The organism is Paenibacillus sp. YAF4_2 (assembly GCF_052113225.1).
GTDB lineage: Bacteria > Bacillota > Bacilli > Paenibacillales > Paenibacillaceae > Pristimantibacillus.
The window spans coordinates 1-57,671 of record NZ_JBFRCT010000009.1; the positions used below are offsets into that span (position 1 = coordinate 1).

Consider the following 57,671-nt stretch of genomic DNA (forward strand, 5'->3'; position numbering starts at 1 on the left):
AGCAGCGCGTGCGCGCGGCACTCGCGGCGCTCGTCAGCGCGCCCGCGGAAGCTGCCGCGGCACTGCTGGCGGAGCCGCCGCAGCCGAGCGCCCGCGAGYAGCTGCGCGCCGCAGCCGAGGCGCGCGCGTCCGCGCTGCAGCGCAGCGAGCAGCTCGGTGCTGGCCGCCACGAGCTGGCGCGCCGGCATGCGCGGCTTCGAGCTGCCGCCGGCGAGCGCCGCGAGGCAGCAGCCGCCGCGGCAGAAGAGCGTACAGCTGCTGCCCGGCAATGGCGCGGCTGGCTGGATGCACTGGCGCTGCCGGACATGTCGCCGGATGCTGCGCTCGAAGTATTCGAGCTCGCCGAGCAAGCTTTGCACCGGCTCCAGCAGCTGGACCGCCGCGCGGCGAAGAAAACCGCCGCGGACACCCAGCTCGCCGCCTTCGAGGCGAGAGCGGCGGAGCTTTGCGCCGGCTTCCCTGACGCGGCGCAAAGACTGCCAGCTGAGCCCGTGCTTGGGCTGCGGCTCCTGCAGGCAGAGCTGCGCCGGCAAGCAGCGGCGCAGGATGAAGCCGCTCGCCTGGATGAGCGGCTTCAGGCCATACATATCGCGATCGCTGCAACACAAGACAAACAGGAGCAGCTCACTATCTCCATCCAGAAGCTCTACGAAGCGGCAGCATTTACGAATGAAACAGAGTTTACCGCAGTCCTCGCACATCGGACGCGATTAGAAGCTATCGATGCAGAGCAGGATAAGCTGCAAATCGAAATGACCGCTGGTTTGTCGAGGCAGCGAATTGAGGAGCTTGAGCAGCTTCTCGCTGCCCATGACGGAGAAGAGCTTGGAAAGCTTCATTCGGAGCTTCAGCTTAAGGTGCGGCAGATGGAGACGAACAAAGCGGAATGGCTTGATCGACGGGGGAGAGTGCGGCAGCAGCTGGAGGATTTACTCCAAGAGGACAAGCACCGTGAGCTGCTTGCAGTGAAGGAAATGACCATCGCTCAGCTTTCGCAGGATGCGGAGCGTTATGCCGTGCTGGCTATCAGTGCTTCGCTTATCCGGGCTACAAAAAGGATCTACGAGGAAGAACGGCAGCCTGCGCTGCTGAAGCTGTCGAGCAGCTTTGTCCGTCAATTGACCGAAGGAAGATATATCCGGGTTGTAACAACACCTGATTTGCCGTCTATACGTCTTGAAACCTCAGACAATAAGTTGGTGGATTCGGTTATGCTCAGCCGAGGTACAGCGGAGTTAGTCTATTTAGCTATGCGTCTTGCGCTGGCTGTAGAAACAGCAACAGCAGCGAACATGCCGCTGCTGTTAGATGATTTATTTGTTAACTTAGACCGTCAGCGCCTGCATGCAGTTGCCGGTCTGCTAAGCGAGCTATCGGAGAGACGTCAGCTCATCCTGTTCACCTGTCATGAACATATCCGGGATGCGCTGCAGGGTCATATGCCTCACGCTATGCTTGTTCAATTGCCTGGCGCTCGCCGGCAGTTAGTGAGCCATCTTGCGCCTGATCACCAGGAATAACCAGCCTAAGCTGATCAGGCCAAAGATCGGATAAAGCGTTGAGAGCAATGGACCAAAGCCGATTTGGCTGGCCACGAAACAGAAGGCGAGCACAATCATCGTCAGCATCGAACGAGACCATTTTAGACGTTCCTGCAATTGAAGGGTTAAGCCGTAAATATCGGCTATGAGTGTTGTGAAAATTTCAGCAAAGATCAAAAAGATATAAATATACTGCACAACAGAGCCAAGCTGTTTGGCGATCCCGCCCATTGGAATGGCATACTGCTGAATGCCGGGCATATGGACAGATAATGCGATATGTCCGGCAAGCAGCATAAAGCCGATGCCGATCCCGCCAACCCATGCGCCAAGTACAATCGTTTTGCGGTCTTTAATTTCTGCTCCCAGCGGGACAAGCACCGCTTGTGACATCGAAAGGTTAAAAGCGGTATACAGAAAAGGCGCAGCCCATGCTGCCCATATCGAATGATCTGTGACAATCGTTGTAAACCTGTCGGATTCCGGAGTTTGGAACGTGTCGATCATAATAATAGTCGTAAACAGCAGCATGATGGGTACAACGATTGCATTGACCGTTAAGATTGCCTTCATGCCTTTGCGTAACAGGAAGTAGCAGGCCGCAATCGTGATAAGTAACCCGGACTGATACGAGATATTCCAATTCTCATAAAAGATCGTGCCTGCACCTGCGAGCATGACGGCCGTTACACCAAGCAGGACGACCAGCATGAAATGACTAATCCATTTGCCGTATCTGTCGCCAAACAGTGCAATGTTCAGGTCCTCATAGGATTTCGCCCCGATTTCGCTCGCAATAATCATCATTTTACCGCCAAGCCATATAAAGAGCGCCGTTGCGACGGCGATTGTCAGTGTACCCCAATAGCCGAATCGGGTAAAAAACTGCAAGATCTCTTGTCCAGTCGCAAAACCGGCGCCCACAATTGTGCCCATATAAGTAGAAGCAATTTGCAGTACCTTACCTGTACGCTTTAACATGGCATGTCCTCCCGAAATAACCTTCTATAGTAAAGGTATGTCCGAATGAGGACGAGCATGACAGCTTGTTAACAACTTACGTCACAGCCAATAGTTTGATGGAGACGATCTTGTCATGATCCGGATCCAAATCAAACTTCAAGAGCGAGTCTTTTCCTTCATAAGTAATAATGAAGCTATTTTGCGATGACGGCTTTCCAAGCGCTTTAAGAACAGCATCCGAACGGTCTTCTACATGAACGCCACTTAATCCGGTTACGATCGATTTATCATAAACCTCTATATATTGGATGGTATGCTTATCGTTAATGCCGACAGCGAAACCTTTATATTCATGTACTTCGATGGATTCTGATTCATCCTCCAAGCTGTAAATATCAACTGCCTTGCCAAATCGTTCAGCTACCAGCTTATTAGAATCTCCGATGGACAGGCCAAGCATGATGGGATGTGAGGCGTTCCAAGCCGAAGCTTGCTTTGTGCTGCTGCCCCCGGTTGAAGCTGCGCTTGTATCTCCGCCTTCATCAAGCGATTTAGGTTCTGATCCTGTTTGTCCTTCTTCTTGCCCCTGAAGATACGTTTTCTGTGGAGAATCACCTGATAAATAAGTGCTTGATTGATCATGTGAAGGTTGTTCATAGGACTTAGAATTTGGAACTAATTCATTGGAGCAGCCTGTTGCTGCAATTAGTGCGAAGGCAAGGGCGACTGCCCATTTTGCTGCAGCATATTTCCGTGTTCTCTTGTTCATGCTCTGCGCTCCTTTTGGGTCGCTATTCCATTTGTCTTATCATTATAAACGTCCATAACTGGGAAAAGTTTCTTCCTTTATACGTCTCTTCTATTATAAAAGATTCCTCTTCTTCTGAGCGCAAAAAATTGAAAAAGCCGGGTTGCGTTGTTTGCCCATCCTATGGTAAGTTATCGAAAAGAGATTTTGGTGGAGGGAAATAAAGATGGATATTTTAAAAGAGCGAATTTTAGAGCAAGCATCGGTGCTGTCAAACGATGTACTGCGGCTGGATTCTATACTTAACCACCAGGTCGATCCTGCACTTACGATGGAAATGGGACATGAATTCGCAAAACGATTTGCTGACGAGAACATTACGAAAGTGGTTACGATTGAATCTTCGGGTATCCCGGTTGCATATGCAACTGCTTATGTACTAGGTGTACCACTTGTATTCGCACGTCGCAAGAAAACTTTAATCGCGGACCCGGATGCTTATTCGGAGCGTGTTCCATCCTTCACAAAAGGTATTGTCACTGATATTATGGTGTCTAAGCAGTTCTTAGCGAAGGAAGATAAAGTATTGTTTATCGACGATATTATCGCTAATGGCGATGCTGCTCGTGGACTTATTAAAATTATTGAAAGATCCGGTGCAAGCCTGGTTGGTATGGGCATCGTCCTGGAGAAATCGTTCCAGGCGGGTTCCAAAACACTGCGTGAGCAAGGTGTTCGTGTAGAATCACTTGTAAATGTTTCTTCTTTGAAAAACGGGCAAATTCAATTCGACTAAGTTATAATGAGAGAGTGAAGGAACCGAGGGGAGGCAGCAGCAATGTTATCTACTGAATTTTTGTCTGCGAAACTGGAGGACGCGAAAGTTCACTTCGAACGCGCGCTGGACTGCAAGCATACGGAATTTGATGATTTGTATCCTTATATGATTGAGCATCCGCAATTTTTCTGGTACAAGCGTTATGTTGCATGGTCAGAACTTCTTACGATTGTTAAGCTTTGTGATGAGCTCGAACAGGAATGGAAAAGTCATTTCACGGAACGTCAGGCTGAATATATTGCAACACGCGTCATGTCCTCAAGAGTGCTAGATGAATGGTATGAAACAGAAACAAACGATTCGAAAGAGCATGTCGGTTAGTTTGTTCGGAGGTTATAGCGGTGATTAGTGAAGAGCAGTTAGACCAATTCCGCGTGAATGGTGAATTAGTCCGCGTTATACGTGATGAAATGGAAGTAAACGATGTGGTTGGGATCCTCGTAGCATGGGATGATACGTCGGTTGTGATCCGTCGGGCTAACAGACGGGTCGTTAAGCTCAGCCGCGGTTATCGTTTTGAGCTTGCCTCAAGTGAACGTGGTTCCACCATTTAATATGAAAGAACTTTTGAAAGCAGAAGCCCTTTTAGTAAAGGGTTTCTGCTTTTTTATTTTAATTAGTAACCTTTTATCTAAAAAGCTCGTCTTTTAGGTAATGGGAGGAAACAATGAAACCAATCGTTATACTTACCGTCTTTACTTTATTAATTGCAGGCTGCTCTAATCAAAACGGTCATTCAAGTGGTGGAAGTAAACCTTATTCCTATGAAGAAGCCATTAGTAAAGGTGATGTTGTCTTTTTTAACGACGTACATAATGTCGAGAAATTTAATCAATTCTTAACGGACCTCGGCAATAAGAAAGTGAGCAGTATCCGAGTGACAGGTTATACCGATGAGGGAGATCCGATCTTTAAGGATTTGAAGTTTGATGGGGAAGTTATTCATTACACGTACGATGATTCTAATGATAAATTTGGTGGAACTCAAAAGGGAGTACGAACAGATACTTGCTCGGAAGTGACAAGTGAGAACGTGGAAGAGGAAGTGCAGTATACACTTAGTGGGTGCACCACCAATGATTCTGAAATGAGTTATTTTCTCCTTCGTACGAAGAAGGAATAATGGCTACTCAATAATCCAGTCAACAACAAAAAAGGGCTTTGGTTCGTCTATTGCTAGACTTTCCAAAACCCTTGCGTTATTAAAGTTGGTGCGGTCGAGAGGACTCGAACCTCCACGGCTGTTACACCACTAGAACCTGAATCTAGCGCGTCTGCCAATTCCGCCACGACCGCAAATGTTACTGACGAAGGTAATAATAGCATTTTCTCTTAGTTATAGTCAAGCAGTTTATTATTCTATTCAGAATTGCCGAACAATAGAGCGCCAGGAAGCTAATACATGCTCGCGGTCATTCTCTGACGAGATATAGCCTTGCAGCTTGCGCAGTGTGTTTGAACGGTTCCATTCCGTTCGTTTATTGAAATATTTGCTTGCCAGTCCGTAGAACAGATGAGGAAACAAGAGATCAGCATAAATGATCTGACATTCTTCCTCAGATAAAGGATGGACTTCGCGGTAGGTGCGGAGCATGCTGGCAGCTTTGGAGCTGTTCCAGCCATATTTTTTCATCACTTTATTAAAGATTTTGCGGATATCCCTAGCCGGCAGATCAAATGTGATGGAATCCATGTCGATAATGACAAGCCCCGAACTCGTCTTAATCAGATTAGCAGCAGCGAAGTCCTGATGGCAGAGGTTTTTCTGAACGGCCGCTTTATTGACCCAATTGGCGTAATAAGGGCCTTGCACCCAGGATAAGGCTTCTTTGCCTTGGCTGATATAATGATCAGCATGCTGGACATATAGTTTCTCAAACTCAGTGGTGCTGCTGCTTTTCACTAGGCTCTTGAAGCGGACGAGCTCTTCGAGATGACGTTCATAGCTTTGCGCCCAGCGGCCAAGATGAGCACGCTCATTGGTTGTGCTGTTAGACTGAAAGCCCCGTGAGGCGAGATGGAAGCGTCCAAGCTCCTTCATAATTGCAAGCAGATCCCCATTCGAATAAGACGGCTGAGAGCCTGAGATCGCATCGGATAAAATATAGCAGCTGCCCTCACTATCCTCGGCGTAATCTTTACCGGCAGATGTTGTAACCATAGCAGGAATAGGTGCACCATTGTTCTGCAGATGCTTAATCGCTTGGATAAGGAAGAGCAGCCGCTGTTTGGCTGCAGGAGACTTTTTTAATATCTTTGTCCCAGCACTAGTGGATACTGTCCAAGCTGCTTTTTTATCTTTATCGCTTATTAGAGAGACATTTTTTACTCGAAGCGGATATTGGGCAAGGACGGCTTGAACGTTATCCGGCATAAATATATTGAATTCCGCCGCGGTTGTCCTTGTCTGGTAAACTGTCATCGGTAATAGAATAAATGGTTACCTCATGTTTTTTGCCAAGAAAGGGAGAGATCCCATCCATCATAATTTGAATCGCTCCGCCTCGAATGGCAGGGGAGGGCAGTTTTTCCGTACAGATTAAGGCCAGTCTCATAGTGAGACATCCTCCGGTCAGAATCGAAGTATTTGTCACTTTATGGGGTATTTTAAGGTCGCCCTATACCGGTATATTCAAAGCCAAGACTTTCAAGCTTTGCCCGATTCAGACGATTACGTCCATCCAGAATGACAGGACGCCGCATAGCCTGTTTGACGGTCAGCCAATCAGCCTCCACGAATTCCGGCCAGCAGGTCGCAACAATAAGTGCATCTGCTTGCTCCACGGCTTCATAAGCACTTTCGCACCAGATAACCGATGGAAGTGACGGATGGGCAAGGGGATCATAGGCATATACGTGATACCCGAGCTTTGTCAGCTTTTTCATTAAGGCAATGGCTTGTGATGCACGAATATCATCCGTATTCTCTTTGAATGTGGCTCCCCATACCGCAATTCGCTGGTTATGGTTACATTCGCCTAGCTTTGATTTAAGTTTATTCACGTATAGAGACAGTTGTGAGCGATTGATTTTCTTCGCTGCGGTTAGCATCCTTAACTTCATTTGCTTACTTTCAGCCGCATGAATAAGTGTGTCTACATCCCTTGGCAGGCAAGAGCCCCCATAGCCAAGGCCGGCCTGCAGAAACTGAGGCCCAATTCGTTTGTCGAGACCAATTCCCTCCGCTACTCGGGTAATATCTGCATCAAAGGCTTCACAAACCTTTGAGATCTCATTAATAAACGATATTTTGACAGCGAGAAAGGCATTGGACGCATATTTAATTAATTCTGCTTCCCGATTAGTAGTTAGCAGGAAGGTGGTATTAATGGTCTTATAGAGCTCTTTCACTTGTAGAGCAGCAGATTGTTCGACAGCTCCGATTACAATACGATCGGGATGCTGCGTATCGTAGATAGCAGTTCCTTCCCGTAGAAACTCAGGATTGGAGACGATATGGAATAAGTCTGGGCTCACAAGCTGTGTGAGGAACCATTGCTTGATTTGATCTGCTGTTCCCGGCGGAACCGTACTTTTTATAACAATTGTTTTAGGTGAACGAATCATGTCTGCAATATTCCTTACAACACTGTGAATAGCGCTTAGATCGGCACTTCCATCTTTGCTCGGAGGAGCTCCGACTGCAATCATAAGGATAGGACATTGAGAAATATAGGCAGAGACACTGGTATCAAAAATGAGCTTTCCCGATTCCATATTACGAAGGAGCATGGCTGATAACCCTGGCTCATAGACCGGAATGACGCCTTGTTTCAGCTTATCAATCTTCGCTTCATCACGGTCTGTGCAGAAGACTGTATGACCGATGTCTGCCAGAACCGCTGCTGTTGTAAGTCCTACATAACCGGCCCCAATGATACAAATATCCATTCATACACCATCCTCTCGTTAATGTTGCAGTATATGATTTGACTGCAAGGAAAGGTAACGGCGCATGCTCATGAATCTAGTAACGACAGCGAAATAGAAAAGACTCTCCTCATAAGAAAAGGAGAGCCTTGAAAAGGGAATGATTCTTACTTGACGTCTTCGTCGTCTTGCCAGCGGGAGTCGCCGCAGTGATCTTTATGATGATCATCTTTGCAGCAAAATTTACGGCGCCATTCTTCATATGCCTCACGATCCCACCATACATCGTTGTTGGAGAGATTGTCCGAAAAACATTTTGTTCGCACATCTTTTTTCATTCGTATGCCTCCTCACGTATGTGAAAGTTCAGCATATGAATAAAAGTTTGATAGAGTTATAGATTTAAGAGGCAGACAAATAAAAAAGGCTCCAGCTCATGCGCTGAAACCTCTTATGTATGGTGCGGTCGAGAGGACTCGAACCTCCACGGCTGTTACACCACTAGAACCTGAATCTAGCGCGTCTGCCAATTCCGCCACGACCGCATACGTTATTACTTCTGTTATGGTAGCATGGCCCCAATTCATTCGTCAACCTATTCGATAAAGTTGCAAAATTCAGCATATTTTTCCTTGATTGGACAAACAATGAAGAAGATAACCGACAGGAGATACTAAGGGGTGTATGTCATGAACAGAAAGACTTTGATCATATGGATGCTAGGGCTGTTGTTCATGCTGCCAATTGGCAGCGAACAAGCGATGGCTGCTGAAGAACCAGGTAAGACGGTGAGACAATTCGCAATCGTGATTGATGATTTCGGTAACGGAATGAACGGGACCGCTGAGATGTTGAAGCTGCCCGTTAAGTTTACGGTAGCGGTTATGCCCTTTATGCCAACAACGAAGCAAGACGCGGAAGAAGCACATCGGCTTGGTCATGATGTCATCGTCCATATGCCCATGGAACCGAATAAAGGCCTTAAGAGCTGGCTTGGCCCAGGAGCGATTACGGCTGATCTCAGCGATGCCGAGATTCGGAAACGGGTAGAGGAAGCTATTGATAATGTGCCCTATGCTGTTGGAATGAATAATCATATGGGCTCCAAAATTACGGCGGATGAACGGATTATGCGGATCGTCCTGGCTGTCTGTAAGGAGAGAGGTCTGTTCTTCCTCGACAGCCGTACGACCTTTAAGACCGTTGTTCCCAAGGTGACGCAGGAGCTTGGTGTACCGGCTTTGGCCAATAATGTATTTCTCGATGATGTATATACGGAGCAGCATGTCGCGAAACAAATGACAATTGCCAGAAAACATCTAGAGTCCCATGAAACTTGTATCGTAATTGGTCATGTCGGTCCACCGGGCTTAAAAACGGCAGCCGTCCTAAAGGCATCGATTCCAACAATGCAATCGGACGGCCAGGTGCAATTTGTTAAGTTGACGAGTCTGCTGCCTTCATTATCGGGTGATCCATTTATACTGCCGAATCCCTGAAGCAATAGCTGAAGCAATCTTCAGCTGTTGACGTGGATCAGTGAGCATCGTTCGATCCCCCGAGTTGCTGATAAAACCCATCTCAACAATAACGGCAGGCTGATCGACACGACGAAGCAGATAGAACGGCTTGCCTTCCCTTGGATAAAAAGCGGTCTGCTGGTGTCGATTCAGCGTATCTTGGATGCAAAAAGCGAGTAAAGCACTTTCGCCGGAGGATTGATGAAGAACAATCGGACCATGCTTGGAATTATCCTTCGTCCAGTTCACATGCAAACTGACGAGCATAGTCGTCTTAATCTCCTCCGTTAATTGGCGCCTCTGGGATAAATCACGTTTATGACGGGATCTGCTTAAATGCCATCTGTTGTCTTCGCTTAAGGCATAATCTCCCGTGCGATTCAGGACGGCAGGGATACCTTGGCTGTTAAGCAGCAGGTACAGCTTTCGGGCAATGGCGAGATTAATGTCCTTTTCCAAGGTGGAACCGGCCGTTGCTCCGCCGTCTATGCCTCCGTGTCCGGCATCAATTAAGACAACAGCTGAAGGCATTGTCCAGCCATCTTCGGGAGCCTGTGTGAGCTGCTGCTCGTCCTCGGGTATGGCAGCTGATAATGGTTGTGAACAGCACATTAATCCGAACAGCAGGACTCGCATTATTTTGAACAACAACTTGATTCCTCCTTCATCATGCCTGGAAGCCGATATCGTGCAGCTAAAGATAGAGTGGCTCAATGAAGGAAAACTCATGCATGTTTATGATTTGATGAATTCGGGCAAACTTCATGTAACAAATAATTCACCTGAGGTGATCTGTATGGCAAATGGACATGATCTGATTAAATATATGACCGTGGAAATTGTGAACTATATCGATACGCCTAAAGATGAACGTAAGCAAGCCAAAGCGTCAGCCAAGGCAACTAGGGAGCATTGGCTGACGCGCTGGTTCGGCTGGGGGCCGACTAGTGTTTTGTTATGGTGGAGAGGTCGTACGGAACGTTAAACGTTATTAAAGGTTAATGGTAAAATGAACCGAGCTCGGCAAGAAGCTTAAGGGGAATATACCTTGTGCTATTGCCGAGCTCGTCTGTTTCCAGCGCGGCGTAAACAGTACCGTTATCATCCCAGCTGTGATAGCCCGTAATGGACCAAACATACAGCATTTCCTTATTGTACCTCTCAGTAACATAACGGAGCGGCTCCTTCGAGCTCAAAGCTTTCAGGACAATACTTGTGTTATCTGCTGATGCTACGAGTGGTTTCTCTGTCAGCCACGGCATTCTGCTATAAGGATCAAAGGAACGGCTCCGAACAGCTCTGCCAATGGAAGATCCGTCTTCCATGGCATATTTGGAGGCAAGCTCTTCTTCCGATTTTGCTGTTTTATTCCACGTTGCTTGCTGAAGCGGTAACCATTCTCCACTTGCGCCATCCAAGTAAGTATCCTCCGCAGCGCCTTTTATATGCCACACAGCAAATAACGGATGAATATATAAAGCTTCATTTGCCTCTGATAAAGAGGAGATAAGTTCAAGCTGCACTAACGATTGCTGCAGCGTGTTCTGGTCAAACAGATAATCCCCAGTTCCATACTCTCCAAGGGCAAAACCGCCATCTTTCTTCGCTTGAATAACGAGATAACCAAGAGACTTCTCCTTTAATTTCACTATCGCTATCCAGCTATGTGTACCGGGACCAAGCGGCTGCACGATAAAATCAGCCTTGTTCCAATCTTGGAAGTTAGACTGCTTCGCAAGCTCGTCCATCCAGCCGCGAACAGTTGTTTGAAGCTGTTCTTCCTGTGAGATTGAAGGCGGCAATTCTTCCGCTTGTAGAGCTGTAACGGAGAAAAGGAACGTAGACATGATTAAAGCGGCCATGGTTGTATTTCGAATCCACTTACGCATAAGGCACACCCTTTCCTTGAATCTACATAAATTACGTTCTGAATGACATGATCCAATTATATTGGACAAGCCCGCAGAAGGCTGTTGGAACCTGTCGCGGGCATCATCTTATATAACGTTCTAATTTTGGCGTAAACCTGCGAATGCCGTCTGATTGACCCTATTCAATACCTTCCAGGTGGAAAATACCGCAGTTAATGGCGGAAGCCGTCACTCGGGGTTCATATTGCCACTTGATCTCGGTCTGGCGTTGATTGAATTGTTCTTCTACCTTTGCCTTGGTCTCATCATCTGCTGCATGCTTAACCAAGGGATCATAATAATGGCGAATTCGATCCAGTTCTTCCTCCAGCCTTGCTGCTGCATCAACCGCCCAATTGTAATCATATCCCTTCAGTTTGCGTTCAAGGGAAGTCTCGATAATTCCTAAGGCTTTGGTAAAAGACAGTCCGTTTCGTGTTAAATGAACATTGGAAGGAAGACGCGGCGTCAGCTTCAGGTTTTTCAGACGGTCATAGAAATTCTCGACAACCATGCCTGTTGCGAGGGAGACACCATAGCTGTGTATCTCCTCACGCTTGCGGTCACAGGCGAATTCGACGCGCATATTAACGCCTAACCATGCTGTGTACGGAGTTGATTGGAAAGGAGTGCTGGACCGACGTTCAGGATCTTGGAACAGATTGACGTAGCTGCCCGATGATTTGGCTGCTCCAAACAGCTGCTCCAGCTTGCGGGAGCCAAAGTACAAATCTTCTCTTGGCGTGCGAGCACCGCTGGCCAGATTGTTATTAACGAACCCGAAAGAACGGTTTAACGCTGCATCAACCGCAGAGCTTGCCTGCGTTGGCACTGGAGCTGGCGCAGCCATAATTTCTTCATATTTCTCCTTATCGGTTACGAACAAATAGGTCATCGTCTCCGGTTCGGAGTCCGTACGATCTACAAAGCTCCAATAGAAGGGACGGTTCGTCAGCTCGCGATCAGCAGCAGGGGAGAGCTTGACGATGAAATGCGCTGGTGATTTTTCAATAATGGAGCATTGCGTTGCCTCAAGAAATCGTTGTACGTATTTATGGACCTGCTTTGAATTCACGGTCTCACCTCGACTTTCTGGCCGAGTGCAGTCATCTGACCTAGAATCGTTGGTCCCTGTGCCTTCTCAGAAGTGTCTGTTTCTTTGCGAAGCTTGGAAATGGTTGAACCAAGATGGTTAAGCTTTTGCTCCAAGTGGGCAGTGTCTCCTCCGGACTCAAGGAGCAACTTGGCAAGCTGCTGCTCAATGGAACCCGCATCGGTCTCGATCCGTTCCAGAATGTGATCCAATTCTCCGATAACAAGCTCGAACAGGTTGATTTTCTCATGCAGCAGGTTCACGATATGCTCCTCGATTGTCCCAAGAGTACAAAGATTGTATATCTTCACATCTTCCGTTTGACCAAGCCGGTGAACACGGCCGATCCGTTGTTCAACCCGCATCGGGTTCCATGGCAGATCAAAGTTGATCATATGGTGACAGAATTGAAGATTAATTCCTTCACCGCCGGCTTCGGTCGCAATTAAGATTTGGGCACGCCCGCGGAACAGATCCATCATCCAGTCCTTCTTGCCGCGGTTCATGCCGCCTCGATATGGTACAGCCAATATGTTGTGGGAGCGGAAAAACTGCAGCAAATATTCCTGCGAAGCCCGATACTCGGTGAAGATAATCACTTTATCATTAATTTGCTGGACTAGCTCCATCACTTTCTCGGCTTTTGTATTGGCATTGATCTGCTTAATAAACTCAATTAGCCCCCATATTTTCGGGCGGATAGGAGAATCCTCTGATGTTTTCTTAAACAGATTAACTAGCGTAATAAACACCGCATCCCGACTGCTGCACACTTCACGCTGCAGCGTGACGAGCGGAAGCATACTCATCATATCAACGCCATCTTCCTTATAGCGATCTCTGACGAAGGCCGTTACAGCGTCATATAGAGCTTTCTCTTCCGTTGACAGCTCAAGAGGGATATTTTTCACGATACGTTTCGTAAATGAAATACCGCCATCCCCCCGCCGGTTGCGGATCATGACGGAAGACAAGGCGTCCTGAAGCTGATCCTCGTTCTTTGGAAGACGCTTGTCGACAACGAAATTCGCGGCGAACTCGCTTTGACCGCCAAGCTGACCGGGCTTCAGCAGCGTGATCAGATTATAGAGCTCATCCAGATCGTTCTGAATCGGTGTTGCGGTAAGAAGGAGGCAATATTTTTTACGAAGCTCCAGTGCAAATTGATAGTTTGTTGTCTTCTTGTTCTTCAGCTTATGCGCCTCGTCAATGATGATCAGGTCATAATCTTGACCGAGAATAATGTCACGATGAGGATCACGCTTTGCCGTATCAATGGAAGCAACTACGACATCATATTGCCACGTATGCTCTTTCTTCTGGGCAACGGCGGAGATGCCAAACTTTGAATTCAGTTCTCTGACCCACTGGAGGACTAGAGAAGCGGGAACAAGAATAAGCGCTCGCCGGACGAGGCCGCGTACCATGTATTCTTTTATAACGAGGCCAGCTTCAATGGTTTTGCCAAGGCCAACCTCATCGGCAAGAATCGCTCGCCCGCCCATCTCATGTACGACCTTTCGTGCCGTATCGATCTGATGTGGCATTGGTTCAAAGGAAGGCAGTGAACGCAGACATTGCAGCTGCTCGAAGCTTTCAACTCGCTTCGCCTGCTCGGCTTCCATCGATAATTGATAGAGCGTCCAATCGTCCCAAGGTCCATTTTTGGCAACACGGCTTTGCAGCTCCTCGAACCAGGTACGGTCGCATTGCAGATCAACAAGCGGATGAAGCTTGCGTCTTACTATGGAGTCCTCGGAAGAAGCGGGATTCGCATTTGCCTGATTGTTATTAGTAGAGGTCACGATGGCAGCTCCTTTCGATTTCCAGCAATTAGAGATAATTGTCACTAGTATGGCCTTTTTCAATCATTCTTAACAAGCATGTGTCGAACTTTGAAGGAGGCCGCTGCGCTTCAAGGTGAAATATAGACATTGTGTTGAAAATGTTGACATTCCTATATGCTAAAAAACGAGCTAAATTAGGGAGAAGACAAGCAATAGAAAGAGAATAGGCGATGTAAGCGCAGAATAGCGGGGAAATAGGTGAAAATTGGGGTGTATACCGATATGTAGTATAGTATAATGATGAGTACACACAATATATGGTGCCCGATTCATACAATAAATAGGTGTGCAAAGCGCTATAAGGGGACATGGGAGGAAGGACCAATCGTGGTAATGACGCGGAAATTGGAAGGCCTTAGCGAGAAGATATTTTTGGATCGCTATGCTTGGAAAAATGCCGATACAAGTAAAACAGCTGTAGGGGATGTAGTTCTGGTCCTGACGAAGGATGATCCGAAATTTCCGGCCAAAGAGGTTGGAGAAGTGATTAAGCGAAGCGGATCTGAAGTAACTGTAAAGCTCAGAAGCGGGGATACGATGACAACCAGCGTGGAAAAACTCACGCTTACAATAGAGAAGACACCGGAAGAAATGTGGGACCGTCTCGCTGGCGCGATGGCTGGTGCGGAATCAGGGGATGAGAATCAGCAGCTATGGACCAATCGTTTCCGTTATATTCTAGATGATTGGAAGCTGGTACCTGGCGGTCGTATTGCTGCAGGTGCAGGTGCAAGCGAAGAATTGACGCTGTTTAACTGCTACGTTATTCCATCACCGAAGGACAGCCGCGGCGGTATTATGACGACGCTCTCTGAAATGACGGAAATTATGGCTCGTGGAGGCGGGGTTGGTATCAACTTATCATCACTTCGTCCTCGCCGCGCTATTGTGGCAGGTGTTAACGGTTCGTCGAGCGGTGCCGTTTCTTGGGGTGGTTTGTTCAGCTATACTACTGGCTTGATCGAGCAGGGTGGCAGCCGCAGAGGCGCGCTGATGCTGATGATTAACGACTGGCATCCGGATGTACTTGATTTCATTACAGTGAAGCAAACGATGGGTCAAGTGACCAATGCCAACCTGTCGGTCTGTGTCAGCAATGGCTTTATGAAGGCTGTCAAGGAAGATCTGGAGTGGGAGCTTGTGTTCCCTGACACTAAAGATCCTGAATATGATGAGCTGTGGACAGGTGATCTGGACGCATGGAAGAAGCTTGGTAAGCACGTTGTGCCTTACAAAACAGTCCGTGCACGTGAAGTCTGGCATACGATTATCGAGTCGGCATGGAAATCGGCTGAACCAGGCGTCGTCTTCATGGAATACTACAACCAGATGTCGAACAGCTGGTACTTCAACCCGATTATTTGTACAAATCCATGTGGCGAGCAAGGTCTTCCAGGCTGGGGTGTCTGTAACCTTTCCGCGATTAACTTGTCCAAGTTTTATGATGGAAGCAAGCATGAGGTGGATTGGGAAGAGCTTTCGAAGGTTACGAGGTGGTCGGTACGTTTCCTTGATAACGTTATTGATACTACACCTTATCACTTTGAAGAAAACGAGAGGAACCAGAAGCTCGAGCGCCGCGTAGGCCTTGGTACAATGGGGCTAGCTGAGCTGATGATCAAGCTTGGCATCCGTTATGGCAGTCCAGAATCGCTTCTGTTCCTCGATAAAATATATGGATTTATGGCACGTGAAGCGTATCTGGCTTCTGCTGAGATTGCAGCAGAGAAAGGTTCGTTCGAAGCCTTTGATGCGGAGAAATTCCTGCAAAGCGGCTTTATGAAAAACATGGTATCGGAGTTCCCTGAAGTGGGAGAAGCGGTTCTGGCAAAAGGAATCCGTAACGTTACCGTCATTACACAAGCGCCAACAGGCAGCACGGGTACGATGGTAGGCACTTCTACAGGCATCGAGCCGTACTTCGCTTTCGAATACTTCCGTCAAAGCCGCCTTGGCTTCGACAAGCAACTCGTGCCAATCGCGCAAGATTGGAAGGATGCACATCCTGGTGAAGAGCTGCCGGATTACTTCGTAACGGCGATGGATTTGTCCGCGAAGGATCATATCCGTGCACAAGCTGCGATTCAGCGCTGGGTAGACAGCTCGATCTCGAAGACGGCGAACTGTCCAAGCGACTTTACGGTTGAAGAAACAAAAGAGCTGTATGAGCTTGCGTTTGATCTTGGCTGTAAAGGCGTAACGATCTACCGTGACGGCAGCCGTGATGTACAGGTGTTGTCGACGAAGAAGGATGACAAGCCAGATGCAGCTGGTGAAGCAGCTGCAACAGTGGAAATAGTGGAGGATCAAGATTCACTCGAGTCTCTTAACACGACTTTGAATGCGAAAGTCACGCCTCAAGCGGAGCAGGACTTTGACAAGCAATACAAACGCCGTCCGCAAATTTTACGCGGCGCAACCTATAAAGTAAATACGCCATTCGGCATGGCTTATATTACGATTAATGATCTGAACGGTATTCCAGGTGAGATCTTCCTGAACGTAGGCAAAGCGGGATCTGACGTGTTTGCGATGGCCGAAGCGCTTGGCCGTGTCTGCTCCTTGTTCCTCCGTTATGGTGATCATGGTAACAAAGTGAAGCTCTTGATCAAGCATCTCAAAGGTATTGGCGGCACAGGCGCTATCGGATTTGGAGCGAATCGTGTAGAATCGATCGCTGACGCGGTTGCGAAGGCACTTGAGATTCATATCGAAAGCACAAACGAGCAGGCGGCGGCTTATGAGCCGGTGAAAACTGCACCTGTGTTGGAAGCTTCTCCAGCTGCTGCTGCGGTTGATTCGCATAAGCATGGCGAGGTAACCTCGCGTGATCTTTGCCCGTCTTGTGGTTCGGCTTCTTTGCTGAATGTAGAGGGATGTAAACAATGCAGCAACTGTGGGTATAGCAAGTGTAACTAATAAATGCAATGTGCATAACAAAGAACACAAAAAAAGAGGTGTCCCATAAGTCATTTAAATGACTAAGGGACACCTCTTTTAAATTTGGGTTAAACCCCAATAGTGTGGAGTGGAGATGGACTAGAAAGAAAAAAACGAGCTTCCGGGCTTCAAAACTTAATTTTGTTGTAATAAATAAAAATGCAATAAACAAACTAAAGAGGGTAGTATTGATTCGCCGATAAAGTAAGGCTACCATCTAGTTTTAATATCCTAGTTTCTATACTTTGAGTATTTTAGTATTGATTAAGTTCAATAATATCAACACCCGAAAAAACGTAAAAGTAATGATTGCGTTCACTTCCTCGATGGAGGCTGAGTCCATGTTAACGACACAAAAGATATTGGATTTCAAAAAAGCCGATACTCACTGGGCTAAAGCAGACATCTATTATCTGCAGGGCAAGGACATTATCAGCGGCGTTAACGACAGCCAGTTCTTGCTGAATAACGCGATCATGCGCGGCGAACCCCTGAAACTGATTGCCGGTGCCGCCGGAGCGGACGTGTCCGCGTTCAAGAACAGCTCGTTTGCGGATATCAAGCCTGGAGTTTGGTACTCGCCTTACTTAGAATGGGAGAAGAAGAATAGCATCGTGCTGGCTCTCGGGATCCAAGTCCCACGGGCAGAAACGTTCGCCCCCCGGCTACCGCTATCTTACGACCCTACAAAAAAGAGGTCGACCAGAAAGATCTGGTGACCTCATAATACGAACGGGCATGATAGTTAAGAGGCGTTTAAAAATGAATACAGATTGAATTAGCCGTGCCCTGCTCTGGAGTCAGTTCATATCCTACAAAGAATGCCTATGGAAAGACACTTACCTAAGGAGCTGGGGGATAATTGAGAATTGCTCTAATCTCGACGAATACGATTCCTGTCCCGCCGAAGGGTTACGGGGGCACGCAGCGCGAGGTTCATTATTTGACTGAAGAATTGGTCAAACGGGGACACGAGGTGTTTCTGTTTGCCAAGAAAGGGTCGAGCTCGAACGCGACCCGAACGTTCGAATATGAATCAAACGATCGAAAAGAACAGCTCGACTTCATCATTAAAAACCTCCCGCCCAACGTGGACATCATACATGATCATTACGGCATCGTCGCCAAGGCGAATCCGCCGATTCCTACCATCGGCCAATCGCATTCCCAAGGAAGCGATAGCCGTATTCAGATTCCGGTCTATGTCAGCAAATTCATCCTGCGTAAATTTGGGAAACGAAGAGGCTACGCCGTCTACAACGGCATTCGCATGGATGATTACACGTTCAGGACCACCAAGCAGAACTACATGCTCTTCCTGGGGAGAGTGATCAAGAAAAAGGGCGTTCACCTGGCCATCAAGGTCGCCAAGAAAACGGGAAAGCGGCTCATCATCGCCGGGACGCTGAACGACAAGAAATATTACAACTCCAAAATCAAGCCGCATCTGGGTAAAAATATCCGCTATGTCGGCATCGTCGGCGGTGAACGCAAACGCCAGCTGCTCGCCAACGCCAGCTTCGTCTTGTTCACCTCGACGTGGGATGAACCTTTCGGTCTAGTCCTCGTAGAATCGATGGCTAGTGGCACGCCCGTGCTTGGCTTCCGGAAAGGCGGCGTCACTGAGGTGCTTCGGGGCATGCCACAGCTGCTGTGCCGCACAACCTCAGACATGGCGGCGAAGGTCAAGAACCGCAAGAGACTGCCGGCGGCCCGAAAGCTCCGGCGTTATGTAAGAACACGATACTCCGATATCATCTTGACGGACTCGGTTCTGAAGCTGTACCAAAAGGTTCTCGACAACAAATTGTACAAAATCAGGAGTAATACGTTGTGGAACCGTCAAAAGGCCGAGCTTCTAGGAAAAAGATAGAAGCGTTGTTATTGATAAATCGGAAGGTCGACACTAAAGGGACACAAACAACAGTAATGCCTGGCTGCCGGATAAGAGGAATGAGCTAATTCGCCAAGCGGAGGAGAATAATAGAACTCTACAAGACTGGATTTTGGAGCGTCTTGATTGATTAAGTAATTACTTTTGCGCTTCTTATATTTAAATAAAAGTAGACCCCCCACGACTAATGGGGAGGTCTACTTTTTTTTGTATAACGAACGTGACTATCCCAATAAACCTTCTTCTCAAATAGATTTATGCGTTGTCTCAAACTAGTAAAAGAAAATCAACTCAACGCATTACTTAAAAAAGGATCATTTTTCCTGTATTCCTCAAAAAAGAATTATGATATAAATTCTAAAATAAAAAGAATTGAAAAAGATACGGCGGGTCACGCAGGGGAAGAAATGGAAGTTGAAAGATGCTAAAGACAAACGAGTGAAATCCTTAGCTGGAGACGGTAAAATTATTAGCGATTAAAATCAATCCATTCCTATAAACGTTTTTGAGGAGGAAGTTGTCTTGTCAACACGTGAGTTATTAGAATCGTTGTTCCCAGATCTATCTCTTCGCACAGGCCTTTATAATGTTTGGCCAATTGGAATTCGATTTGAATTAGGTGATCTTGAAGCATTAGAAACTGATATGAAGCTATATATGGAGCAGGTTTATTACCGTGCAACAAACATTTTTAAGCATTTATTTAGTCTTGAAGATGATACGTACTTGATTGTGAACGTAATAAACGAGGGTTCTAGAACCATTACAAAAACAAATGTGTTCAAAAAATATATAAAATCTAAAAAAGTGTTACGGAATCTTTCTTCTTATACAGAGGCTAACATCAATGATTCAGATTCCGAATCCATTCAGAGACTGTGTTTAAAATGTAGCGTTTCGGATATAAGCTACAATAACTTAATTAAAGCAATTTGTAATACCGATATGGGTTTGAAACCTAACGTCAAACATGAGGTTTTCTTTGTGAATATTAGCAAAGAAATTATTCTGCAAATTTATGATGATAGGGGATGTGATGTCATCTCTACAAATAGAGAACAATTAAGAAGTGTTTATAAAGAATTTAATGATTGGATTTTAGAATACAATCGAAAAGAGATTGAAGAAAATTTCACTCTTTAAAAGGAAAAGGTACTAATGAAAAATCAGCCCCTAAATGGAGTGCTTCTGGACTGCATCATTGTAATGAGGGATATACTCATGATTAATGCGGACAAGTAATATAAATTGCAGTAGGTACTTTCAAATAAGCCGATATTCCAATGAGAATATCGGCTTTATTTTTTTATACGAACAAAAATACGCGATCTATCAGGTATTAACCTCGTCCAATGAGCCTCCATGAAGAAGTTGTCGGACGACAAGAACATATATCAAGAAAAGTCGCATAAACTGCGGCTTTTTATTTTTTGTATAGAAGTTCTTGTCGTGAGCTCAAGACAAGAACGACCACATTCGCTCTTGGCACTTCTGCAGGCGACTTAACAGCCTCCAGCATGCATTTGGGATATTTAGCTTCCGGAATAATGTTTTTTGCTTTGCTATTCATACCCGCATTATGTTATCTGCTGTTTCATCTGAAAGAAATTACAGCTTTCTGGATAGCTTATGTTTTGACTCGTCCTGTGGGCGCGTCCTTCGCGGATTGGCTTTCTGCGGCACCAGGCCATGGCGGTGTTGGTTACAGCAAAGGACTCGTTAGTCTAGTCCTCTTGATTGTGATTGTGCTTCTCGTTGTCTTTCGAGGCGGTACCCCTGCAAAGATGGAGGAGAGTCAGCAGGTCGCTGTTAGTCAGTAATGGGGGATCTTCTTATTTTCATGCTCATTTCATAGTTTATTGGTATATTTAAGATCTATGAAATTGCAGGAGGTAAGATAACATGCGCGTCTTGCTTGCAGAGGACAATGAAACGCTTGGTGAGTTAACCGAGTATCGACTTAAGCGAAGATACCATGTCGGGTAGGGTTATCGGCTGACAGTGGACGGGGGCACGCATGTTTAAATAAACGAGAACACGACTAACGCGTGAATTCTATCAAACCGTAGGTATTATCTTAATGATAACTGCGGTTTTTTCTCTATGGAATGGTACAAAATATGCTGACGACGACAGAGGATAATCAGCTTACGACGTTAAGCGGTCAGTACAAGTCAGAATTGCAAAAGCATAAAATTCCGATATTCCTAAGGCGAGTCGCACCCGTTGCTGCGCCTGAAGATTAAAGGAATATTCCATGAGAAACTGCTCTTGAATTGGTTTCATAAATTCTCATCAAATTCTAATCTTGATCTCAAGGCATTCTCATGTTGACTTGCTATAGTTATAAATGTCATAAGACAAACCCAAAATTGGAGGTAACAAAATGAAGAAGAAGACATGGATTATTGCCGCAGCTCTTTTTGCGGTGGTAGCTACTGGGTCGGGATCTTTGCTGCATTCAACGTATGCGGCTTCGGGTAACAACAAGTCGTCGGTGGAACTAAACCCAATGACAACGAATTCAGACAACACCGGTATCTCGTCTACTCAAGAGAAGTCCGATGGCGATGGCGAGGTTGCCGACGATCAAGTGAAATCCAGCTCTGTTAAAGCGACCAACCAAGAGAAGTCCGACGGGGACGGCGAGGTTGCCGACGATCAAGAGCAATCCGATAAAGACAGCGCGAATGGCGTAGACCATCAAGACGATGGCGAAACGAATGAGGATTAATCCAATTCGGGCATAAAAGATCAACGGGCAGGAATCCTATTACAGGGGTTCTTGCCCTTTTGAATATATTCGGAAAGGAATCCGCATGAGAAAATTGCTCCTTATTGAAGATGAACCGAACTTTGCCCGTTTTGTTGAACTCGAGTTAGAGCATGAGGGCTTCGAAGTCACAGTTGTTCATAACGGGCGGGAGGGATTCTTGTTAGCCAGTGGACAGGAATGGGATCTGATCCTGTTGGATCTTATGCTCCCGGGTCTTAGCGGAATCGAAATTTGCAGACGGCTTCGAAGTCAGAGAAACAAGACCCCGATCATCATGCTCACGGCTCGCAATAGCGTGATGGATCGAGTTTCGGGCCTCGACAGCGGCGCTGACGATTATTTGCCCAAGCCTTTCGAAATCGAAGAATTGCTTGCCCGAATACGGGCGTTGTTTAGAAGAGTGGATCCGTCGGAGGATGAAGAAAACGAAAAGATAGAGTTCCATGACCTTCAAGTATATGTCAGTTCGCGAACGGTCAAGCGCGATGGAGAGGAACTGTCCCTCACCAAACGGGAATTCGATCTATTGGTCGTCCTTCTTCGAAATGCGAACAACGTGCTTAGCAGAGATCAACTGCTCGACCTGGTATGGGGATTTGAGTCCGGAGCGGAGACTAACGTAGTCGATGTTTATGTCCGATATATTCGGCAAAAATTGGGCGGCGGAGATAAATACATTCAGACCGTACGCGGCGTAGGTTACGTGATGAAAGGGTGAGCACATGCCTATCAAGTACAAATTGGCTTTATGGACAACATCGCTGATTCTAATATTGTTTATAGTGTATACCATTGCTCAATACAACGCAGTAACGCAATGGATGATGGATTCCCAGAAAGACTCGATGAGAAGGACGGCTTCCGAAATCATCGGATACTTCTCAGAACAAGAGGAACCACTGGATAAGGAAGGATTGGAAGAGAGTAGAGGGTTTCTGCAACGGTTCGTCCAAAACAATCAGTTGCTCAGGCTGTTGGACCCCGCCGGCCGGCAAGTGATGATTCTCACCCGTGAGCTTCCTTCCGATTGGGTTCCAGTTCAAACGGCGGAAAGCGAATCGATCGTATCCCTGCGCCATGGACAGGACCGATTGATGGTCGTTCGCGCTCCGATCAAAACGAATTCATTCAAAGGCACTTTGGAGTTAGCGGCAAACTTGGAAAATGAAGATGCGATGAAGGATCGATTGAGAAGTCTCATGCTGGAGCTTGGGGCACTTGGGATAATCTTTAGCACGATTGGAGGTTTAGTTGTCGCTTGGCGGTTGCTGAAACCGTTGAACCGCATGGCTTCTGCTATGAATAACATCAAGCGAACAGGGGTGAGCGGACGAGTAAGATATCGAAACAATGGGGATGAAATTTCACGACTTTCTTCTATCTTCAATGAGATGATGGAGGAGTTGGAACGTTCCTTCAATCGACAGCGCCAATTCATTGAAGATGCTTCGCATGAAATCCGAACCCCCATCGCCATTATAGAAGGACATATGAAATTATTAAAGCGATGGGGAAAGAATAATCCGGCGATTCAAGAGGAATCCATAGCCGCAGTAATCGAAGAGATCGTACGTTTACGCCAATTAACTAATCAATTATTAGATTTATCTGGCGACCTGCATCATCCTGCAGAGGAAATTTCCGCTCCAATCGATCCTTTGAGTGTCGTGATGGAATTGATACAAAACTACCGATTGCTTTATCCGCATTTCACGATCGAAAGCGATTTGAAAGAAGGGAAGCGCATTCGAATAGACGAGCATCGGTTACATCAGGTCTTGATCATCCTGTTAGATAACGCCGTTCGGTATTCCAGTCAGAACCCTGTGTTGCGAATGAGCCTTCAAGTTGTTGGAGAGAATATCCATATATCTGTCGAAGATAAAGGAATCGGCGTTCATAAGAAGGACATACCTTACATTTTTGACCGCTTCTTCCGTGTAGATAAGGGAAGGGGACGGAAGGAAGGAGGAAATGGCCTCGGACTGTCGATCGCGAAAAAAATCACGGAGAAATATGGGGGGGAAATCCGGATCATAAGCGAAATGGGTATCGGAACTATGGTGACCTTGATTTTCCCGCATGCATAACTTTTCATGGATTTATCCAGTGACAAGAACATTGGTCATTTGCAGCTGAGATGAATCGTTAATAAGTAAATAATATGAACTTATTAAAATTTTAAGATTTAACGTCTATGATATTGTCGAGCAAAGAGCGAAAGCATTTTCGATATCTTCTTTACTTGTACAAGGAGGTTTGATTTCATGTCGGAACAACCAAACAAACCGAAAATATTGCTTAGCAAGGTACCTGAAGTTACGATTTACTTCTGGATCATCAAAGTTCTATGCACAACGGTCGGGGAAACATTTGCGGATTTTCTCAATTTCAACTTGGGATTCGGTTTAACCAACACAACAATTATTATGGGAGTCGTTTTTTTCATTTTATTGTTTCTTCAATTCAGGACAACGAAATATGTACCCGCTATATATTGGCTGACCGTCGTGTTAATAAGCGTTTTCGGAACGTTGGTTACAGATAATTTGACGGACGGGATCGGAGTTCCGCTGGAGAAAAGCACGACCGTATTCAGCATACTGCTGGGACTGACTTTCCTGGTTTGGTACTTAAGCGAAAAGACGCTTTCTATTCACTCGATCTACACAAGGAAACGCGAAGTTTATTATTGGCTAACCGTTCTATTCACGTTCGCCCTTGGAACAGCTGTCGGCGATCTGTATTCCGAACAACTCGGACTTGGATACTTTAACACAGGTCTCACGGTCGTTATTATCATCGCGATTATGTATTTGGCTTGGAAATGGCTTCGTCTAGATGCGGTATTAGCTTTCTGGGTCGTTTATATTCTGACTCGTCCCCTTGGGGCGTCCTTAGGTGACTACTTGTCCCAAACCAAAGTAAATGGCGGATTAGGCTTAGGCACAACGATAACAAGCGTCATTTTTCTAGCTGCGATTTTGGCTGTCATCATTTTCTTGGCTGTTACCAAAATCGATACAGTTCCGAACAGCCGAACCGCAGAGTCGGAGCATGTAAAAGAAAGAAAAAGAAACGTCCTCATTCAAACCGTATCCGTACTTTGTGTTTTCTTAGCTGTCGGCATCGGCGGATATGTTCAGTTGAGCAATAATATCGCATCGCAAATCGATTCTTCCGGATCGTCTTCAACGTCCAATTTGGCTTCACTAGCCGGACAGTTGACGGATTTCGTGAATATAGAAAATGATATGTCGAAAGCCGTGAACGCAAAAGACTTTGCTGCCGCGAAAAAGGGTGCTGACATTTTGGAACATAAATGGGATACATCGGAGCCAAAGCTTAGAAAAATAGACGGCTCCACATGGACTCAAATCGATGGGACGATCGACGTGGTATTGGCCGCAGTCCGCAATGGAAAACCCGATGCGAATCAATGCAATAACGCCCTTCAAGAGTCGCTGAAGGTATTGAACGAAGCCAACAAAACAGCGGCTTCACAAGCTCCTGCGTCGTCGCAATCTGAGACTTCTCAAGCCCCGGCATCGTCTCCGGAAGCCGGAACAGCTACGCCGCATGCAAAATTGGCCGGACGATTAACGGATTTTGTAAATATTGAAAACGAGATGTTGAATGCAGTAAACACAAAGGATTTTGCTGCCGCCAAAAAAGGCGCTGACAATTTGGAACATCAGTGGGACAATTCCGAACCTAAGCTTAGGAAAATCGACGGTTCCACTTGGACAAAGATCGATGGTACGATTGACGTTGTATTGGCTAACGTTCGTAAAGGCAAACCTATTGCCAGCCAATGCATCACTGCGCTTAATGACTCGCTTAATATCATGAGTGTAGTAAATCAATAAAAAAGAGGATAAGATTTTCTTTCTGACGGGTAGATATGCTTAGAAGCTTATTTTAGTTTGTCACTATTTTGGGATTCGCGTCTTCTTTTCAATAATCCTGCTTCTCTTAAAATGCTTCGTAATATATTCATCTGATAACTTATTCGCAATTTAATTGGTAAACCGATTCCCGTTTCTACTGTTATTGCATTGGAATGCAGCAGATGGTAAGCGGCTGAACGTCCCGATCCAGGTAATTCTCGCTGAAGGAGCGAAAAATGTATCGAAGCCTTCTTGATAGATGTATTCAATCGTCGAATCATCCTTTTTGCTGCAGGGATAGCCTTGCTTCTAGGGTTAACGATCAAGGTTTGTCCCAGTGACCTTGGATGGATACCGGATAATCCATTCGCCTCATGCAGATCCACGTACCATACCGGTTGTTGTTCCCTGGCAAGCTCGAATACTGCTCTTGAAAGGGGGTGACTAGCTGATTTGAAATTGTGTTTTGGGAACGTCCGATTCAGATCGGGAACCCCTCTTATTTTTTTTCTAACCGCAGTCTGATTGACTATAGGAATAATTATTAACCTTCCGCTGTGGACATGAATAATATCCCTTTGAAGCAATTCAACTAGTTTTTTTGCTGAAAGAAACCCTGCCCGTTCTGTCCCATGAATACCCGCCGTTACCATAACTGTACTCCCCTGAGAAACTCCATCGACAATATAATATGGCGTCTCGTGCTCGCTCCTCTTGGCCAGCAGCTGTTTTGTGATTTGCATATTTCTCACCCCCAGATAGTTCTAAAATACGTTGTGATCGAAATCGTTGAAACGGACAAATGAATTAACTTGTAACCACTATTTCAAAAATGTGTATCAAAGGTCACTATGCCTAGTGTAATAATGGCAACAGGCCACTCCGAACCGATCACTGTAAAAAACATCATTATCTTCGTTAAAGGGGCAGATTCTATACTACTGATAAGACTCGTAATCCGAGTATCAAATGAGTCTGACTATATTGTAATCGTTGTGGAACCAGATGATAAAGAATACAACCGTGACACAGCGGACTAATCATTATTCCGTTCTTCGAACGATTGAAGATCTTTATGGGCTTGAATATGCGGGACTGAGCAAGTATTCGAAGAGCTTGCCCGTGTTCAAAGCCTAGATTGAATGAAAACCTGACTGCTATTATACAAAAACTCCGGCTCTAAAAATTGGCCGGAGTTTTTGCTGTGTCTAACTTTTACTAAAGCGGGACAATACGGGAATGACGCGCAGGATTTGATTATAGAGAGAGATAAATAGCCTGGAAATTGGGTCGATCTGCTTTCTCAAGGCAAATACCGTCAAAGCTATTAAGAATGAGAGAACGACAGCTCCTAAAATATCTGCAGGGTAGTGTACGCCCACATAGATACGCGAGATCCCCGTCAAGACGGCAAGAACCAACATGAGTACGCCTGTTTGTCGCTTCATAAGCAGTATTACAAATGCAAACGAAAACGCCACTGTCGCATGATCACTCGGGAACGAGGCATCGGCTGCATGCGAGATTAATTGATGCACGGTATGATCGACGAACGGACGAGGATGATTCACAAGCGGCGATATGACCCAAGCAGCCAGTAAGAGAGAGACTGCTGCGGTTAGGCATGCAAAGAATACAGCCCGTTGATTCTCTTTACTTCCGCTGCACCACAGGAAAACGAGTATGGCTAGCATCAGCCACACGATATCTTTCGCAAATATTTCCATGAGATCATCTATCCAATCAAAACGGCCGGCAAAGTTATTGATGATTTGGAACAGTTGTTCGTTCAATGATGTTTCCTCCCTTCAAATTTCAACTCGATAATGATATCAAAAATAACTTAAAAATCTCTTAATTTTTGTTCCTTAAAAAGATTTATTATTTTTCAAGTTTCTGACTCATATTCTTCTCATTTGAGGACCAAACTGAATTTGGTGTAATGACCGCCACAAGTCAGTAACCGAGAGTGAGGCAGCAACTCTCGTACAACACGGAGGTATTATTCCCATCTATGAGGACAAGGCTCCCGGCTATTGGAGCTTAGGTAACCGATAACTTGACCGACAATTTTTATAGGCTTAACGTTTCTTGCCTGGCACTAGAGTGAAAAAAACTCTCGATTCATTCGATTTATACACGAAAAGAGAGGCTTTCTATTGGGTAACTCCTATGATGAACGGGATCAACTATCTAAAGAAACACTTTATGACGGAACTGAAATCTCCTATGAATATGATATCGCTGGAAATCGTACGAAGAAATCAATCAAAACGGGAACTCTGACTAATACAACAAGTTACAATTATAATTCAGAGAATCAACTGATTACTGTTGAATCAATCATACAATTATGATGATAATGGGAATCTTATTAATGGGCCGTCTCCTGACTTTGGGGTCTCCTCTAAACAAGGAGCAAGAAGTGAAGCAGCAGGGAATTGGTGAATATAATATGCAAGCGGCTCTCGAGCTGTTAAGCATTGAAAAAGCAACCTTCGCGGAACAAGTTCAAGCAGGTAAATCATTTGTGGACATTGCTAAGGACCGTGGCATATCCCGTCAGAAGCTCATAAGATACATTAATGTCCGACTTTACTGCCAAAATCGCTGCTGTACAAGTAAAGGCTATATTACACAAGATGAAGCAAATCAGAAAAAGCAAGCTGTGCTGAAAGAGGTTGAGGACTTTGTTGATCATACACAGACAAAGTTTGAATTAGATGAGAAGAAATAAAAAAGGAATGAGGTTGCCGACGATGGCGGCCTTTTAAATTAGACATATGAAATTGTTAAAAAAGGTGTTCCTTATATCGAATTATGATTATAGACAATCCACTGGTATTTCAGACGTTGGAGCAAGCCTTGCATGCAGCTCCAAGAAGCAAACCTATAGTTCACAGTGATCGCATGTTTACTTTTTCGGGAGCGTTTGTGAAAGGGTTATGTTTACGAGCATACAAAGCTTTTAGGTCATAGGGCCTAGTAAATACACTTGGTAATCCTTCAGAATAACCTCCAAATGAGTGCCGTGTTTTACAATTAGTTGGTCACAAACATCGGCGAAATTAATTCTGATCTACAGAAGTAAACTTAAGAATTAATTGAACTGACGGAGGTGTTGAATTGATATGCATATGCATATTAATGAAAAACGTTGAGCTAAGGTACAACGTATTCAACAAGATTAACAGGAACATACTCGTCAGTCTAAAATGTGCTTTGGTTTATCTCATTTCACTTAATTAAACATACATTAGTTATGTCAGAGTAGTATAACTTTAAATTTTATAGAGTGAGGGATAGATACGAAAAAACATCTAACATGGCAACAAGTGTTGAAAAAGGTGAAATATGCTTTGGACCATAGAAAACCTTTTTCATTAGTTAGAATCGGCGATGGGGAGAATATTTGCTTGGCGCAAAATTCAGTATGGCCTATACGTGATGTTCTAAAAGAGCCTTGGACAATAAAAGCCAATCATGGAAAGAAAAGTGTGCATTTGCCTAATATCCGTCTAAGAAATGAGCTTGTTCAAGGGATTAGGAATGCAAATGTTGTAGGCATTCTACTTCTTAACGATAACCGAATTCAAGCGCCGAAGAGACTTAAAAGAATATTAACAAACAAAATTTTTGCTCATTTTAATCTCTCACCACGTTTTACATGTGATGCCTGTATTAATCGCTATATTCCTAAATACAAAGCTTTTTGGGACGTTCTGAAAAACAGGAGAGTTCTTCTCATTTCACAACACGCTAATGAAATGAAACAAGTACTCGTTAATAAATATAGTTTAAATGTAACAGGAACCATATTAATTTCGGATTATAAACAGACTAGTCGGATATTAAAGAAAGTTGAGATGCTGAAGAACAAATTTGATTTAGTACTCATTTCTGCAGGCGTAAATGCTGTTATTCTAGCTCCAGAGATAGCTCGAAGGACTGGGAAAGTTGCAATAGATTTTGGTCAAGGACATAAGAACTTTATGAAATCCCGGACAGTTTGAATAATTGCGTATCATTTGAGAAGTCTGAGTAAGGGAAATGTCTCAGCTCTGCAGTAAAAAAGGAACTAATATACAGATGGCCACCTCCGGGAACGAAAAATTCAGTGCACGAAATCGTTCATTCGCTGTGGTTTAGGGAAGCGGTTAACCTAAACTCCATCGAAAATGTTATTCAAATAATCCGCGGACCGGAAACTCTCTGATGGAAAACAGAATTCATCAATATTTGGTTAAACGTTAATGACAACTGCCCTACTTTCTAGAGTCCACTGGAGAACCTAGGTTTTTTCAAACTCATAGGCTGTAGCATAAAAAAATGGGTCAGTCACTCTTGAGAGATTGAGAGTAACTGGCCCATTTATTCTATGCTATTTCATTTTTTAGTCTGTTTATTTTATTTAGATTAACAGCAAATATCGCCATTGCGCCATGCAGCTCCATGCCTTATAGACCCGGGGCTGTGGCTACATCATACCCATGTCTGTGTTTTAAGTTCGCTATTCTTGACTTCAATTTTGTACCGTTCTTTGGATTTTTCTTTAAAGTACTCCGCTTTCTAGAAAAGCCATTGTTCGGTGTGTTCATTGAAGTTTATTGTTACGGAATAGGTTTTGGTTTTCGCTCTGTCGTGAAGCAGCCTTCTTTAAACGGGGCAACGCTTGCACTTTTCTACATATCGTAATAATACGCGTTTTACTGGTTTTTTCCTACTCCTTTCTTCCCTTGCCGGGCTTTTCGAATGGCCATATGACCAGCCTTGCATACATACATTCCTGCATCTTTGTTAAACTCGAATTCATCTTGAAAGACATATCCACAATATCCATTTTTGACATTTGAATATACATAAACTGTATAAATTGACATTGGATGAGGCAGTAGATGACATTTTAAACATACAAAAAGCCCTTCTACAGGGCTGTTTTGTAGACATTTCATGTTACAGCGGACAAAAAGAGGTGTCCCATAAGTCATTTAAATGACTAAGTGACACCTCTTTTTGTAAACAATGAGCCTCTTCTTAATTGCACTCTCGATCTACAAAAGCTACCATAAGCGCGGCACTAGCCCTAATAAGGGCAACACGCCAATCGTGCACCGAACGCTATAAAAGTGGCAAATACAACAATAGGGTTTATTATTATTGGGCCTGTTAGCATGAAAGCTATTACTTGATATTTCATACAAGGCGATAGGAAAAGAGGAGGGCTTTCTCTACTTACATACCAATCAGGGAGTCTTTTCTTATATGTTATCTATAGATCCTAAATCATTTATTGAGGCTTATAAGAAACTAATTGATCGTTCATGATGTTATCGGAGGAGCCTGTCACCAAGGGAGAAATGTGTATAAACATAACGCTCCTAGGCAGCAGGCTAATTTATTTGTCATTTAACTGACGCTTTGTTGGCTTTTTTCAATAGGGACAATATGTCCAAGTACGGCATGAACCCAAACTCGTCCAGATTCACCCAATGAAACTTCGTAAATGCGTTGGGTATTTCCCTGAGTAAACAAATAATATGGCTTCACAACCGGGCCGGTTAAGGTGCTTGGATGAGCTAGCGCACGAGTCGCGATTTGAGCAGCTTGATTTGGAGATACAACAGGATAAATCGGCAGATTATAAAGTGTACGCTCTAGCTGCGGATAGATAGTGCCGTGAACAGTATGTATAACTCCCTCCTTATCCAATTCGAATGTTAGTGAAGCGTTATATACAGGAACATTGAACAGCAACTGTGTAAAACGGATTGTGACACCTCCATCGAAGTTATGCATCATATCTTCAAGAACAAGATTACTCTTTGGATCTCTTAGACCGTAATATGTTCGCATTTTCTGCATAAAACCATAAACGATCCATAAGCTGGAGTGTCTGGATGGGGAGGTTAAATTTCCTTCTATTAAAGAAGGAGTCCCTAGCGTGGAATTCCATTTAATTGTAATATCTTTATTCTGGAGTTTAAGCTTCCCAAATAGAGACTTTGACTTTAATTCGCTGGCATTTGGCTCTGCGTTACCGAGTGAAGGAGAATATGCAGTTGTTAACAAAGCAAATATTAGAATGATTTTTGCCAACATAGTTTTTATAATCATCACACCTCCTGAAAATGACAAAAGGAGCCTGCTGGTGACAGGCTCCTCCGAAAAACTGATTTTATATTTACAACTCATTATTCCACAGATCGAGTAGTTTAATACGCTAGAGGAGCATTTTGTGAAGATTCGTTTTAAGCCATATGTCTTCCATAGAATATAGTTAGCCATTTGTGTTGCTTTACATGCCAAACTTGATAAATTATAATTAATAAAGCTGAACATCATAGTATGAAATTCGGAGGAGCCTGTCACAGCAGGCTCCTTTTGCATTTCAATACATACAATTTTATCCACCAAATAACACAAATCAAATAACCTAAACCATGCACTAAAGGGACAGGCTATTGATCTAGATTCATTTGGAAAAGGGGAGTTGTATTGGAAGCAAGCGGATCGTATGGCGGTTTAATGTTGGTTGTAGCGGTATCATTCATAATTCCAATTGTCTTATTGAAACTCCGATTGCGGGTTGTGCCGGTTGTTGTAGCAGAAATTATTGCTGGACTGATATTGGGTAACAGTGGTTTTCAAGTGGTTGGGAAAAGTAATTGGCTTGATTTACTGTCCTTACTTGGCTTTATTTACTTAATGTTTCTAAGCGGACTCGAAATTGATTTCTCTTCTTTACGCGGAAGAAATCAACCATCTAGAAAAGCTTATAATCCACTAGTTGTGGCTATTACTATTTTCACTGGAATATTTCTCGTTTCAAGCGTTATATCTATTGTCTTAGCTTCACTTGGTTATGTAAATCAGCTCTTTTTAACAACTCTTATCATTAGCACAGTATCTCTGGGTGTTGTTGTTCCAGTATTAAAAGAAAGACAGCTGTTGTCCTCACCGCTAGGTCAAACCCTCTTATTTGTAACCGTGTTGGCAGATTTCTTTACCATGATTTTGCTAGCGGTATATGTTAGCTCACTCAGCAATAATAAGATGGACATGCTTTTACTCGTTTCATTCTTTATTGTTCTTGCTGTCGTCTATTACGTTATTCGTTATCTTGCATCTAACAAAATATTTAAAATATTACGAGAGAGCTCTGTTCAGTTCGGGACACGTGCAATTTTTACTCTACTGTTAAGTGTGGTTTTCTTATCTGAAAAACTAGGTGTAGAAAATATACTCGGTGCTTTCTTAGCCGGTGTCATCGTGTCAATGCTCAAGCCGCAAAAAGCTTTTGTCCATCAACTTGAATCCTTCGGATATGGATTCTTAATTCCGGTTTTTTTCGTCATGGTAGGCGTGAGGCTTGATCTGAGACCATTACTTGAAGACCCGAAAATGTTAACGTTAATACCATTGTTGCTATTACTTATGTTCCTTGCGAAATTCATACCGATGCTGTTACTCAAGCGCTGGTATTCATTCAGGGACGTAGTAAGTTCAGCGTTACTGCTATCCTCAAAACTAAGTCTTGTCATAGCAGCAGCTACATTAGCTTTGGAATTACACATTATAGACAGCCAGCTTCATGGTGCTTTTATTCTTGTAGCTATCGTCAGTTGTTTGCTGTTTCCAGTGCTTTTTAATAAATTGGCAAGCCCACCAGTAATAGCCAGGAGAAGCATCGCATTTATTGGGTTAAATCATATCTCCATTCCAGTAATCAGCGAATTATTGAAAGATAGTACATATCTGATTAAGATCTATACGTCTAATAAGGATTTGTATTTGAATGTCGTCAGTGGGAAAGAACAGCGTTTCAAGGATCAGCTAGTACATGTTAATCAATTAACGATAGAAGAACTTGAAGGACATCATGCCTTTGAAGCGGATTCAATCATAGTGGTAACAAACAAAGATAATATTAACAATTTGATTGGTACATATGTAAGAGCAATGGCTGGAAAGCATTTAATTCTTAGAATTGAAGATCCAGATCTGTATAAGCAGCTGCGAGATCAGGGCGTAGAAGTCTTCTCAACTTTATATGCAGCACAGCGTGTACTAAAGGCGCTCATTGAGAGCCCAGGTGCTTTACGGCTTCTAGAAGAAGATGATAATCAGTTAGCGGAAATTGAAATCCGCCAATTTAGATGGACAGGAAAGAAACTTAAAGATATTCCATGGCCTCCAAATTTATTAGTGATGCGCATCTATCGAAACCACTCTGCCATTATTCCAAACGGAGGAACTGTCATCCAGTTTGCTGACAGATTGCTGTTATGTGGAGAAGCATCAGCAATTGAAGAATTCCGTCAAATATTCATTTCATAAGCTCCTTTTACTTAGGGGAATAAGCCATTAATTGTTGTAAAACGAGATTCAAACTGTGAATTATTACCTATCGTTAAGCAGTATGCCGATCAAATTGTAGAATGGGATGCTGATCAAATCATTAATGCTATATCCATTTATGGACGTTGAACTAATTACTTAATTGGAGAGATATGATTTACAAAGCAAAAATTCTCGTGTAAAATCATGGGTAAATTGCATACATGTACGATCGGAGGAGCCTGCCAACAGCGGGCTCTTTTTGTCTTTTTTTGGATGAGGTGATAGCAAAACGAGGAGTTTGGGAAGTATAAGTAAGCAACATTTTATAGAAACGGAGGTCTATTGCAATGGAATTATTTAATGAAACCTTTATTCAATTGCTTATTCTTCTGGCGATATCTATGTTCGTTATTGCGATTGCAAAGAAGTTAAATCAACCGTATTCGATTGCCCTTGTAATTGTTGGTCTTCTGCTTGGGATCACACATATTCCTATTTTAGATGAGGCCGAAACTTTCATTACACAATCGCATGTCTTTCAAGCGATTATTATCTCGCTGTTTTTGCCTATACTGCTTGGGGACGCAACGTTGAAATTACCATTCTCACATCTGCGTAAGCAAAGTAAACCCGTACTAGCATTGGCTTTTGGAGGAACGCTGCTTTCGTTTTTCCTCATTGCAGCAGGGTCTTATTACATAATGGGTTTACCTTTAGTTGTCGCCTTTACTTTTGCATCTCTCATGAGTGCAACAGATCCGATTAGCGTCATCTCCATTTTCAAATCATTAGGTGTGCCTAAACCCTTAGTCACCATAATCGAAGGAGAATCCTTGTTTAATGATGGCATTGCCGTTGTACTGTTTCAGATTTCTTCCATCTATTTACTCACGTATATGGACATGGGGTGGGGTGGAGCTGGAGAGGGAATACTTTTATTCCTAAAGTTTGCTCTGGGCGGTATCGCGATAGGGTCAATTCTTGGATGGATCTTCTCTCAACTTATTCGTTTTTATGATGATTATCCACTGGAAATTGGATTTTCTATGCTTCTATTCTTCGGTAGTTTCTTTGTAGCCGAGCATTTTCATGTGTCTGGAGTTATTGCCGTTGTGGTTAGTGGCTTAATCTTCGGCAGCTATGGAGCTCGAGTCGGAATGTCCGAAACAACACGGATGAATATCGATTCCTTCTGGGATGTAATTACCTTAGTAGCCAATTCCTTGATCTTCCTGATGATTGGATTAGAGATCAAGAATATAGACTTCACAAATAAATGGCTCATCATTGGTGCTGCTATTCTCATTGTTCTAGCTGGAAGGACAATTGCGTTATATAGCAGTATTGCCATGCTGCGGGATTTCCCTAAAGCATGGAAGCATACTTAACTGGGGAGGTTTGAAGGGCAGCCTGTCGATTGCGCTTGCTTTGAGCTTACCAACTTCTTTCGAAGGGAAAGACGATGTTCTTGTTCTGACATTCAGTGTAGTCTTATTCTCATTGCTTGTTCAGGGACTTACCATTAAACCACTTGTATTAAGACTTGGAGTAGGCAGCACGAACGAAAGTTCGGCATTAAAAAAAGCAGAATAACATATTAGGAGGACACAATGGAACATCAGGCTATATGGGCAATTATTATTTTTCTGATTGCATACGCTCTTATTATTTCTGAAAAAATTCATCGTACCATTATTGCCATGATCGGAGGGCTTCTTCTAATAGGGTTCGGTATTGTGGATCAAGAAACAGCACTTCATCATGTTGACTTCAATACATTAGGTCTCTTAATAGGCATGATGATTATCGTATCTATTACATCTGATACCGGTCTATTTAGATACATTGCGATTTTGGCAGCAAAGAAGGCGAAAGGACGACCTGTTCATATTTTGATCGTGTTGGCGCTGATCACAGCTATTGGCTCCGCATTCTTGGATAACGTGACAACCATTCTTCTAATGGTTCCCGTTACATTCAGTATTACTAGACAATTAAGGGTTACACCTATTCCGTTTCTCATTGCACAGATTATGGCGTCTAATATCGGGGGGACGGCTACTTTAATTGGTGATCCTCCAAATATTATGATTGGGAGCGCCGTGAAGGAACTTACATTTGCTGCATTTATCAGTAACTTGGCTCCTATCGTAGTCATCATTATGGCTGCCTATATACCTTTGTTTATCTTGCTGTTTAGAAAACAAATCCAAACCACACCAGATCGCATAAAAAACATTATGGAGCTTGAGTTAACCGGTGTTATTAGTGATTCTAAGCTGCTAATCAAATGCTTAACCCTACTCGGCTTAACCATTGCAGCCTTCTTCCTTCACCAAGTTCTTCATGTGGAATCCGCTGCTGTTGCACTTGCAGGTGCGTTCGTCCTTTTATTAATAACAGGAGAGCATCGTATGGAAGAGGCATTCAGCAAAGTGGAATGGACGACTATTTTCTTTTTTATCGGGCTATTTGTACTTGTGTCTGGACTGGTTGAGACAGGTGTCATAGCTAATCTGGCAGAGCAAGCCATTGAGCTTACCGATGGAGATCCTGTCGCTACCTCTATGTTAATCCTTTGGTTAAGCGCGATTGCATCCGCATTTCTTGATAATATTCCTTTCGTTGCAACAATGATTCCAATGATTCAAGAAATGGGGAACATGGGGGTTCAAAATTTAGAGCCGCTGTGGTGGAGTCTTGCGCTTGGTGCTTGTCTAGGAGGAAACGGAACGTTAATTGGGGCGAGCGCTAATCTTATAGCGGCTGGATTGTCAGCCAAAGAAGGATATCCAATTCGATTTATGTCTTATCTAAAAATAGCTTTTCCATTAATGTTATTATCCATTGTTTTATCTAGTGTATATATTTATTTACGATATCTCATTTAACAACAAATAAAGGTGGTAAGGAATAATGCTTAAGTATGAGTACGATAGCAATGATCTGCAAATTCAGGAAACGCAAAATGGTGCTGACATTGAATTTACTATTCAAGTATTTAATGAAGAAGAGGTTACATCGAAACTTAAAGCGGTAAGAGATCATTTTGAAGACAATAATATTTATACAGATGTTTTGTTTTATTCGTATGCGAATCATCGTTACAGCGCGATCGTTCGTCCGGAATTTTATACAGATTTCGTGCTTCAGCTTATGAAATTTCGTATTCTCAAACGGGTAGAATGGGCAGACTAGAATATTGGAAAATAAGCAAGACCAGGTAAGGAGAACTTTTCAGGGCTGAATTGATGACATTTCATGTTACAGCGGACATTGTCGTCACACGTATAAGATGAAATGTCACTCAAATTGATTGTGATGTAAAAGCCTGAATCCCTTGTGGATTCGGGCTTTTTTTGTAGAATAATACCTGCAACCTGTAGAGATACCTGCAACCTGTAGAGGTCCCACATCCATTAAGACTGGCTTTTTCAATTCTATTAAGGTCTGGACACATTTTGTTGACAACTTCAAGACAAATTGTTCGCAACTTCTAGATATTCTCGTTACAATTGGACGTTACACTTTGGGTTAGTAGAGATGTTTTATTTCAATAGACGAGTTATGTTATTATCGACTCATTCACGCAAGCGCGAATTGGACGTGTACAGATTGGAGCCTCATAATGAATAGAACGAAAATACTGATCATCGAGGACGAAGAGGCAATCGCTGATCTGCTGGCCTACGGCCTCGGACGCGAAGGCTTCGAGACCCGTATAGCAGGCAGCGGCACAGACGGGCTTCGAGAACTGCAGCAATTCGAGCCTAATCTGCTCGTACTGGATTGGATGCTGCCGGACCAAAGCGGCCTCGATATCTGCAGGCAGGTAACTGCCCAATATAATATTCCTATACTCATGCTTACGGCGAGATCGGATATTACGGACAAAATCCTGGGCCTTGAAGTAGGAGCAGATGATTATATTACGAAGCCATTTGATCTGCGGGAGGTCGTGGCTCGTATCCGTACGATACTCCGCCGGCTGGCACAAGCCCAACAACAGGCTGTGGAGGAGTCTGCGCCCTCGGTAATCGGCTTCAGGGACATCATCATATCACCAGCCGAGCGGCTTGTAACCAAGTATGGCGAGACGGTTGACCTCACGCCGAAAGAGTTCGATCTGCTTATGGCGCTGCTTGGTGCCCGAGGGAAAATTTTCACGCGGGCGGAACTGCTTCAATTCGTCTGGGGCTATGATTTCCCGGGTGACATGCGGACGGTTGACACCCACATTCAGCGGCTGCGCAAAAAGCTGGACGCAGCGGATCTGATTACAACCGTGTTTGGCATCGGCTATAAGTTCGAGAAAAGGACGGACTGACAGTATGCTGCGCACACTACGGGCAAAATTCGTCATCGGCTTTTTCCTAATCTTTTGCCTGTCGTTCCTTGTTCTGAACGTCACGCTGAAAGAATATATACGATCCAGCAACCGGGACATGATTACCTCAGACCTTATCGAGCTAAAAAATAACAGCAACGTTTATGTCCTGCAAGCTTTTCTCATTAATCACTTCACGAACAACGACCTCTATTTCGGTCAAATGGCCGAGGAGATGGTTGGCGACCTTCACCGCGCCACTTCAAGTGACGTCAGCGCCTACACGGTCGATGGCATTTTACTGTATTCGACTGACGAGACAATGTTTGCCGGCCGTTCGAACGAAGACCTCAAGCTGGCATTGGGCGGAAAGACCGCTTATACGATTACGTATGAAGGCAGCACCGGCTCCGTGCTCTATTCTTATCCTGTCGTCATCGACGGGGTAAAGGTAGGTATTCTGAGATTTGCTAAAGACTTCTCATCTCTCTATGAGCAGACGGAACGAATTCTCAACATCCTCTTTTATCTCGCGCTAGCGATTTTCCTAACAGCATTCCTGTTCTCGTACATGCTGTCCAGGCATATTACGATTCCGCTCGTCAAGATGACTGACGCTTCCACGGAGGTTATAAGGGGCAATCTGAACATCCGCTTGAAGTTTAGGCGTAAGGACGAAATTGGGCGGTTGGCGGAAAACTTCAATGACATGATTGGGCAGATCGACAGCCAGATTGCAATGATTGCTCGTGACCGCGACAGGTTGAAGGCACATAACGAGCAGGAAAAACGATTTTTCGATAACGTCACGCACGAGCTGAAGACGCCGCTCACGTCCATTCTTGGGTACGCTGAGATTATCCGGGAGAACGGAGAATCGGATCGCGGTTTCTTCGACAAAGGGATGACACATATCGTGGATGAAAGCCGGCGGTTGCATGGCATGGTACTGAACTTGCTTGAAGTGTCGCACCACAACGCCGTTATGGATGAAGCCACGCTTGTCGACACAGGGACGCTCCTTCGCGACGTATGTGATTCGATGGAAATTCGCGCCAAGCGCTACAAGAAGCGTATCATGCTGGACGTGGAGAACGGACTTGTCGTACTCGGGCAAGCGGACAGGCTGCGTCAATTGTTCATCAATCTGCTCGACAACGCAATCAAGTACAGCGCACCAATGGCGGATATCTCGCTTGTTGGGGAGCGAAGTATGAAAGCGGAAACTATCCGGTTCATATTCCATAATCCGGGAGAAACATTGTCGCCTGAACAGATCGCAAGTGTATTCGAGCCCTTCTATTCCGGCGACAGAATGTATAAGGAAGAAGGGAGCGTTGGCCTTGGTCTCAGTATTGTAAAATCTATTGTTGACTACCACGGCGGAACGATCCATATGGAAAGTATCGAAGGGAGTACGACCGTTTATGTTGAGCTTCCCGCTGCCGGAAAGAAGGGGGGAGAATAACGATGCGTAATATGATTAAGAAGTGGAAGCGGCTCCGGGCTATTGCTGTTTCGCTCATGGCTGTCCTGCTTCTTCTAATGACAACCGGCTGCATGGGTAATCCCCGTTCCGAGACGATCGTTATTCCGGAGACAGAAAGTGAGAAGCCGGCAAATGAAGCAAGCCTCGGAAAAGAGTTTCAGGTAAAGACGATTTATCCGCTGCCTGTATCATCTTCATCCGAGTTTCTCGGCTGGACTAACGGGGAAGCCGTCATCGGCTACTTTGAAGATAACGTTCCTCAAATAGCCCCCTCTAACCGCATGCAGCTGTTCGTTCCTCCTTATGAACAGTCCAAGCAGCTTGCTGGTACTACGAACATCGATTTGAAGATACTCAGCCTGTCACCAGACGGGAGGATGATTGCAGGGCTATCGGAATCCGGGGAAGGTGCTTCTTTGACCCTCGTGAACTTGGAGGGAGGTCAGGTTAAGCCGATCGCTGATTCATCTAATGATATACAGAGGACGCTGCTTTCGAGTATCCTGCACTGGTCGAACAACAGCCGGTTCATCTCTTACCTTGTGACAGGAAATAGCCAGGGACAAATGAACGCTGTCGTTTACGACGTAGTGGAGGGAACGACAAAACAATTCCCTCTGCCGGGCTTTTCCCTTGCGGATCGCAGCGCCTCTGTCATGCTGTCTAACGATGGAAGCAGCGTTCTCATAGAAGACGGGAACCTGGTTACAATGGCAAAGCGGAACGGAGACGGGAGCTTTGTCGTCCAATATGACCATCCGTCGGGTAATGGCGGAAGTACATGGATAGACGATGACCGCTTCATGTTTCTTGGCGTGGACGGTACGTTGTTCCAGTACGATCACCGTAACGGCGAGCTGTCTGTTCTGCTGGAGAAGATTGGCAGCTTCAGCGTGTCACCAGACCGGAAGCTGATCGCATATACACGAAATAATGAAGAGGCGGTCTATGCCGGCAAGCTGCAGGGCAACAACGTGCTGTACCAAACGGCTGTTTACCAGGGCATTGTCCCGTATCAAATGATGTGGAGTCTTAGTGATGGGGCTCTTCTGGTCGACGGGAGCAAATCACACGCCGCTACGGCACAGGAGATTGCTCCGGCACCAGCGGCGGACCAGGAACGATTGCGGACATTTGTCATCCAGTTTCAATAATAGATGTGTGATGGCACTAAGAAATAGCAAGATCCCTCTCATAACAGCAGGTTGGACGAATTATCGTCTATCCTGCTGTTTTTTATTTGAATTTTGGAGACATTTTGTTCACATGACGATGAAGGTTTGGAGATATCTCTTTTTTATAATGTGACAAGAGCCCGGTGAGGCGAGCAGTAAGAATGCGAGAACAAAAGGAGAATCAAGCTATGAAAAAAAACGGAGCCTGTATCGCAGCGAGTTGCCTGCTCGCCTTAACATTGACTGCTTGTAATGGAGGCGGAGGAACCAATGGGGTTGAAAAGACAGCGAATGATGCTGCAGCGTCAGGATCATCTACCACCGCTGTAGATGATGAAGGGGCATCGCATGGCAGTGGCAAGAAGACGATCATTTTCTCAAGCTTCTGGCATGATTCCAAATACGAGGCAGCAATTAAGGAGTACGAGTCGCTCCATCCAGATGTCGAGATTAAGCTGGAAAATGTAGATTACACTGACGCAACTTTGGAATCGGACATGGAAAAGTACGTATCGAGCATGAACGCGGCGCTGCTGGCTGGTAAAGGACCTGATTTGCTCGCAATGGATATTTTACCATCAGATAGCTACGTCAAGCACGGTCTATTGGCTGATCTGAGTCCAATGATGGAGCAAGATCATCAATTCAAGAAGGGCGATTATTTCGCAAACGTTCTTGACAATGTCCGAATGGGCAATTCGTTGTACTCCATGCCGCTCTCCTTCTTCCTCATGGGCTTTGCCGGGGACGAAGGTGCCATTGCCAAGACAGGTGTCAAATTTGATGACCATTCTTGGTCGTGGAGTGAGTTCACGAAAACGGCAAAGGAGATGACAGCAAGCGGTGGACTTCCATCCGCGTTGTCCTACGAAGGACCTGAGTATTTACTTGGTGAGATGGTCAGCGACAATTACTCCCTGTTCATTAATCCAGGCGAACGCAAAGCGCATTTTGATTCGGCATCCTTTACAGGCCTTATGAAGCAGGTAAAGGCGATGTTTGACGAAGGTCTCATCTCCAAGATTGGCCGCGGGGCGAACGCTTATTTCCGAAGTGTTCAGATCAATTCGCCGAAGGATTATTTGGAAACGATGAAGGTCTCCGGTCTGGAGATGAAGATGTTCGATAAGGAAGAAGGTGATCACATGAAGTTGTATGCGAAGCCGCACGCGCAGGACACGTCAGCAGGAGGTTACTTCAAGACCTATCGGAGTGTCGCAATCAATGCTCAATCAAAAGTAAAGCCGGAAGCGTGGGAATTCGTGAAATTTATGATGTCTGAAGACATACAGTCGCTGTCAACGACAACGGGCTTTCCAATTAATAAGGCAGCGTATGCCAAGCAGATCGATGAGCTGAAGAAGCAAGGGTCATTTAAGTCGGCCCAAGAAGGGCCTCTTCATGGCGAGATGATTGAAGCGGACGGCACGATGCTGAGCGGACTCGAAGCCTATGTCAACGGTGCCGTACACCCTTCACAGGATGATGATTCCGATAAGATGCGAGAGTTGATTGTCACAGAATCTAAAGCCTACTTCGCCGGGCAGAAGTCAGCTGAAGCCGTTGCTAGCCTGGTTCAGAATAAAGCGATGACTTACCTTAACGAATAATTAAAAGTAAAGGAATGATAGAGTTGAAGAAAATGGGACTTATTCTACTTTCCGCTGCACTTATCGTGCTGACCTTGGCAGCTTGCAGCAGTAATAGAAGCACCATCGGGAACAGTGACACAGCTGAGGAAACAGGGAAGATGAATGGTCAATCCGGAATTACAACAGGCACGAATTCCGGTGGAGAAGCTACGACTTCCAACGGAAAGAAGACAATTGTCTTCTCTTCTTTCTGGCCGAACGAGCAATACGAGCAGGCGGCTAAAGCGTACGAGGCGGCTCATCCGGACATCACGATCAAGCTTCAATACGGGCTGAGCGAAGAGTATAGCGATGATGGGGGAGGAGAGCAGACGGATGCGGACATTGAGAAGTTTACTACATCCACGAACGCAGCCATGCTGGCGGGCAAAGGGCCTGACCTGCTAGACCTTCGATATTTGGCCGCTGACGATTATGAAAGACATCATTTGCTGGAGGATCTGCAATCAAGAATGGACGGAGACAAAACGTTTAATAAGACGAACTACTTCGCAAACGTGCTGGACGGAGGACGGTCTGAAACAGGCCAATTCAGCCTTCCATTGTCGTTTAGCCTAGGTGGTATGGTTGGCGACAAAGCTGCTATCGCTGCGACCGGCGTGAAGTTTGATGACCGGGCATGGACGTGGGATGATTTCATGACGACAGGTAGGGAACTTGTCGCGGCAAAGGGTAAATACGACGCGGCTATCGTTAGTGGTGAAGGATATCAAGTAGGCGGTAAGGATTATTTTGTGCGCAGCATTGTCGCGGACAATTATGGCAGATTTGTGGATGAAACAAGCCGAAAGGCGAGCTTCGATTCACCTGCCTTCGCCAGCTTGCTGAAGCAAATCAAGAGTATGTACGACGATGGCGTCGCTGGTTCTAACGGCCGTGGTTATTTTATCAATGTTTCGATCTTATCTCCGGAAGACTATTTGACCAGCTTGCACGCTTTTGGCGATGAAACTGCCTTTTACGTGAAGCCGCATGCGGACGAAGAGGCTGCGGGCACTTCCTTCGAAACGCGAGCAGACATCGGGATAAATGCCAATTCCAAAGTGAAGGACGCAGCTTGGGATTTCTTGAAATACTTGATGGATCACACGTCAATAGGTCTTCCAATCAACAAGGAACGCTTCCAAGATGCTATTCAAGTGTTGAAGGAGCAGGGTACAATCACACCTCCATCCATTGATTCGCAGCATAGCAAGCCATTCAAAGTGGACGGTGCTCAGCTTGACCAGCTCGAAGGCTTTGCGGGCGCCGCCGCCCGCAAGAGGAACGAATCCGGGAAGGTGCTTGACATTGTAGCCGCCAATACGGATGCCTTCTTCACCGGTCAGAAATCTGCGGAGGACGCTGCGAGGTTGATTCAGAACAAAGCAATGACTGTCCTGAATGAGTAGCAGGTGGTTACGGCGGCTGCGGGGTGACGGTGTGGCGGCCTGGCTGTTCCTTGGGCCAAGCCTGATCGGATTTTCCTTGTTTTATCTCATTCCATTTGTACTTGGCTTCTACGAGTCGTTCACTGACGGCGCGCTCGGGGGACGGTTTGTAGGTTTGAATAATTATACGGATCTACTTCACAGCGCCTCGTTCCGTAAGGCTGCGGGCAATACCATGCTGTTTACGGCAATCGCTGTACCCCTGCTCATCGTGCTGTCGCTGACGCTTGCCGTCATGCTGAATCGGCCGCTCTTTTTGCGCAGCTGGCTGCGGACGTCGTTTATGCTGCCACTTGTCGTACCTGTCGCTTCCGTAGTAACCGTATGGCAAATTTTCTTCGACTGGAACGGGACTTTGAACGCATGGCTGCACGAGCTGGGTTTTGCCCGCATTGATTGGATGCAGTCGAATTGGTCAATGAGTATCGTCGTTGTGATGTACATTTGGAAGAATATTGGATATGACATGATTCTGTTATTGGCTGGCCTTCAGTCGATTCCGAAGGATTATTACGAGACGGCTTCACTTGAAGGAGCTGGTCGCTTTCATCAATTCTGGCATATTACGCTCGTCTATTTGACGCCAACCATGTTCTTCGTATTGCTCATCTCCATTATTAACTCGTTCAAGGTGTTTAGGGAAACGTACTTGCTGGCCGGAGATTATCCGTATGATCGGCTGTACATGCTTCAGCATTACATGAACAATATGTTCTTCGAGCTGGATGTTCAGAAGTTGACGGCCGCTGCGACACTAATGGTCGGCTTCATCGTGGTAATGACCTCCGGATTGCTCCGCGCTGAACGTAATTTCAGGGAATATACGGAGTAAAGAAAGGAGGGGAATCATGAACAATTACCAACGTTTGTCAGGCCTTGCACTGTCGGTACTGTTCAGTATTTTTGCAGCTGCGATGCTGTTCCCGATCGGCCTCACACTTGTTAGCTCCATGATGTCGGAAGCGGAAATTAGCCAGAATTACGACCTGATAGGGAAAATGGTGGACACTGCAAACGGTGGCAAGGATGCATTCCTCAACCTGAAGCTGCTGCCGGACTGGCTGACGTTCGAGCAATATTTACAAGTACTGATCCTAAGCCCGAAATTTTTGAACATGTTCTGGAATTCGGCCGGCCTTGTCGTTCCGATCGTTATCGGTCAGACGCTCGTTGGTTCACTGGCGGCTTATGCATTCGCCAAGCTGCGATTTCCCGGACGGGACAAGCTGTTCTTCGTTTATCTAATGACGATGCTCATGCCGTTCCAGGTCACGCTTGTCCCAAACTATCTTGTCATTGATATGCTGGGTCTTATGAACCGCTCATCGGCGATTGTGCTGCCTGGCATTTTCGGCGCCTTCGGGGTTTTCATGATGCGACAGTTCATGGCTCATATTCCATATGCGCTGACCGAGGCTGCCAAAATCGACGGTGCCGGGCAGTTAACGATATTTATGCGGGTTGTTCTTCCGCTGGCCAAGCCAGGACTTGCAGCGCTGGCTGTACTGCTATTTGTTGATTACTGGAATATGATCGAGCAGCCGCTTATTTTCCTGCAGGATGCAATCAAGCAACCTCTATCGCTCTATTTGGCGCAAATTAATCAATCGGCACGTGGTGTCGGCTTTGCCGCTTCCACATTGTATATGACCCCCATGGTGTTGTTGTTCCTATACGCGGAGTCCTACTTCGTGGAGGGCATCCAGCACTCGGGCATTAAGGGATAAACTCAGGAGTGATTGTAATGGAAGAACGGAAGTCCGGGTTCAGCAAACGGAAGATACGTCTCTTTGCCGCTCTGTTCCTGGCTCTGCTCGCAATATGCACACTAGCGGGTAATACGCTTCGGGGCTTGTCGTTGCCGAAGGTCCACACGCAGCTTGCGGCAAAAGGATCGGTAACGCACGAATATGAAGGTAATGCGACCGTGCAGCCGGGTCAGACGCAGGATATCACAAATCCGGCAGGCTGGAAGGTGAAAAAGGTGCTGGTCAAACAAGGCGACAAGGTATCTATCGGCCAGAAGCTGATCGAATACGACGTTAGCGAGGCGTTGCTGCAGCTTGAAGACATGCAGACGAATCTGAAGAAGCAGCAGTTGTCTATGACTCAGCTGCAGACGGATTACATTGCAGCGGTAACTGACGGCGATGAAAGTACACTAGCCGCTGCGAAGCTAGCAATGGAATCGGCCAAGCTCGATATTGCGTCACAGGAGCAGCACATTAAGAGTATCCAGAAGAATATTGCCGAAAGTCAATCGGTCCTAGCGCCGTTCGCCGGTGTCGTGATCCAGGTAAATGCAATAGCTGGCGTCCTGCCGGGAGGATCGCCGGATATTGTATTAGCAAACTCCGCTAAAGGTTATGAAATCCGGTTATTAATTCCGGGAGATGTCGCCGGCGTGCTTAAGATAGGTGAAACGCTGGATCAAATCACGGTTGCCGACAAGGAAAATCTCCAGCTTTCGGGTACAATTACGACTATTGACGATGAGGTGCTTGGCGGAGAGTTGCTTGCGCCGGCAGGCGATTCTTCTGACACAAATGATTCTGCTGGCCAGCCAAGCAGCGTGACAGTCTCGCTCAAGGACGATAGGCTGAAAGTTGGCGAGCGTGTGCAGGTGAAGATCGCGAAGTCCAGTGGGGAACAGACGGTGAAGGTGCCTAATGAAGCCGTTCATCATACGGATCAAGGTACATATGTATTTACGCTGGAGAGCAAGGAAGGACCGCTCGGAAATGCCTATTATGCCATAGAGACGCAGATCAGAATTGCTGAATCCAACGAATACGTTACGTCCGTTGCCGAAGGGCTGTTCGAACAGCAGGAAGTAATCGTAAATAGCACTGGCTTCCTGATCGATGGGACGCGTGTGAGAAGATAATTCTGCTTCATCGAGAGTGATGATCCATAAAGTGCGTCGCGATGACCATCAGTAAGGAACGCTTGTTCAAGTGTTTGTGATGCCATCCGCACTTATTGTATTGTTGGATTCTTGACACTGGGAACATTTTGTTAACTGAAGTCTAATTAAACAAAAACGCGCTTGAACCCTTATGGTTTTGCGCGTTTTGTCGGGACGAAATATGGTGTCAGGAAGGAATGTTCATAGCGGTCTGAATGTTTTTCAGATCGAGCTGAATTTGCTCTGGAATATGGTAGGGATGGTATAGGCCCCGTTGCATCATGTAGATTGTTATCTTTTCATGGGAGTCTATGGCTTCGTCGAGCTGTTTCATCAAAATTTGCTTAATTTCGGGGGTGGCACATTCGGTCACGGCCATGGCGTAGTTTCTGACTCCGCTCTTGGCGTTCATCAAAAAATCCATTGCGATCACGTCATCGGTCAGCGTATGAAGCCCTGTCATATGTTCTAATATTGTGTTCATGTTTTTATCTCCTATCGGGTCACTTTAGACAGCACTCCACCAAGCTCCTGAAGCTGCTGCTGTGATATTTGCACGTCTTGTTGCAAAATTTGCATGAGCTCCGGTTCGGTTACCAGAGCTTGCATGGTTTTGGATTTGGTCATGCAAACCGTCTTGAACACAGCTATTTCATGAACCTCCAGCATCTCATGCAAAGCGTAATCGGTATTCATTCGGATTTTCCTCCCACGTCTCTATCCATAATCAAGGCTTTAAGATGACTTTGATGCAATCGTCCGTTTTCGTATCAAACACGTCATAGCCGCGTTTGGCCTCGCTGAGCGGAATGACGTGCGTAACAATGTCTCCAGGGTCCACTTTTCCAGATGTAACCAACTCGTACATATACGGCATGTAGTGAATAACCGGAGCTTGTCCCGAACGGATATTCACGTTGCGCTGCATAATGTCGCCGAGCGGGAATCCGTTATAGCGTCCGCCGTATACCCCAGTGACTTGGATAGTACCGCCTTTGCGGACAGCCTGTGACGCAATGATAAATGCGCTCATGGTGCCGCCTTGCAGTTTCAAACCGCTGGCTAGAAAATCGAGATCGCTCATCTTTCCGTCCATTCCTACTGCATCAATGACGACATCAGCGCCGCCTTTGGTCATTTCCTTGAGATTGTTTCCTATATTCTTATCCTGTTTGAAATTTACGATTTCCACATTGTTCGTTCTCTTCGCATGCTGTAAGCGGTAATCGACATAGTCGACAGCTATGACCCGCTTTGCTCCTTTGAGCCAGCAGAATTTCTGGGCCAGAAGTCCGACCGGACCGCAGCCGAGCACGATGACCGTATCTCCATTTTTTACACCCGCGTTATCTACGCTCCAGAAAGCCGTTGTCATGGCATCCGCGATCAAACTTAGCTTTTCGTCCGGTTGTTCGCAGCTTTCGGGAATCTTGAAGTGGGTAAAATTCGCAAACGGGACTCGTAAATACTCGGCTTGCCCGCCAGGGTATCCGCCGGTCGTTCCGGAGTAGCCAAAATATGCGCCCATATCCCCGTGGTCGTTAGAATTGTCACATTGGCTTTCCAACTGATTTTTGCAAAAAAAGCATTCTCCGCATGCGATGTTGAACGGGATGATTACACGGTCGCCTTTCTTTACGTTTGTCACGCCGGGGCCAACTTCTTCTACGATCCCCATCGGTTCATGCCCGATGACATAGTTCTCCTGAAGGTTAGGGATCATCCCGTGAATAAGGTGAAGGTCAGAACCGCAAATGGCGGTACTTGTGATCTTTACGATCATATCGTCCGGTTTCTCAATCTTCGGATCCGGCACCTCTTTGACCACGACATTTTTAATCCCTTGATACGTTACCGCCTTCATGCTTTATGTCCTCCAATATGTTCATCTGGGGTCCGATCAAACATCCCTTTACGCGACGTATCATCCGGGAAAAAGTTCATCTGACCGATCATTACCGTATTTTTCGCCGAAAGCTGATCGAGTTGGTACTGTTCGTTCAGCTCGTAAGGATGGAACCATTTTTTGCGAATCATGAGCTCCGTGATTTCTTGGTGCATTGCAATTCCCTGCTTAAGATGTTTCCGCAGCAGCACTCTTACATCCGGAGAAGCTGTTTCCGTTAGGGCGATGGACAAATTTCGCACACCCTCCTTGGCACGAAGAAGGAAGTCCATTGCAAAAGTCATATCTGCCATTTCCGGCATATTTAATGAATTAATCGGGTCTAAATAGTCAGTATTCATTTGCTTTATGTTCCCCTTAATGTGTTATAGGTGTTGGGCTATTCGGAACAGGTGCTTGGAAAGGAGCTCTTGCATAGATGGCTTGCAGCTCGGCGATCTGTTGTGTGGATTGAACGACATCTTTCTGCATTAACGCTTTTAGCTCTTGGTCAAAGACCAAGCCTTGCATAAGTTTTGACTTAGCGAGGCATAGTGTTTTAAAGTTTAACGCTTCATGTAGTTCCATAGATTCGTGTGACGCTAGCGTTGGCGTATTCATTGAGAAATGATCACCCCCTTTTTTCATCTACGTTAGATTTTCCGACACATCGAATCTTATACTAAAATTGATCCGGAAATATAGGATCGGGTTATTCCCATGCAGTCGAATGAATATTAACAAAATCTCAGCCACATACTTATTTCTGATAATAATCATTGCTCAAGGGAGGAGGACTCACATTGCCCAATGAAGACAAAGTTAATTTAGCCACCGATAATGCAAGAAAACCGGCAGAAGGTTCACTTAACTCGAGCGGCAATGCGCTGGAGCAGCATGCATCTTACGCGGTTTCTGAGGCGCAAACGGCTTTAAATCAGGCAATAAGCTCGATAAGTGACACTAATGCGTCAACAAATTCACAAGCTTTGGAGAAGGCCCGGCAGCAATTGACCCAAGCAGAGGAATTTTTAGATCAAGCACAAACTTCAGCAAACGCATTAAGTCTGTCGGACCAACAATAAAACGGTAGGCTTGGCAGAAGTTCTCCTTCTTTTTCGGATACAAGTGGAGTCAAGCTCTCTAGTGTCGAGGCATGGTCGTCGTAGTAATCTATTTACCCTAGAAACGGAGAGTCACTGTCAGAAGGCTTCGGCTTGCGCCGAAGCTTTTTTAATGGCTCGGACATTTTTAACAACATTTGATCTATACAATTTGACTGACTTTGATCTCTTCCTGAAGACACCCTTTTCATTAAGAGTGAAGCATTTGAAAAAAATTTTTAACATATGTTGATAATATCCGTTCAAAAATGTTGGGGAGGATATTATAAAACCTATGTTACCTATGGAAGAATACTTCGGTAAGTTAGAACTCGTTTATTCATTTTATGGGGCTATGCCTACAGGCGTGAGCGTATCAGAAACCGGGCGTATCTTCGTTTGCTTTCCGAAATGGGGAGATGACGTTAGATTTACGGTAGCGGAAATTGTTGAGGGTCGGTTGCAGCCTTATCCTAATTTAGAAACCAATATGATAAATCCTTTGAATATCACTATGTCCTTCATCAGTGTCCAAAGTGTATTTGCTGATGGAAGGGGAACCCTGTGGGTACTGGATACGGCTGCACCAAATTTTTCTGAGCCTATTAAGGGAGGGGCAAAACTAGTCGCTATAGATTTAAAAACAAATACAATAAGAAAAGTATATACGTTTGCAGAAGATGTAGTTTTGCCGACAACGTATCTGAATGATGTCCGATTTGATTTTCGTGTTGGTAAATCAGGTTACGCCTATATAACGGATTCTTCTTCAAAAGGACCAGGCGCTATTATAGTCGTAAATTTAGAAAATGGAAATGCGTTTAGACGGTTAAATGGAGCAAATTCAACATCACCCGATCCGTATTTTTTACCAAAAGTGGAAGGTAAAATTTTGATGAATCGAAACACAGATGGTTCGACCTCTCCCTTTCGATTGGCCTCTGATGGTATAGCAATTTCCCCTGATGGAAAAATTATATTTTATTGTCCATTAACCAGTCGTCATCTATACTCGATCTCAACAGAAGCCCTAAGAGACAAAACAATACCGGATTTCAATTTACGTTATCATGTGCAGTATTGGGGAGAAAAAGGTGCATCTGATGGATTGATAACCGATGCAAAAGGAAACGTTTACGCTGGAGACTATGAAAACGATAGTATTCGAAAGATAATGCCGAATGGAATAATGGAAACCATCGCACATGATCCGAGAATTTTATGGCCGGATACTTTTTCTATTGGTCTGGATCAACACTTATATGTTATTGTGAACCAATTACATCGACAGGCCAGATTTCATTATGGAAAAGACCTGCGACAAAAACCATATAGTTTACTTCGTATAAAAATTGATGAATTACCTGCTCCTACCTTTTGAACACTATTTCTTCCGCAAAACGAGGAACTTTAGTTTTAAATACACTATGGAGCAGACTGATCCGGCAGCTGCTCTTTTTCTTTTAGCTAAGGACAGTTTATGCTAATGCTCAAGGCGGTCCAGTACTATAAACTTCTCCCTAACAGGGTACCAACTTGTGTAGCCATCACTTTAGGCGGATAAGGCATTCCATTTTTAATCCACCATTCAATTGTACCTACATAAGCGGTACCGGCATATTGCAGCATGACATCATCGATTAAATCTATATTTCTTCCGCTTTCTCTATCTATCTCACCTTTGAAACCTTCAATAAAAGAAGTTAGAAGTCGAGTTCTGAAAGCTGACGGTACACCTGTACTTGCCAACATGGTTGAAAAAAATAAATAATTTTTCTCGAAATATTCAAAATAAGGTTCAAGAGCCTCGTTCCAATCCATCTCACATGCCCATTCGTCCATCTCTCCTAATTCATTCAGGTGTGTTTCTATGAGTTTATCCAATAAATCGAATTTGTCTTGAAAATGAAGATAAATTGTTCCGCGATTTAGGTTTGCCCGGTCTGCAATATCTTGAATGGTTATATCATCAAAATTTTTTTCAGTCATCAGTTCAATAACAGCTTTTTTTAAAGCCTCCTGCGTTTTAAGAATTCTCCGGTCTACTTTAGCCATCGTTTACCCACCATACCTTCTAAAGATACTTAACATTTATATTTCTTATGTTGATTTATCAACAAATCTCGTTTCTTTAACCATTGAATTAACGCATCTTGATCATATAATAATAAACACAAGTTGATTAATCAAGTATTGTTGTTTAATCATCAAAGTTTGAGCTATGGAAAAGAGATGATGGATCAAGAAATGAACTTCAAATGTCCTGCAACTGTCCTTCATACAGTGTTTGCTTCTTTGACAATTTAGAGGATTATCTTGAAACATGCCAGGAAGTTAGTTGGTTGAAGATAGGATCATTTTAGGGAGTTAAATGATGATTAAATAGTGCGCGGCTATTATAGAAGTTCTCGAAGTTTTTCGAAGTTTTGTTTAAAGAAAGTAGGAGCTAATTTAATGGATAGAAAAAATCATTTGTTTATCGTTATTTTGACGATAGGTGTATTCGGTATTTTAAATACGGAGATGGGTATCGTTGGGATATTACCTTCGATTGCTGATCACTTTAATGTCAGTATAGCCAAAGCAGGGTTACTAGTGAGTCTCTTTGCTCTTGCTGTTGCCCTATCTGGACCGATTCTTCCGTTATTGTTTTCGGGCTTAAATCGTAAAAAGGTAATGTTATTTGTATTAGGTGTTTTCGTTCTTGGCAACATTGTCTCCATATTCGCATCAAGCTTTACCATATTATTAATTGCTCGTGTACTTCCTGCCTTTTTGCATCCTGTATACGTCTCAATAGCTTTAACAGCAGCAGCTGCATCAGTTAACAAGGAAGAAGCTCCAAAGGTGATTTCAAAAGTATTTATGGGAGTAACTGGTGGGATGGTACTTGGTTCACCAATCTCCAATTTTATTGCTAGTTCAACTTCAATCGAGATGGCGATGTTATTTTTTACTATCGTGAATGTTATTGCATTTATTACCTTACTATTTGTACCATCCATGCCTGTTAAGGAGAGACAATCTTATGGATCTCAGTTAAGTGTATTAAAACGGTTCTTTACTTGGCTGTCCATAGCTGCTGTCATTTTTATAAATGCAGCGATGTATGGAGTTAGTAGTTACCTTGCTGAGTATCTTGAAACCATTACAAATATACCTGGGGAAACAACGAGTTTAATGTTATTCATATTCGGTGGGGCCAGTATAATAGGAAACATTGTCGCAGGCAAGCTCCTTACAAAAAGCACAATGAAATCTGTAATATCCTTTCCATTCGTATTGGGTTTCATTTACACTTTATTGTTTTCAATGGGACAGTTTACTGTACCTATGGCAATCATTGTTTTCGCTTTTGGGATAGTAGTGGCTATAGGGAATAATATCTCGCAATATTGTATTATGTCTGCAGCTCCTGAAGCTCCTGAGTTCTCAAATGGCTTATTTTTAGCATCTGGTAACGTAGGGGTAACAATCGGAACTACTGTAGGAGGAACGATTATTACTGAAATGGGTACAAAATATGTGGTATTAGGCGGATTCCTATTTTTGTTATTGAGTATACTGTTTATTTTAATGAGAAACTACATGCATTATCCCATTAGCCTTACTAACAAAGAGAGTCAGTAAGAATTAATAATAATAAACAAAAATTGATGATCTGTTGTTAACTTAACAAATCTTAATTTTTTAACCATTGAATTCAAATTGCTTACATCTATAATAATAGACACAAGTTGATTAAACGACTTTAATTGTTTATCGCGATTTTTGCACAATAATTTTTGGGATTCTGATCTCATATGTACATGAAAGCTTGAAGCTTTGATTTACAAATACGGATTAAAGAAAAGGAGACTTATGAAGAAAAGATTATTGGGTAACTTGGAGACTTCATTGCTTGGATTCGGGTGTATGGGGCTAAACTATCATCGGGGTCCGGCAAAAGACCGTAATGAAATGATTCAAGTCGTGCACTCTGCTATTGATGCTGGCATTACCATGTATGACACAGCAGAAGTTTATGGGCCTTATACAAATGAAGAGCTTGTGGGTGAGGCGCTTGCAGGTCACCGCAGTAGGGTGCAAATTGCGACAAAAGGCGGTTTTAAGATCTCTGGTTTAACAAATGAGCTTGACAGCAGGCCAGAGTCCATCATCCGTTCAGTTGAAGGATCTTTAAAAAGATTACGTACGGATTATATCGATCTATATTATATCCATCGTGTGGACCCAAAGGTTCCAATTGAAGATGTAGCGCTGACTATGCAACATCTTAAAAAAGATGGAAAAATCATCCACTGGGGATTATCGGAGGCAAGTGCTGAAACCATACGCCGTGCGCATTCCGTTGAACCGCTGGCGGCGGTGGAGAGTGAGTATTCGATTTGGTGGCGCGATGTAGAGCGAAATATTTTCCCTGTACTCGAGGAATTAGGGATTGGCTTAGTTGCCTATAGCCCTCTGGGACGTGGATTTCTCACCGGGAAAATAGACAAGAATACATCTTTCACCGAGAATGACAACCGGGGGGAGCTTCCGCGTTTTACTAAGGATGCAATGGAAGCGAATCAAGTGATTATTGATTTTTTGAATAAACTCGCTATGCGGAAGAATGTAACTCCTGCACAAATAGCACTTGCATGGATTCTTTCCCAGAAGTCCTTTGTTGTTCCAATTCCAGGGACAACAAACGTCAGCAGAATCTCTGAAAATGTTGCATCTACTAATATCGTATTTACTGAACAAGAGCTACAGGAGATTAATGAAGAAATCTCCAAGATCCAAATTGTTGGTGACCGTTATCCAGAAGCAGAAAAGAAGAGAACCGGCAAATAAGCAAATCCTATTCTTGCGAAAGTCTACTCAAAAACAATTAGTTTCATAAATGAAAAGAGGGTGAATTGGAATGAAAGCAAATATGATGTACGCTGCTGGTGATGTTCGCGTAGTAGAAGTACCCGTTCCGAAATTGCAAAAACCGACTGATGCCATTTTGAAGGTGGTTACCGCCTGCATTTGCGGAAGCGACCTGCATCCTTATCATAGCATGCATGCCCATGAGCATGGCGAAGGTGAAGCCATGGGCCATGAAGTCATCGGAAGAATTGAAGAAATGGGATCGAACGTTACTGGATTCAAAAGAGGCGATTTGGTTGTCGTTCCTTTTGCTTATGGCGACAACACATGTCCTTTTTGCGAAGAAGGATTAATGACTTCCTGCATGCACGGAGGGTTTATGTCCGGTTGCCAGGCGGAGTTTGTTAGAGTACCTCAAGCACAAGGAAGTATGTTCAAATTGCCTGACGAAATAGATGAGAACTCTCCATTGCTGCCTTCCCTATTAACATTGTCTGATGTATACGGCACTGGTTATCATGCGGCAGTGAAGGGTGGTGTGAATGAAAATACGACAGTAACGGTTATCGGTGATGGAGCAGTTGGTCTTCTTGCCGTCCTGTCAGCAAAGAAACTCGGTGCCAAGAAAATCATTCTCATGGGTCGCCATAAGGTGCGGACAGATCTTGGTGTTGAATTTGGTGCCACAGATGTTGTTTCTGAGCGGGGAGAAGAAGGCATTACGAAAGTTCGGGAGTTAACGAATGGCGAAGGAACACACGTTGTTCTTGAATGTGTTGGTCTAATGCCTGCTTATGAGATGAGCCTTGGTGCAGTGAGGGCTGGTGGGGTTATCAGCCGTGTCGGGGTGCCTCAGTATGAGGATGCTCCCATCGGCTTTGCTAGTCTTTTCGGGCGTAATATAACGCTGACGGGGGGACCAGCACCAACGCGTGCTTATATGGAAGAATTATTACCCGACATCCTTAACGGAACAATTGAACCTGGACGTGTATTTGATGTAACCGTTGATCTGGATGGGGTTCCAGAAGGTTATCGTGCCATGGACAAACGTGAAGCGCTCAAAGTATTAATTAGACCTTAATGTTAAGATAGGAGATAACAACTATGCCAGAAAAACAAACAGCAGGGCGAGATTTGCTTGGAGAATTCGCACCTAAATTCGCAGAACTCAACGACGATGTATTATTCGGTGAAGTATGGTCCCGAGAGAATGAATTATCTCCTCGCGATCGCAGTATGATAACGGTTAGTGCTCTAATCGCTGGCGGGAACTTTGAACAATTGCCAGCTCATTTACAAAGAGCAAAAGCAAACGGTGTTACCCAAGAGGAAATAGCTGAAATGATAACCCACCTTGCTTTCTATACTGGATGGCCAAAAGCGTGGTCAGCATTTAACAGAGCTAAAGAAATTTTTACTATAGAGGAGGGTGAATAAATGGCATATGAAGAATTAAGTCAAAGTATAGTCTTTCCTCTAGGTAAGAAAGTTGAAGCAAACTTTATTGGCGATGCTTATCTACAAATGGTATTTACGGATCCGACACCGCTTAATGCAGCTATTGGGAACATAACCTTTGCACCAGGTGCACGAAATAATTGGCATTTCCATAAAATTGGACAAGTTTTATTAGTCACAGGTGGAGAGGGATGGTATCAAGAAGAAGGGAAAGCTGCGCGTCTCCTTAAACAAGGCGATGTCGTCAATATTCCTCCTGATGTGAAACATTGGCATGGAGCAACCAAGGACAGCTGGTTTGTGCACTTAGCCGTTACGGCTGGAACATCGCAAGATACGATATGGTTATCACCTGTTGAGGACGACTGGTATAATAATCTGTAGGCTTCCTAATCATATATTCAATAGTATTTCAAAACACCTGATCATATTGGATCAGGTGTTTTTGGTTGTTGGTTCATATCGATCTGGCTCATATAGCATAGCTGCAAATTGACCATTAAAGCTCAGCGTACCGTAGAAGGGACTATTTTTATCTAATGTCAATCTCCAGCTAGTTATAGGTCTGTCACTAATCATAACGCCATCTTCCATTGGACTGTCCGGAGTCTTAACTCCAAATTTATGATAAAGTTCTTCTACTTCCGTTAACCATTTTGTATTTGTTTCAAGCAGATCATCATTCCAATTGACGGTGTCTGTAACAGGATCACTTTTCTCGTTATAGGAATATTCCCCTTGACCACGCTTCTTCGTTATCGCTTGTTGGACGTATGCGATATCTTCAGGTTTGAATTTTGCTTGAATAAGAAATAAAGTGTGATATTCAGAAAAATAGAAGGTAACTTCAGCAGTTCGATTATATAGCACTAGTTGTTTATTGAAGATAAAATTTGTCATAGATGGTGTGATGTTTACTTCAGAAATATGGAGAGCTTCTTTAACTTCTTCTTCATTCATGCCCCATGTTATTCTCTTAATAGGAATAGGAGTGCCATAAGTAGTTGTTTTACTACAACCAGCTATTAAGAGTCCAAGCAGTGATATGGTTAGTAGGATAAGGATGTACTCTACTTACCATTATTATTGCCGGAGATATTATAGCAGCAGAATTTTCAACCGGAACTATTAAGCTTCTGCTCATCCGCCCATCGAGTCGGATTAAGATCCTCCTATCTAAATATCTTGCTATGCTTTTGTTCAGTATGGTC

At 44.6% G+C, this 57,671-nt stretch carries 59 protein-coding genes, 2 tRNA genes and 1 pseudogene (1 of these 62 running past the window's edge); 39 read left to right on the forward strand and 23 right to left on the reverse strand.

Features of this window, described 5'->3' with window-relative positions; genetic code table 11:
- A partial coding sequence (locus AB4Y93_RS20145; RefSeq protein WP_441894647.1) for an ATP-binding protein occupies positions 1-1,520 on the forward strand: 1,520 nt, incomplete at its 5' end.
- Here AB4Y93_RS20145 and AB4Y93_RS20150 read toward each other — a convergent pair.
- Together AB4Y93_RS20150 and AB4Y93_RS20155 are read right to left on the reverse strand one after the other, a co-directional pair.
- Positions 1,485-2,522: a YkvI family membrane protein gene (locus tag AB4Y93_RS20150; protein WP_441894648.1), complete on the reverse strand. Its 1,038-nt coding sequence runs from the start codon at positions 2,520-2,522 to the stop codon at positions 1,485-1,487. The genes AB4Y93_RS20145 and AB4Y93_RS20150 overlap by 36 nt on opposite strands.
- 76 nt (positions 2,523-2,598) lie before the next feature.
- Positions 2,599-3,273 (reverse strand): hypothetical protein, encoded by a 675-nt coding sequence (locus tag AB4Y93_RS20155; RefSeq protein ID WP_441894649.1) that lies wholly within the window; start codon positions 3,271-3,273, stop codon positions 2,599-2,601.
- Positions 3,274-3,478: 205 nt separating this feature from the next.
- Between AB4Y93_RS20155 and AB4Y93_RS20160 the strand changes: the two genes are divergently transcribed.
- From AB4Y93_RS20160 to AB4Y93_RS20175, 4 genes are all read left to right on the forward strand, one after another.
- Positions 3,479-4,048: a xanthine phosphoribosyltransferase gene (locus AB4Y93_RS20160; RefSeq protein WP_441894650.1), complete on the forward strand. Its 570-nt coding sequence runs from the start codon at positions 3,479-3,481 to the stop codon at positions 4,046-4,048.
- 42 nt (positions 4,049-4,090) lie between these two features.
- Positions 4,091-4,411, forward strand: a complete 321-nt coding sequence (locus AB4Y93_RS20165; RefSeq protein WP_441894651.1) for a hypothetical protein — start codon at positions 4,091-4,093, stop codon at positions 4,409-4,411.
- A gap of 20 nt (positions 4,412-4,431) precedes the next feature.
- Positions 4,432-4,644 (forward strand): hypothetical protein, encoded by a 213-nt coding sequence (locus AB4Y93_RS20170; protein ID WP_441894652.1) that lies wholly within the window; start codon positions 4,432-4,434, stop codon positions 4,642-4,644.
- A 113-nt stretch (positions 4,645-4,757) separates the two neighbouring features.
- Entirely contained in the window at positions 4,758-5,213 is a 456-nt protein-coding gene (locus AB4Y93_RS20175; protein ID WP_441894653.1) for a DUF4362 domain-containing protein, read from the forward strand.
- 86 nt (positions 5,214-5,299) lie between these two features.
- Here the strand turns inward: AB4Y93_RS20175 and AB4Y93_RS20180 are convergent.
- From AB4Y93_RS20180 to AB4Y93_RS20205, 6 genes are all read right to left on the reverse strand, one after another.
- A tRNA-Leu gene (locus tag AB4Y93_RS20180) sits at positions 5,300-5,386 on the reverse strand.
- A 67-nt stretch (positions 5,387-5,453) separates the two neighbouring features.
- Complete coding sequence (locus tag AB4Y93_RS20185) at positions 5,454-6,464, reverse strand: CotS family spore coat protein (protein ID WP_441894654.1); 1,011 nt, start codon at positions 6,462-6,464, stop codon at positions 5,454-5,456.
- Positions 6,454-6,645: a hypothetical protein gene (locus AB4Y93_RS20190; RefSeq protein WP_441894655.1), complete on the reverse strand. Its 192-nt coding sequence runs from the start codon at positions 6,643-6,645 to the stop codon at positions 6,454-6,456. Before AB4Y93_RS20190 ends, AB4Y93_RS20185 begins: the two co-directional genes overlap by 11 nt.
- Before the next feature lie 52 nt (positions 6,646-6,697).
- Positions 6,698-7,981 carry a UDP-glucose dehydrogenase family protein gene (locus AB4Y93_RS20195; protein ID WP_441894656.1) on the reverse strand — a complete coding sequence of 428 codons (1,284 nt, stop codon included), beginning with the start codon at positions 7,979-7,981 and terminating at the stop codon, positions 6,698-6,700.
- Between the two features lie 146 nt (positions 7,982-8,127).
- A complete protein-coding gene (locus AB4Y93_RS20200; protein WP_441894657.1) occupies positions 8,128-8,298 on the reverse strand; it encodes a hypothetical protein in 171 nt (56 codons plus the stop codon).
- A gap of 120 nt (positions 8,299-8,418) precedes the next feature.
- Positions 8,419-8,505 (reverse strand) — tRNA-Leu (locus AB4Y93_RS20205).
- A 144-nt stretch (positions 8,506-8,649) separates the two neighbouring features.
- Here AB4Y93_RS20205 and AB4Y93_RS20210 point away from each other — a divergent pair.
- Positions 8,650-9,459, forward strand: a complete 810-nt coding sequence (locus AB4Y93_RS20210; protein ID WP_441894658.1) for a divergent polysaccharide deacetylase family protein — start codon at positions 8,650-8,652, stop codon at positions 9,457-9,459.
- On the opposite strand, the gene AB4Y93_RS20215 is transcribed toward AB4Y93_RS20210, so the two are convergent.
- Positions 9,424-10,116, reverse strand: a complete 693-nt coding sequence (locus tag AB4Y93_RS20215; RefSeq protein ID WP_441894988.1) for an N-acetylmuramoyl-L-alanine amidase family protein — start codon at positions 10,114-10,116, stop codon at positions 9,424-9,426. The two genes, AB4Y93_RS20210 and AB4Y93_RS20215, sit on opposite strands and share 36 nt — an antisense overlap.
- 4 nt (positions 10,117-10,120) lie before the next feature.
- Here AB4Y93_RS20215 and AB4Y93_RS20220 point away from each other — a divergent pair, with 4 nt between their 5' ends.
- On the forward strand, positions 10,121-10,465 hold the full coding sequence (locus AB4Y93_RS20220; RefSeq protein ID WP_441894659.1) for a YqzE family protein: 345 nt from the start codon (positions 10,121-10,123) through the stop codon (positions 10,463-10,465).
- A 13-nt stretch (positions 10,466-10,478) separates the two neighbouring features.
- Here AB4Y93_RS20220 and AB4Y93_RS20225 read toward each other — a convergent pair whose 3' ends face one another.
- From AB4Y93_RS20225 to AB4Y93_RS20235, 3 genes are all read right to left on the reverse strand, one after another.
- Complete coding sequence (locus tag AB4Y93_RS20225; RefSeq protein WP_441894660.1) at positions 10,479-11,369, reverse strand: hypothetical protein; 891 nt, start codon at positions 11,367-11,369, stop codon at positions 10,479-10,481.
- 160 nt (positions 11,370-11,529) lie between these two features.
- On the reverse strand, positions 11,530-12,465 hold the full coding sequence (locus AB4Y93_RS20230) for a YqhG family protein (protein WP_441894661.1): 936 nt from the start codon (positions 12,463-12,465) through the stop codon (positions 11,530-11,532).
- Complete coding sequence (locus AB4Y93_RS20235) at positions 12,462-14,231, reverse strand: DEAD/DEAH box helicase (RefSeq protein ID WP_441894990.1); 1,770 nt, start codon at positions 14,229-14,231, stop codon at positions 12,462-12,464. Before AB4Y93_RS20235 ends, AB4Y93_RS20230 begins: the two co-directional genes overlap by 4 nt.
- 432 nt (positions 14,232-14,663) lie before the next feature.
- Here AB4Y93_RS20235 and AB4Y93_RS20240 point away from each other — a divergent pair, with 432 nt between their 5' ends.
- The 9 genes from AB4Y93_RS20240 (at position 14,664) to AB4Y93_RS20280 (ending at position 25,809) form a co-directional block, all read left to right on the forward strand.
- A complete protein-coding gene (locus AB4Y93_RS20240) occupies positions 14,664-17,249 on the forward strand; it encodes an adenosylcobalamin-dependent ribonucleoside-diphosphate reductase (protein ID WP_441894662.1) in 2,586 nt (861 codons plus the stop codon).
- A gap of 362 nt (positions 17,250-17,611) precedes the next feature.
- Complete coding sequence (locus AB4Y93_RS20245; RefSeq protein WP_441894663.1) at positions 17,612-17,989, forward strand: hypothetical protein; 378 nt, start codon at positions 17,612-17,614, stop codon at positions 17,987-17,989.
- A gap of 143 nt (positions 17,990-18,132) precedes the next feature.
- Complete coding sequence (locus AB4Y93_RS20250) at positions 18,133-19,143, forward strand: glycosyltransferase (protein ID WP_441894664.1); 1,011 nt, start codon at positions 18,133-18,135, stop codon at positions 19,141-19,143.
- A gap of 543 nt (positions 19,144-19,686) precedes the next feature.
- Positions 19,687-20,307 carry a DUF3885 domain-containing protein gene (locus tag AB4Y93_RS20255; RefSeq protein ID WP_441894665.1) on the forward strand — a complete coding sequence of 207 codons (621 nt, stop codon included), beginning with the start codon at positions 19,687-19,689 and terminating at the stop codon, positions 20,305-20,307.
- 287 nt (positions 20,308-20,594) lie between these two features.
- The gene (locus AB4Y93_RS20260) at positions 20,595-20,984 is read left to right on the forward strand and encodes a hypothetical protein (RefSeq protein ID WP_441894666.1); all 390 of its coding nucleotides are present in this window, start codon (positions 20,595-20,597) and stop codon (positions 20,982-20,984) included.
- Between the two features lie 566 nt (positions 20,985-21,550).
- The gene (locus AB4Y93_RS20265) at positions 21,551-21,898 is read left to right on the forward strand and encodes a hypothetical protein (RefSeq protein ID WP_441894667.1); all 348 of its coding nucleotides are present in this window, start codon (positions 21,551-21,553) and stop codon (positions 21,896-21,898) included.
- A gap of 85 nt (positions 21,899-21,983) precedes the next feature.
- Entirely contained in the window at positions 21,984-22,658 is a 675-nt protein-coding gene (locus tag AB4Y93_RS20270) for a response regulator transcription factor (RefSeq protein ID WP_132306527.1), read from the forward strand.
- A gap of 4 nt (positions 22,659-22,662) precedes the next feature.
- Complete coding sequence (locus AB4Y93_RS20275; protein WP_441894668.1) at positions 22,663-24,030, forward strand: sensor histidine kinase; 1,368 nt, start codon at positions 22,663-22,665, stop codon at positions 24,028-24,030.
- A 177-nt stretch (positions 24,031-24,207) separates the two neighbouring features.
- A complete protein-coding gene (locus AB4Y93_RS20280; protein WP_441894669.1) occupies positions 24,208-25,809 on the forward strand; it encodes a COG4705 family protein in 1,602 nt (533 codons plus the stop codon).
- Positions 25,810-25,856: 47 nt separating this feature from the next.
- Here the strand turns inward: AB4Y93_RS20280 and AB4Y93_RS20285 are convergent, their stop codons facing one another.
- Positions 25,857-26,573 carry a deacylase gene (locus AB4Y93_RS20285; protein ID WP_441894670.1) on the reverse strand — a complete coding sequence of 239 codons (717 nt, stop codon included), beginning with the start codon at positions 26,571-26,573 and terminating at the stop codon, positions 25,857-25,859.
- A 465-nt stretch (positions 26,574-27,038) separates the two neighbouring features.
- On the reverse strand, positions 27,039-27,623 hold the full coding sequence (locus tag AB4Y93_RS20290) for an undecaprenyl-diphosphatase (RefSeq protein WP_441894671.1): 585 nt from the start codon (positions 27,621-27,623) through the stop codon (positions 27,039-27,041).
- 632 nt (positions 27,624-28,255) lie between these two features.
- On the opposite strand from AB4Y93_RS20290, the gene AB4Y93_RS20295 reads away from it, so the two are divergent.
- Positions 28,256-28,567, forward strand: a complete 312-nt coding sequence (locus AB4Y93_RS20295) for a hypothetical protein (protein WP_441894672.1) — start codon at positions 28,256-28,258, stop codon at positions 28,565-28,567.
- A gap of 565 nt (positions 28,568-29,132) precedes the next feature.
- Positions 29,133-29,843, forward strand: a complete 711-nt coding sequence (locus tag AB4Y93_RS20300) for a GT-D fold domain-containing glycosyltransferase (RefSeq protein ID WP_441894992.1) — start codon at positions 29,133-29,135, stop codon at positions 29,841-29,843.
- A 363-nt stretch (positions 29,844-30,206) separates the two neighbouring features.
- On the opposite strand, the pseudogene AB4Y93_RS20305 reads toward AB4Y93_RS20300, so the two are convergent.
- Both AB4Y93_RS20305 and AB4Y93_RS20310 read right to left on the reverse strand, forming a co-directional pair.
- Positions 30,207-30,647 (reverse strand): annotated as a pseudogene (locus AB4Y93_RS20305) (transposase); the annotation flags it as partial.
- Positions 30,648-31,236: 589 nt separating this feature from the next.
- Entirely contained in the window at positions 31,237-31,944 is a 708-nt protein-coding gene (locus AB4Y93_RS20310) for a hypothetical protein (protein WP_441894673.1), read from the reverse strand.
- Positions 31,945-32,325: 381 nt separating this feature from the next.
- Between AB4Y93_RS20310 and AB4Y93_RS20315 the strand changes: the two genes are divergently transcribed.
- The 13 genes from AB4Y93_RS20315 (at position 32,326) to AB4Y93_RS20375 (ending at position 47,130) form a co-directional block, all read left to right on the forward strand.
- Complete coding sequence (locus AB4Y93_RS20315; protein WP_441894674.1) at positions 32,326-34,167, forward strand: cation:proton antiporter domain-containing protein; 1,842 nt, start codon at positions 32,326-32,328, stop codon at positions 34,165-34,167.
- Positions 34,168-34,517: 350 nt separating this feature from the next.
- On the forward strand, positions 34,518-35,558 hold the full coding sequence (locus AB4Y93_RS20320) for a cation:proton antiporter (RefSeq protein ID WP_441894675.1): 1,041 nt from the start codon (positions 34,518-34,520) through the stop codon (positions 35,556-35,558).
- Positions 35,515-35,763 (forward strand): cation:proton antiporter domain-containing protein, encoded by a 249-nt coding sequence (locus AB4Y93_RS20325; RefSeq protein WP_441894994.1) that lies wholly within the window; start codon positions 35,515-35,517, stop codon positions 35,761-35,763. Before AB4Y93_RS20320 ends, AB4Y93_RS20325 begins: the two co-directional genes overlap by 44 nt.
- A gap of 17 nt (positions 35,764-35,780) precedes the next feature.
- Positions 35,781-37,061 (forward strand): ArsB/NhaD family transporter, encoded by a 1,281-nt coding sequence (locus AB4Y93_RS20330; protein WP_441894676.1) that lies wholly within the window; start codon positions 35,781-35,783, stop codon positions 37,059-37,061.
- A gap of 25 nt (positions 37,062-37,086) precedes the next feature.
- Positions 37,087-37,368, forward strand: a complete 282-nt coding sequence (locus tag AB4Y93_RS20335; protein ID WP_441894677.1) for a hypothetical protein — start codon at positions 37,087-37,089, stop codon at positions 37,366-37,368.
- Between the two features lie 430 nt (positions 37,369-37,798).
- Positions 37,799-38,497, forward strand: coding sequence for a response regulator transcription factor (locus AB4Y93_RS20340; RefSeq protein WP_441894678.1), 699 nt, complete (start codon positions 37,799-37,801; stop codon positions 38,495-38,497).
- A gap of 4 nt (positions 38,498-38,501) precedes the next feature.
- Complete coding sequence (locus tag AB4Y93_RS20345; protein ID WP_441894679.1) at positions 38,502-39,965, forward strand: ATP-binding protein; 1,464 nt, start codon at positions 38,502-38,504, stop codon at positions 39,963-39,965.
- A gap of 2 nt (positions 39,966-39,967) precedes the next feature.
- Positions 39,968-41,140 carry a hypothetical protein gene (locus AB4Y93_RS20350; RefSeq protein ID WP_441894680.1) on the forward strand — a complete coding sequence of 391 codons (1,173 nt, stop codon included), beginning with the start codon at positions 39,968-39,970 and terminating at the stop codon, positions 41,138-41,140.
- Positions 41,141-41,349: 209 nt separating this feature from the next.
- Positions 41,350-42,771: an ABC transporter substrate-binding protein gene (locus tag AB4Y93_RS20355; RefSeq protein WP_441894681.1), complete on the forward strand. Its 1,422-nt coding sequence runs from the start codon at positions 41,350-41,352 to the stop codon at positions 42,769-42,771.
- A 32-nt stretch (positions 42,772-42,803) separates the two neighbouring features.
- The gene (locus AB4Y93_RS20360; RefSeq protein WP_441894996.1) at positions 42,804-44,204 is read left to right on the forward strand and encodes an ABC transporter substrate-binding protein; all 1,401 of its coding nucleotides are present in this window, start codon (positions 42,804-42,806) and stop codon (positions 44,202-44,204) included.
- Positions 44,197-45,075: a carbohydrate ABC transporter permease gene (locus AB4Y93_RS20365; RefSeq protein WP_441894682.1), complete on the forward strand. Its 879-nt coding sequence runs from the start codon at positions 44,197-44,199 to the stop codon at positions 45,073-45,075. Before AB4Y93_RS20360 ends, AB4Y93_RS20365 begins: the two co-directional genes overlap by 8 nt.
- A 16-nt stretch (positions 45,076-45,091) precedes the next feature.
- Positions 45,092-45,970, forward strand: coding sequence for a carbohydrate ABC transporter permease (locus AB4Y93_RS20370; RefSeq protein WP_441894683.1), 879 nt, complete (start codon positions 45,092-45,094; stop codon positions 45,968-45,970).
- Between the two features lie 17 nt (positions 45,971-45,987).
- Positions 45,988-47,130, forward strand: coding sequence for an efflux RND transporter periplasmic adaptor subunit (locus tag AB4Y93_RS20375; protein ID WP_441894684.1), 1,143 nt, complete (start codon positions 45,988-45,990; stop codon positions 47,128-47,130).
- A gap of 208 nt (positions 47,131-47,338) precedes the next feature.
- On the opposite strand, the gene AB4Y93_RS20380 is transcribed toward AB4Y93_RS20375, so the two are convergent.
- From AB4Y93_RS20380 to AB4Y93_RS20400, 5 genes are read right to left on the reverse strand one after another with little or no spacing between them, the layout of a single operon-like run.
- Entirely contained in the window at positions 47,339-47,635 is a 297-nt protein-coding gene (locus tag AB4Y93_RS20380) for a spore coat protein (RefSeq protein WP_218098906.1), read from the reverse strand.
- Between the two features lie 11 nt (positions 47,636-47,646).
- Positions 47,647-47,847 (reverse strand): hypothetical protein, encoded by a 201-nt coding sequence (locus tag AB4Y93_RS20385; RefSeq protein WP_441894685.1) that lies wholly within the window; start codon positions 47,845-47,847, stop codon positions 47,647-47,649.
- Between the two features lie 31 nt (positions 47,848-47,878).
- Positions 47,879-49,015, reverse strand: a complete 1,137-nt coding sequence (locus AB4Y93_RS20390) for a zinc-dependent alcohol dehydrogenase (RefSeq protein WP_441894686.1) — start codon at positions 49,013-49,015, stop codon at positions 47,879-47,881.
- On the reverse strand, positions 49,012-49,398 hold the full coding sequence (locus tag AB4Y93_RS20395; protein ID WP_441894687.1) for a spore coat protein: 387 nt from the start codon (positions 49,396-49,398) through the stop codon (positions 49,012-49,014). The genes AB4Y93_RS20390 and AB4Y93_RS20395 overlap by 4 nt, the downstream gene beginning before the upstream one ends.
- 16 nt (positions 49,399-49,414) lie before the next feature.
- Positions 49,415-49,657 carry a spore gernimation protein GerQ gene (locus tag AB4Y93_RS20400; protein ID WP_441894688.1) on the reverse strand — a complete coding sequence of 81 codons (243 nt, stop codon included), beginning with the start codon at positions 49,655-49,657 and terminating at the stop codon, positions 49,415-49,417.
- A 182-nt stretch (positions 49,658-49,839) separates the two neighbouring features.
- Between AB4Y93_RS20400 and AB4Y93_RS20405 the strand changes: the two genes are divergently transcribed.
- Both AB4Y93_RS20405 and AB4Y93_RS20410 read left to right on the forward strand, forming a co-directional pair.
- On the forward strand, positions 49,840-50,121 hold the full coding sequence (locus AB4Y93_RS20405) for a hypothetical protein (protein WP_441894689.1): 282 nt from the start codon (positions 49,840-49,842) through the stop codon (positions 50,119-50,121).
- A gap of 304 nt (positions 50,122-50,425) precedes the next feature.
- Entirely contained in the window at positions 50,426-51,520 is a 1,095-nt protein-coding gene (locus AB4Y93_RS20410) for an L-dopachrome tautomerase-related protein (protein ID WP_441894998.1), read from the forward strand.
- 125 nt (positions 51,521-51,645) lie between these two features.
- Here the strand turns inward: AB4Y93_RS20410 and AB4Y93_RS20415 are convergent, their stop codons facing one another.
- Complete coding sequence (locus AB4Y93_RS20415; protein WP_441894690.1) at positions 51,646-52,194, reverse strand: TetR/AcrR family transcriptional regulator; 549 nt, start codon at positions 52,192-52,194, stop codon at positions 51,646-51,648.
- 399 nt (positions 52,195-52,593) lie between these two features.
- On the opposite strand from AB4Y93_RS20415, the gene AB4Y93_RS20420 reads away from it, so the two are divergent.
- The 5 genes from AB4Y93_RS20420 to AB4Y93_RS20440 all read left to right on the forward strand — a co-directional run bounded on the left by AB4Y93_RS20420 (position 52,594) and on the right by AB4Y93_RS20440 (position 56,844).
- Complete coding sequence (locus tag AB4Y93_RS20420; protein WP_441894691.1) at positions 52,594-53,769, forward strand: MFS transporter; 1,176 nt, start codon at positions 52,594-52,596, stop codon at positions 53,767-53,769.
- A gap of 231 nt (positions 53,770-54,000) precedes the next feature.
- Complete coding sequence (locus AB4Y93_RS20425; RefSeq protein WP_441894692.1) at positions 54,001-54,978, forward strand: aldo/keto reductase; 978 nt, start codon at positions 54,001-54,003, stop codon at positions 54,976-54,978.
- Positions 54,979-55,048: 70 nt separating this feature from the next.
- Positions 55,049-56,083: a zinc-binding dehydrogenase gene (locus AB4Y93_RS20430; RefSeq protein WP_441894693.1), complete on the forward strand. Its 1,035-nt coding sequence runs from the start codon at positions 55,049-55,051 to the stop codon at positions 56,081-56,083.
- Positions 56,084-56,106: 23 nt separating this feature from the next.
- Positions 56,107-56,439 carry a carboxymuconolactone decarboxylase family protein gene (locus tag AB4Y93_RS20435; RefSeq protein ID WP_441894694.1) on the forward strand — a complete coding sequence of 111 codons (333 nt, stop codon included), beginning with the start codon at positions 56,107-56,109 and terminating at the stop codon, positions 56,437-56,439.
- On the forward strand, positions 56,440-56,844 hold the full coding sequence (locus AB4Y93_RS20440) for a cupin domain-containing protein (RefSeq protein ID WP_441894695.1): 405 nt from the start codon (positions 56,440-56,442) through the stop codon (positions 56,842-56,844).
- Positions 56,845-56,895: 51 nt separating this feature from the next.
- Here AB4Y93_RS20440 and AB4Y93_RS20445 read toward each other — a convergent pair whose 3' ends face one another.
- Positions 56,896-57,420, reverse strand: a complete 525-nt coding sequence (locus AB4Y93_RS20445; protein ID WP_441894696.1) for a hypothetical protein — start codon at positions 57,418-57,420, stop codon at positions 56,896-56,898.
- 119 nt (positions 57,421-57,539) lie between these two features.
- Here AB4Y93_RS20445 and AB4Y93_RS20450 point away from each other — a divergent pair, with 119 nt between their 5' ends.
- On the forward strand, positions 57,540-57,671 hold the 5' portion of the coding sequence (locus AB4Y93_RS20450; RefSeq protein ID WP_441895000.1) for an ABC transporter permease. It continues 165 nt past the right edge of the window; only the first 132 of its 297 coding nucleotides appear in the window; its start codon is at positions 57,540-57,542; its stop codon lies off the right edge, out of view.

Excerpts from the sequence above, each read along its gene's own strand:
- AB4Y93_RS20150 (WP_441894648.1), bottom strand. The coding sequence starts at position 2,522 with ATGTTAAAGCGTACAGGTAAGGTACTGCAAATTGCTTCTACTTATATG.
- AB4Y93_RS20155 (WP_441894649.1), bottom strand. The coding sequence starts at position 3,273 with ATGAACAAGAGAACACGGAAATATGCTGCAGCAAAATGGGCAGTCGCC.
- AB4Y93_RS20160 (WP_441894650.1), top strand. The coding sequence starts at position 3,479 with ATGGATATTTTAAAAGAGCGAATTTTAGAGCAAGCATCGGTGCTGTCA.
- AB4Y93_RS20165 (WP_441894651.1), top strand. The coding sequence starts at position 4,091 with ATGTTATCTACTGAATTTTTGTCTGCGAAACTGGAGGACGCGAAAGTT.
- AB4Y93_RS20175 (WP_441894653.1), top strand. The coding sequence starts at position 4,758 with ATGAAACCAATCGTTATACTTACCGTCTTTACTTTATTAATTGCAGGC.
- AB4Y93_RS20185 (WP_441894654.1), bottom strand. The coding sequence starts at position 6,464 with ATGCCGGATAACGTTCAAGCCGTCCTTGCCCAATATCCGCTTCGAGTA.
- AB4Y93_RS20190 (WP_441894655.1), bottom strand. The coding sequence starts at position 6,645 with ATGAGACTGGCCTTAATCTGTACGGAAAAACTGCCCTCCCCTGCCATT.
- AB4Y93_RS20195 (WP_441894656.1), bottom strand. The coding sequence starts at position 7,981 with ATGGATATTTGTATCATTGGGGCCGGTTATGTAGGACTTACAACAGCA.
- AB4Y93_RS20200 (WP_441894657.1), bottom strand. The coding sequence starts at position 8,298 with ATGAAAAAAGATGTGCGAACAAAATGTTTTTCGGACAATCTCTCCAAC.
- AB4Y93_RS20210 (WP_441894658.1), top strand. The coding sequence starts at position 8,650 with ATGAACAGAAAGACTTTGATCATATGGATGCTAGGGCTGTTGTTCATG.
- AB4Y93_RS20215 (WP_441894988.1), bottom strand. The coding sequence starts at position 10,116 with ATGCGAGTCCTGCTGTTCGGATTAATGTGCTGTTCACAACCATTATCA.
- AB4Y93_RS20225 (WP_441894660.1), bottom strand. The coding sequence starts at position 11,369 with ATGCGTAAGTGGATTCGAAATACAACCATGGCCGCTTTAATCATGTCT.
- AB4Y93_RS20240 (WP_441894662.1), top strand. The coding sequence starts at position 14,664 with ATGACGCGGAAATTGGAAGGCCTTAGCGAGAAGATATTTTTGGATCGC.
- AB4Y93_RS20245 (WP_441894663.1), top strand. The coding sequence starts at position 17,612 with ATGTTAACGACACAAAAGATATTGGATTTCAAAAAAGCCGATACTCAC.
- AB4Y93_RS20265 (WP_441894667.1), top strand. The coding sequence starts at position 21,551 with ATGAAGAAGAAGACATGGATTATTGCCGCAGCTCTTTTTGCGGTGGTA.
- AB4Y93_RS20270 (WP_132306527.1), top strand. The coding sequence starts at position 21,984 with ATGAGAAAATTGCTCCTTATTGAAGATGAACCGAACTTTGCCCGTTTT.
- AB4Y93_RS20275 (WP_441894668.1), top strand. The coding sequence starts at position 22,663 with ATGCCTATCAAGTACAAATTGGCTTTATGGACAACATCGCTGATTCTA.
- AB4Y93_RS20280 (WP_441894669.1), top strand. The coding sequence starts at position 24,208 with ATGTCGGAACAACCAAACAAACCGAAAATATTGCTTAGCAAGGTACCT.
- AB4Y93_RS20285 (WP_441894670.1), bottom strand. The coding sequence starts at position 26,573 with ATGCAAATCACAAAACAGCTGCTGGCCAAGAGGAGCGAGCACGAGACG.
- AB4Y93_RS20310 (WP_441894673.1), bottom strand. The coding sequence starts at position 31,944 with ATGATTATAAAAACTATGTTGGCAAAAATCATTCTAATATTTGCTTTG.
- AB4Y93_RS20320 (WP_441894675.1), top strand. The coding sequence starts at position 34,518 with ATGGAATTATTTAATGAAACCTTTATTCAATTGCTTATTCTTCTGGCG.
- AB4Y93_RS20330 (WP_441894676.1), top strand. The coding sequence starts at position 35,781 with ATGGAACATCAGGCTATATGGGCAATTATTATTTTTCTGATTGCATAC.
- AB4Y93_RS20335 (WP_441894677.1), top strand. The coding sequence starts at position 37,087 with ATGCTTAAGTATGAGTACGATAGCAATGATCTGCAAATTCAGGAAACG.
- AB4Y93_RS20340 (WP_441894678.1), top strand. The coding sequence starts at position 37,799 with ATGAATAGAACGAAAATACTGATCATCGAGGACGAAGAGGCAATCGCT.
- AB4Y93_RS20345 (WP_441894679.1), top strand. The coding sequence starts at position 38,502 with ATGCTGCGCACACTACGGGCAAAATTCGTCATCGGCTTTTTCCTAATC.
- AB4Y93_RS20350 (WP_441894680.1), top strand. The coding sequence starts at position 39,968 with ATGCGTAATATGATTAAGAAGTGGAAGCGGCTCCGGGCTATTGCTGTT.
- AB4Y93_RS20355 (WP_441894681.1), top strand. The coding sequence starts at position 41,350 with ATGAAAAAAAACGGAGCCTGTATCGCAGCGAGTTGCCTGCTCGCCTTA.
- AB4Y93_RS20360 (WP_441894996.1), top strand. The coding sequence starts at position 42,804 with ATGGGACTTATTCTACTTTCCGCTGCACTTATCGTGCTGACCTTGGCA.
- AB4Y93_RS20365 (WP_441894682.1), top strand. The coding sequence starts at position 44,197 with ATGAGTAGCAGGTGGTTACGGCGGCTGCGGGGTGACGGTGTGGCGGCC.
- AB4Y93_RS20370 (WP_441894683.1), top strand. The coding sequence starts at position 45,092 with ATGAACAATTACCAACGTTTGTCAGGCCTTGCACTGTCGGTACTGTTC.
- AB4Y93_RS20375 (WP_441894684.1), top strand. The coding sequence starts at position 45,988 with ATGGAAGAACGGAAGTCCGGGTTCAGCAAACGGAAGATACGTCTCTTT.
- AB4Y93_RS20380 (WP_218098906.1), bottom strand. The coding sequence starts at position 47,635 with ATGAACACAATATTAGAACATATGACAGGGCTTCATACGCTGACCGAT.
- AB4Y93_RS20385 (WP_441894685.1), bottom strand. The coding sequence starts at position 47,847 with ATGAATACCGATTACGCTTTGCATGAGATGCTGGAGGTTCATGAAATA.
- AB4Y93_RS20390 (WP_441894686.1), bottom strand. The coding sequence starts at position 49,015 with ATGAAGGCGGTAACGTATCAAGGGATTAAAAATGTCGTGGTCAAAGAG.
- AB4Y93_RS20395 (WP_441894687.1), bottom strand. The coding sequence starts at position 49,398 with ATGAATACTGACTATTTAGACCCGATTAATTCATTAAATATGCCGGAA.
- AB4Y93_RS20400 (WP_441894688.1), bottom strand. The coding sequence starts at position 49,657 with ATGAATACGCCAACGCTAGCGTCACACGAATCTATGGAACTACATGAA.
- AB4Y93_RS20415 (WP_441894690.1), bottom strand. The coding sequence starts at position 52,194 with ATGGCTAAAGTAGACCGGAGAATTCTTAAAACGCAGGAGGCTTTAAAA.
- AB4Y93_RS20420 (WP_441894691.1), top strand. The coding sequence starts at position 52,594 with ATGGATAGAAAAAATCATTTGTTTATCGTTATTTTGACGATAGGTGTA.
- AB4Y93_RS20425 (WP_441894692.1), top strand. The coding sequence starts at position 54,001 with ATGAAGAAAAGATTATTGGGTAACTTGGAGACTTCATTGCTTGGATTC.
- AB4Y93_RS20430 (WP_441894693.1), top strand. The coding sequence starts at position 55,049 with ATGAAAGCAAATATGATGTACGCTGCTGGTGATGTTCGCGTAGTAGAA.
- AB4Y93_RS20435 (WP_441894694.1), top strand. The coding sequence starts at position 56,107 with ATGCCAGAAAAACAAACAGCAGGGCGAGATTTGCTTGGAGAATTCGCA.
- AB4Y93_RS20440 (WP_441894695.1), top strand. The coding sequence starts at position 56,440 with ATGGCATATGAAGAATTAAGTCAAAGTATAGTCTTTCCTCTAGGTAAG.
- AB4Y93_RS20445 (WP_441894696.1), bottom strand. The coding sequence starts at position 57,420 with ATGAATGAAGAAGAAGTTAAAGAAGCTCTCCATATTTCTGAAGTAAAC.